Origin of the sequence: Saccharothrix sp., from assembly GCF_031180885.1 — a bacterium.
Lineage (GTDB): Bacteria > Actinomycetota > Actinomycetes > Mycobacteriales > Pseudonocardiaceae > Actinosynnema.
The window spans coordinates 1-43,767 of the sequence record NZ_JAPSLK010000063.1; the positions used below are offsets into that span (position 1 = coordinate 1).

The window sequence follows — 43,767 nt, forward strand, 5'->3', positions numbered from 1 at the left end:
CCCCCCGCACGGCCTGCCAGAGGCAACCACAGATTTCCGGGGTGTGCAATAAAACTTTTGCTCGTACCTCGCAAAACTTTTATTGCACACCCCGGAAATCTGTGGTTGGGCTGCGCCCAGGCCGTACGGGGGGAACACGAGGCCGGCGCTGTGGCTGAACAGCCCAAAGACCAGCGCCTTCGGCGCCACGCCCGGCAAAGTGGGTTCTTTTCCGCGCGTAGCGCGGCTTGCGGTTCGGCCTCGGCTGCAAAGCCAGAGGAAGGGCTTCCGTCTTCCCCCCGTACGGCCTGGGCGAAGCCCAACCGCGCTTTGGTCTTCTCCGCAACCAGCTTTTCCGGTTGCGGAGAAGACCAAAGTGTGGTTGCCTCCGGCAGGCCGTGCGGGGGGAAGACCGATGGCCTTCCTCCCCCGGGGGCCTCCAGGCCCGCTTTTGATCTTGAGAGCGCGTCAGCGCGTCCTGCTTGAGAGCGCGTCAGCGCGTCCAAGTCCAGCGCGATAGCGCGTCCAAGCCCCAGCGCGAAGCGCGTCCCAGTCACCAGCGCGAAGCGCGTCCAGGTCCAGCGCAGCGTGAGAAACCGCAGGTCAACGAAGAGGGGACCCCTCCGGTTTCCGGGAACCAGAAGGGCTCTACTACGGTGATCGTCTAAGCGGTTGAAAAGCCAGCCGCAAGCCAACCGGCGACCGGTGCCCCGGTCGCCAGGTCAGCGTGACAGCTGTGGGCTTGCGGGGCTGGCACCGCATGTCCGTCGCACGCGCTGACCACGAGTTTCGACGTGCGAGAGGAGCCCGACCGTGGTCGGGGACGACGGACTGGACAACACGCTCGCCGCGCGGATCGCCAGCCTGGAAGCGGAAGTGGCGGGGCTGCGCCGAGCGGTGCAGACCCGCACCGTGATCGGACAGGCCACGGGCCTGATCGCGGCCGTCCAGGGGTGCACGCCCCAGGAGGGCTTCCGACTGCTGGTCAGCATGTCGCAACACCACAACGTCAAGCTGCACACCATCGCGGTGCAGCTGATCGACCTCGCCGCCGAGCTGGGCGCCCGGCGGGCGGTGCGGGCGGTGCACCGGACGGCGCTGCCGAACGGGCAGCCCGAACCCGCCGAGTGGCCCGGGGTGGAGGAGGTGGTGCAGGCGGCCCGGAGCCTCGTCGCGGCCTACGACGCCGCGAACGACGCGGTGGCCCCGTTGCCCGACGTCCGAAGACACCTGGCCGACCAGGTCAGCCTGGCCGGCCGGCTGCTCGCGGAGAAGCTGGCCGAGGTCGGCTGGCTCCCGGAACACCGAACGCCTCAACCGGACAACTGAACCACCGCGAACGACTCGGCGGGCAGGTGCGCCACCTGCCCGACGACCTTCGCCTCCGCCGAGGCCAGCAGCACCTCGCCGGGTCCGGACAGCTCGACCTCCGCGTCGCCGCCGAGGTTGCCCACCACGCGCAGCGACCCCCGGTGCAGGACCAGCACGTCGCCGACGACGTCGACCCGGAACCGGTCCAACCGGGGGTCGGCCAACTCCGGCCGCGACCGGCGCAGCGCGATCAGCGACCGGTACAACTCCAGCACCGCCCGGTGCCGTTCGAGCCCAACCTCGTCCCACCGCAGCGTGGACCGCTCCACGGTGGCCGGGTCCATCGGGTCGGGCACCTCGGACTCGCCCCACCCGTGCCGCGCGAACTCCCGCCGCCGACCCGTGCGCACCGCCTCGGCCAGCTCCGGGTCCGGGAAGGACGCGAAGAACTGCCACGGCGTGCTCGCCGCCCACTCCTCCCCCATGAACAGCATCGGCGTGTACGGGGAGCAGAACACGATCGCCGCGCCCACCGCGAGCCGACCCGGCGACACCGACGCGTTCAGCCGGTCACCGACCGCCCGGTTGCCGATCTGGTCGTGGTTCTGCAGATAAGCCAGGAACCGGTACCCCGGCAGCCGCTTGTCGACCGGCCGCCCGTGGTGCCGGTGCCGGAACGAAGACCACGTCCCCGCGTGCAGGAAGACACCCTCCAGCGTCTCCTTCAACGCCCCCTCGAAATCCGGGTAGTACCCGAACGTCTCCCCGCTCAACGCCACGTGCAGCGCGTGGTGCAGGTCGTCGGCCCACTGGGCGTCCAGCCCGTACCCACCCGCCTCACGCGCCGTCACCAGCCGCGCGTCGTTGAGGTCCGATTCCGCGATCAAGACCAACGGCCGACCCAACCCAGCCGACAGCGCGTCCACCTCGGAAGCCATCTGCTCCAACACGTGCACAGCGCTGCGGTCCACCAACGCGTGCACGGCGTCCAGCCGCAACCCGTCCACGTGGTAGTCCCGCAACCACCCGACCGCGTTGTCGACCACGTACCGGCGCACCTCATCGGAGTCCGGCCCGTCGAGGTTCAACCCCGGGCCCCAGTCGTTGCGGCCCGCGAAGTACGGCCCGAACCGGTCGAGGTACGCCCCCGACGGCCCCAGGTGGTTGTAGACGACGTCCAGCAGCACGGCCAACCCGCGCCCGTGGCAGGCGTCCACGAACCGCTTGAACCCGTCGGGCCCGCCGTACGGCTCGTGCACCGCGCCCCACAGGACACCGTCGTAACCCCACCCGGCCACACCGTCGAACGCGTTCACCGGCATCACCTCGACGTGCGTGATGCCCAGCTCCACCAAGTGATCCAGCTTCTCCACGGCCGCGTCGAACGTCCCGCCCGCCGTGAACGTCCCGATGTGCAGCTCGTAGATCACCGCACCCTGCAACGGCCGCCCAGTCCACCCGGAGTCCGTCCACTCGAACGCCGAGTGGTCGTAAACCCGGGACGCCTCATGCACCCCGTTCGGCTGCCACCGCGACCGAGGATCGGGCAGCGCCTCGCCATCGACCATGAACGCGTAATCGGTGCCCTCGACGTCGGCGTGCCACCACCCCCCGTCCCCGGCGGTCATCTCGTGGTCCTGCCCGTCCACCCGCACCTGAACGCGATCACGAGCAGGCGCCCACACCGAGAACGTCACGAATCTCCTCGCACCAGCAGTGCCACCGGGTAGTGGTCCAGCATCTCGCCCAGGTGCCCGCGCACCGGCCGGGACGTCAGCACGTCGGTCCAGTCACCGGGCGGCAGCGGCAGCACGGTGTCCCGCCAGCCCCCGCCCGCCGCCAATCCCACCGGCAACCGGGTCGCCACCGCAACGAGACCGGCCCGTTCGAACGCCACAACGTGCTGTGCCGCAGGCCCGGCCCCCCACAACGGCCGGTACCCCCGGAACAACTCCGGCCGTTCCCGCCGCAAGGTCAACGCCCGGTGCACCACCAACAACTTGGCCGCGCCGGAATCGTCCACCGCCGGCAGCCACCCGTCCCGGATCCGCGCCAGCAGCCGCCGCCGCACGTCGTAGTCCACCGGCCGCCGGTTGTCCGGATCGACCAGGGACAAATCCCACAACTCCGAACCCTGGTAAACATCCGGCACACCGGGCGCAGTCAGCTGCACCAGCTTCTGCCCCAGCGCGTTGGACCACCCCGGCGCGACGACCCGTTCGGCGAACGCCGCCACGTCCCCGCCCAGCGGGCTGTCCAGCACCCGCGCGGGCCACGCCGCGACCGCCGCCTCGAACTCCTCGTCGTGGTCGATCCACGTCGTGCGGACCTTGGACTCCTTGGCCGCCTTGTCCAGGTACGCGGCCATCCGGTCGGCGGTGATCGGCCACGCCCCGACCAGCGACTGCCACGCCAGCACGTTCAGCGCGGGCTCGTCGATGCCGCACTCGGCGGTCCACCGCCGCACCGCCTCGGCGAACTCGTCGGGGATCTCGGCCAGCACCGCGAGCCGCGCCCGCACGTCCTCCGACCGCTTGGTGTCGTGCGTCGACAACGCCGTCATGGCCTCCGGCGACCCGGCTTCCCGCGCCGCCGCCCGGCGGTGGAACTCCTCCACGGGCACGCCGAACCGGTCCGGTGCGCCGCCGACCTCGTTGAGCGCCACGAACCGGCTGTACCGGTAGAACGCGGTGTCCTCGGTGCCCTTGGCGACGACCATCCCGGATGTCTGCTGGATGCGCGTGGCCAACTCACCCCGTGGATCGGCCCGGACCTGCTCGTCCAGCGCCCGCACGGCCGGGCACGTGCACGCCGCCACCGCCGCGTCCCACGCGTCCCGCCCCTCCGGCAGGTACGACCGGTACACCGGGAACGCGACCATCACCTGCGCCACGGCCTCCTCGGCCAACGCCCGGTCCGGGTGGTCCACCAACGCGGCGATCCGCTTCACCTCGGCCCGCAGGATGCCGCGCGCCACCAGGTCCCGGCACTCGTGCTCGACGGCCCCGAAGTCCGTCGCCACGCCCAGTTCCGCCGCCAGCGCGGTGAACGGGGCCTCGCCCGCCGGGTCCACGAACAGCCCGCACACCTCGCGCAGCGCGTCGTACCCGGTGGTGCCCTCGACGGGCCACGACACCGGCAGCGCCTCGTCCACGCCGAGGATCTTCTCGACGACCACCCAGCACCCGGCGCGTTCCTTGAGCCGCCGCATGTAGGCGCCCGGGTCGGCCAGCCCGTCCGGGTGGTCCACGCGCAGGCCGGTGACCTCGCCCGCCGCGACCCAGCGCAGCACTTCGCCGTGGGTGGCCTCGAAGACCTCCGGGTCCTCCACCCGGACCGCCGCGAGCGTGGTGATGTCGAAGAACCGCCGGTAGTTCAGCTCGGCGTTGCCGCGCCGCCAGAACACCAGCCGGTAGTGCTCGTGCTCCTCTTCCTCCTCCGGCGAGCCCGCGAAGGGCAGCAGCAGCTTGTCCCCCTCCCAGTCGAAGTACTTCGCGTACTTCGACTCCCGCCCGTGTTCGAGCAGATCGGACCACCACGGGTTCTCCGGCCCGGTCGCCATGTGGTTGGGCACGATGTCCACCACCAGGCCCAGCCCGGCCCGCCGCAGCGCCTTGCCCAGCGCCTGCCGTCCCGCCTCGCCGCCGAACTCCTCGCGCGCCTTGGTCGGGTCGACCACGTCGTAGCCGTGCGTCGAACCGGACACGGCCTCCAGCAGCGGCGACGCGTACAGCGCGCCCACGCCCAGCGCGTCGAGGTAGTCCACCACCGCTTCGGCGTCGGCGAAGGTGAAGTCGGGCGTGAACTGGATGCGGTAGGTCGAGGCCGGCGCTTTCCGGTCCGGGGCGGTCATTCGACGCCCGTCCGCTGGAGCACCAGCAGTGACCGCGCGGGCACGGTCACCGTGCCGCCGGCGAGCACCGGCTCACCCGTGTCCGGTTCCCGGACGACCCCGGTGAACGTGTCGACCACCACCGTCCACTGCGGACCGTAACTGTCATCCGGAAGGGTGATTTCGATGCCCCCGTGGTGGGCGTTGAACACGAGCAGGAACGAGTCGTCCAACACCCTCATGCCGCGCGGGTCGAGGTCCGGGATGCCCTCGCCGTTGAGGAACACGACGACGCAGCGGCCGAAGTCGTCCTCCCAGTTCTGCTCGGTCATCTCTTCGCCCGAAGGTGTGAACCAGGCGATGTCGCGGAGTTCGTCGCCCTTGCGGATGGGCTTGCCCTGGAAGAACCGCCGCCGGCGCAGCACCGGGTGGGCGCGGCGGAACGCGGTGAGCGCGGAGGTGAAGTCCAGCAGGTCCTTGTTCTTCTCCACCAGGGTCCAGTCGACCCACGACAGCTCGTTGTCCTGGCAGTAGGCGTTGTTGTTGCCCTGCTGGGTGCGGCCCAGTTCGTCGCCGTGCAGGATCATCGGGACGCCCTGGGACAGCAGCAGCGTGGCCAGCAGGTTGCGCCGCTGCCGACCGCGCAGGTTCAAGACCTCGGGGTCGTCGGTGGGGCCCTCGACGCCGCAGTTCCACGACCGGTTGTCGTCGGCGCCGTCGCGACCGTCCTCGCCGTTGGCGTCGTTGTGCTTGCGGTTGTAGGACACCAGGTCGGTGAGGGTGAACCCGTCGTGCGCGGTGACGAAGTTGACCGACGCGTACGGGCGGCGGCCGTCGTCCTGGTACAGGTCCGACGAGCCGGTGATGCGGGAGGCGAACTCGCCCAGCGTCGCCGGCTCGCCGCGCCAGAAGTCGCGGACGGTGTCGCGGTACTTGCCGTTCCACTCCGTCCACAACGGCGGGAAGTTGCCGACCTGGTAGCCACCGGGTCCGACGTCCCACGGCTCGGCGATGAGCTTGACCTGGCTGACCACCGGGTCCTGCTGGACCAGGTCGAAGAACGTCGACAGCCGGTCCACGTCGTAGAACTCGCGGGCCAGGGTGGCGGCGAGGTCGAACCGGAACCCGTCCACGCGCATCTCGGTCACCCAGTAGCGCAGCGAGTCCATGATCAGCTGGAGGGTGTGCGGGCTGCGGACGTTGAGCGAGTTGCCGGTGCCGGTGTAGTCCATGTAGTACTTCGGCTCGTCGTCGACCAGCCGGTAGTAGGCCTGGTTGTCGATGCCGCGCATGGAGATCGTCGGGCCCAGGTGGTTGCCCTCGGCGGTGTGGTTGTAGACCACGTCGAGGATGACCTCGATGCCCGCCTCGTGCAGGGCGCGGACCATGCCCTTGAACTCCTGCACCTGGTTGGCCTGCTCGGGTAGCGCCGCGTAACCGGCGTGCGGCGCGAAGAACCCGATCGTGTTGTAACCCCAGTAGTTGCGCAGGCCCTTCTCGGACAGCCCGTGGTCGGTGATGAACTGGTGCACCGGCATCAGCTCGACCGCGGTCACGCCCAGCGACTTCAGGTGCTCGATCACCGCCGGGTGCGCGAGGCCCGCGTAGGTGCCGCGCAGCCGTTGGGGCACCTCGGGGTGAAGCATGGTCAGGCCGCGCACGTGGGTTTCGTAGATGACCGACTCGTTGTAAGGGGTCTTGGGCGGACGGTCGTTGGCCCAGTCGAAGAACGGGTTCACCACCACCGACAGCGGCACGTGGCCGGCGGAGTCCAGGTCGTTGCGCTCGTCGGGCTTGCCGAACGGGTAGCCGAACAGGGACTCGTGCCAGTCGACGCCGCCGGTGATCGCCTTCGCGTACGGGTCGATGAGCAGCTTGTTCGGGTTGCACCGGAGCCCCTGCTCCGGGTCGTGGGGGCCGTGGACGCGGAAGCCGTAGCGCTGGCCGGGGCCGACGCCGAGGAGGTAGCCGTGGTGGACGAAGCCGTCCACCTCCGGCAGCCGCACGCGTTCCTCGGTGCCGTCCTCGGCGAACAGGCACAGCTCGACGTACTCCGCGACCTCTGAGAACAGGGTGAAGTTGGTGCCGACGCCGTCGTAGGCCGCGCCGAGCGGGTAGGGCGTTCCGGGCCAGGGTCGCACAGGTGCTCCTCCGGGACGAACGGGTCAACCCCTACCGTTCTAGATCATGCCCTGCCGGCGTGCGACCGGACGAGCTGACCGCGGGCCGCGACCAGCAGCAGTCTCGCCTCCTGCAACTCGCAGTAGCGCAGGTGCTCGCAGGCGGCCTCGGCGCAGGCCACGGCGCAGGCGTAGGCGTCGTCGGCACTGGCCCCGTCGACCGTCCGCAGGGCTTCACGGAGGGCCTGCTCGGCGGCGAGGGAACCGGCCAGGGGATCGGTGAGGTGCGAGGGCCGGACGGCCGCGAGGACGCGTTCGACGGCGAGTTCGAGGACGTCGGCGGGAGCCGGGGCGATCATCTGTTCGGGCACCAGCCCGGTGCGGGACACCAGCTCGGTGTTCACGGGTGAATGCCACCTCCAACCGTTGCGCGGGTGACGGCTTGACGATACTCCGCAGTGACGGGAACTGCGGTGACGAGCGTGTTTCCGGTCATCGACGGAGCACCTCCGCGACCCGGAGGACACGCGCGTCGGTGAACAGCCCACCGACCCGGACCGGCAGCGGGATCCGCCAGTTCGGGTACTGGTCGACGGTGCCCGGGAGGTTCGGCTGACGGGTGTCGCCGAGCGCGTCCTGGGGCGATGTGAGCAGCAGCAGGGACGGTGCCTTCGCTAGTAGGGCGTGGAGTGCGGTAACCAGGTCATCGGCAGGGACACCCTCGGTCTTGAGCAGTTCTTCGAGTTCCGCGCGCTCGGTGGCGGCAGACCGGTATTCCCGCTCCACGTCCCCCGCAAACTGCCCCAGTTCGGCTCGCACCCGAACGTGTTCGGCTTGCAGGAACCCGGCGGCGGTGGGGAGGTCGTGGGTGGAGATGCTGGCCATGGCTGTTTCCGTCCACGTTCGTGGGGGCTTCAGCGGGTGGCCGGGTTTCTTGTAGTCGCGCTGGAACCACAGGACGGCGGAGCTGAGCATCCCGTGGGCGTGGAGTTGCTCGGTGACCTTGGGCTCGACGGTGCCGAGGTCTTCTCCGACGACGACGGCGTTGGCGCGGTGCGCTTCGAGCGTGAGGACGGCCAGCATCGCGTTTTCGTCGTAGCGGACGTAGGTGCCGCGCTTGGGCGGTTCGCCGGGCGGGATCCACCAGAGGCGCCACAGCCCGGCGACGTGGTCGATCCGGATGCCGTCGCCGTGTTTGAGGACGCTGCGGAGGACCGCGCGGAAGGGTTCGTAGCCTTGTTCGGCGAGCCGGTCGGGGCGCCAGGGCGGGAGGTTCCAGTCTTGGCCGAGCTGGCTGAACGCGTCCGGGGGTGCGCCGACGCGGACGTCGGGGGCGAAGGCGTCCCGGACGGCCCACGTGTCCGCGCCGCCGGGGTGGACGCCTACGGGGAGGTCGTGGACGATGCCGACGGCCATGGCGTTGGCGGCTTCGCGGGCTCGGGTTAGCTGGGCTTCGCAGAGGTGCTGGAGCCAGGCGTGGAAGGCGACCCGGTCGGGGTCGGCTTGGGCGGTGGCGGGGTCGCGATCTTGTTCGGGCCAGGTCCGCCAGTCGGGCCCGTGCTTCTCAGCCAACGCACAGAACCGCGCAAAGTCCCACAGCTCCCGGTCACCCGCCCCGGACCGCCCACCTTCCCCCGCGCTCTGGTCCACCTCACCGCTCAGCAGCCCCGCCGCTTCACCAGACAGCCCCGCCGCCCCGCTGGGCAAGTCCGCCGCCCCACCGGGCGGCTCCACCCACCCACCCGCGTGGGCTGCATGATCACCACCCTCGCCGCCACCCTCACCGGCGAGCCCCGCCACCTCGCTCGGCAGACCTGCGCGCACACCGGCCGGGTTGGCGCCGGCGTCAGCCGGATTGGCGCCGGCGTCAGCCGGATTGGCGGCAGCGGCGGCGCGGTTCGCGCCGACGCCAGCCGGATTGGCGGCGGCGCCGGCCGGGTCCGCAGCAGCGCCGGCCCAGTCCGCAGCGGTTGCGGCTCGGTTCGTGGCGGCAAGTGGGTGGTTGGCGGCGGTGGCGGCGTGCCCGGCGGTTCCTGCCGGCCGGCCTCCGGGCTCGGCTTGGCCGTGGCCTCCGGCCCCCGTCTCCATTGTCCCACGGGGGTACGACATTCCGGCCGAAGCGCCCCCGGGGCTCATTGTCCCACTCGGGTACGACACTCCCGTTGGAGCGCCCCCGGGGCTCATTGTCGCATCCGGGTGCGACAGGCGGCTCTCCCAGAGCAGTTCGAGGGCGGCCTTCTTCGCCGTCCACACCGCGTCGTAGTCGATCAGGTCCGTGTCGTTGTCCGGGCGCAGGGCGTCGACGCGGCGTCGGGTCTCGTCGTCGGCCCGTTGGTAAGCGTCGGTGTCGGCGATGCGCAGGTACAGCGGGTTGGCGAAGCGGCGGCTCGACGGGGAGTACGGCGACCGTTCCACCGGGACGGTCGGGCTGACCGCCTGCACCGGGTTCACCAGCAGCACACCGGCACCCAGCTCAGTCGCGCTGCGGCGGGCGATCGTGGCCAGGTCGGCGAAGTCGCCCATGCCCCACGACTCGTCCGAGCGCATCGCGTACAGCTGGAGCATCCAGCCCCACGTCTTCGGCACCGGCGGCAGGGCGCGGGGCGCGACGATCACCGTGCGGTCACCCAGGTGGTGGTAGCCCAATGGTGGGGTGGCGGGCAGGTCGAGGGTGCTGCCGTCCTCCAGGGCGAGCACGCCCGGCTCGGTGAGAACGTCGCCCTCGCGGAGGACGATGGTCTTCGGCGCGGGTCTGGGCGCGGCCAGCGCTCGGCGGACCGCCTCGGGGGTCGAGGCGTCGACGCCGAGTTCGGCGAGCACGGCCACGACGACGTCGGGATCGACGTCGGCCCGTTTCTGGTCCGCGTCCTCGTACCACGTCGCCACGCCGTGCGCGTCGGCCAGTGCCGCGAGCTGGTCGTCCACGTGGGACAGCTTCGTCTCAACAGGTGCCCGGAAGCCAGGCGTGGGGGGACTGGTCACCCGATGGTTGCAGATGGTTCACACCTGGTCACCGCGCGGCCGTCGACTCCCGGACCACGAGGTGCACCGACGGCGGCTTCGCGTCGTCCTCCTCGCCGCGCAGCCCGGCCAGCAGCCGCCCCACGGCGTGCTCCCCGCGCTCCCGCCACGCGCCCTCGACGGCGGTGATGCCGACCGCGCTGACCAGGTCGGGGCCGTCCAGGCTGACGATCGACACGTCACCGGGCACGTCCCGCCCGTCGCGCCGCAGCCGCAGGAACACGCCCAGCGCCACCTGGCCGCTCCCGCACACCACGGCGGTCGGCAGCCGGTCGCCGTCCAGCAGCACGTCCACGACCTGCTCGCCACCCGCGACCGTGGACGACGACCACAACGTCCACTCCGGACGCACGCTCAGCCCCTCGGCCACGAGCAGTTCGTCGTAGGACTCGTCGACGTCCTCGGGCAGCACCAGCGCGACGTCCCGGTGACCCAGCTCCAGCACGTGTCCGGCGGCCAGCCGCAGCGCCTCGCGCGGGTCGTCGTCCCGCACCGCGACCAGCGGCAGGTCCAGCGCCTCGATGGCCGCGGCCTCGTCGTCGGTGAGGTCGACCGACAGGGCCAGCACGCCGTCCACCCGACGCCCCAGCGGCGGCAGTTCCTCGAAGAACTTCTCCCGCGCCTGCGCGTCGCGCAGCACGTAGAGCAGGACGTCGTACCCGGCGGCCCGCAACGCGCCTTCGGCACCGGCCAGCAGGTCCCCGCGCCCGACGTCCGCGGTGAGCACGGCGACCGCGTACTTCCGCCCGCCCGCCAGGCTGGAGGCGTCCCGCGCGATCGCGTACCGCATCCGCTTGGCGACCTCGGTGACGTAGCGGCGCGTCGCCTCGGACACGCCCGGCTCGCCCCGCAGCGCCCGCGACACCGTCGCCGCGGACACCCCGGCGGCCCGCGCGACGTCGGACATGCTGGTCAACTCACACCTCCCGGCCTGGCTACGAGCCTAGCGAGAACCGTACGGTGGGCAGCGGGCGAACACCGTGCGGCACGTGATCGACACCCTCCGGGAGGACCGAGGCATGAAACCAGGCGACACCGCGCCCGATTTCACCCTGCCAGACCAGAACGGCACCCCGACCAGCCTCACCGAACTGCTGGCGTCCGGCCCGGTGGTCCTTTTCTTCTACCCGGCCGCGATGACCCCGGGGTGCACCGCGGAAAGCTGCCACTTCCGCGATTTGGCGGCGGAATTCGCGGAAGTCGGCGCCCAACGCGTCGGCATCAGCCGCGACCCGGTCGAAAAGCAAAAGGAATTCGCCGACCGCCACACGTTCGACTACCCGCTGTTGTCGGACGTAGACGGCAAGATCGCCGAACGATTCGCGGTCAAGCGCCGTTTCGGCCCCTTGCCGGTCAAACGCCACACCTTCGTCATCGACACCGACCGCACGGTGCTCGACGTGATCAAGTCCGAATTCGCCATGAACACCCACGCCGACAAGGCCCTCACCACCCTCCGCGCCCACGTCAAGGACTGACGCCGACATCAGACCCGGCATTCCCCCGCCGACAGCCGTTTTTTGTCGGTGGTCGCCGGTAGAATCGATGTCGGGGGCCGTGGCCCGCGCGGCCGTCAGCAGGCACGCGGATGTTCGGTTCCCCGCTTCACGGGCGCAATCCGGCCAGGACGAAGTCCGCGATCTCCGCCGCCAGTCTGCTCGGCGGTTTGGGGCCGTCCGGGCGGTACCAGGTGGGGAGTTGGTTGACGACGCCCAGGGCGATGAGGACGGCGGTGTCGGCGGGGACGCGGGCGCTGAAAGTGCCGTCGGCCTGCGCCTTCTCGACGACCGCGCGGAAGGTCTCGTGGTAGCGGCGGCGTTCGGCGCGGAAGGCGGCCATGCGTTCGGCGTCCAGTTTGTGCATCTCGCGCACGAACACGGCGGTCTCGTCGACGCTCTCCGCGGTCGTCTCCACCAGGCTCACGATGATCCGCCGCACGGTCGTCGCCGCGTCCTCGCCCGCCGCGATGATCCGGTCCAGGTCGGCCATCTGCCGGCCGATCAGCGACCGGTAGATCTCGAACAGCAGGTCGTCCTTGGAACCGAAGTAGTGGTACAGCGCGCCCTTGGTCACCGAGGCCGCCTCGACCACCTCCTGCACGGTGGTCGCGTCGAACCCCTTCGCGGCGAACAGGCGCACCGCCGCCTCGACGATCCGCTCGGGCGTCGACCGACGCGCCACGTCAGGCCCCCGGCGCCAGGGCGCGCACCAGCTCCAACTGGTCCGCGCCGGTCGGGAGGACGGCGATGATCGGGGTGTCGACGCCGTTGGCCGCGTACTTGGCGACCTGCGCCCGGCAGTGCTCGACGCTGCCGTGCACGACCAGGTCGTCCACCACCTCGTCGGGAATCACCTCGGCCGCTTTGCGGCGGTCGCCGGCCTGCCACGCCTCGTGCATCGGCCGCAGCAGCTCGCCGCGCCCGAGCCAGTCGTGGAAGGCCGCGTACGCGGGGACGGTCAGGTAGGTGCTGATGAGCATGCGGCCCAGCCCGCGCGCGGCCTCGGCGTTCTCGGTCGGGCACACGAAGATCCGCGCCGCGAGTTCCTGGTCACCCAGTTCGGCGCGGACCTTGGGCACGTCGTCCGCACCCAGCCAGTTGGTGATGGCGCCGTCGGCCTCGCGGCCGGCGAGGCGCAGCATGTTCGGGCGCAGCGCGGCGAGCATGATCGGCACCGGCCGCTCGGGCACGCGCTCCAGCCGGAACCCGCGCACGGCGAACGTGTCGTACTGCTCGGTGACCTTCTCGCCCGCGAGCGCCGCCTTGAGGAAGCGCAGCGTGTCCCGCGTCCGCTTGAACGGCTCGGCGAAGTCGACCGCGTTCCAGCGCTGGACGATCGCCGGCGACGACGACCCGATGCCGAGCACGAACCGGTGGCCCGACACCTCGGCCAGGGTCGCCGCCGTCATGGCGAGCGTCGCGGGGCCCCGCGTGTAGACGGGCGCGATCGCCGTGCCCAGCCGCAGGTCCGACCACTGCGCGGCCAGGGCGAGCGGCGTGAACGCGTCGGTGCCCGCCGTCTCGGCCGACCAGATGTCGGTGTAGCCGAGGTCGCCGAGTTCGGACACGAGTTCCCGGTGGTCGAGCACGGGAACGCCGACCAGCGGCAGCGTGATTCCCCAACGGCCCACGATCGCCTCCGTCTGCTATGGGTGACGGGGACCACCGTACCTCAGGTACCGACCAGTCGGTATGTCCGCAGAGGGTTCAGCGGTTCGGCGGTTCGGCGGTTCAGAGCGAGATGCCGCGCTCGCGCAGCCAGCCGACCGGGTCGATCTTCTGCGAGCCGCCCAGCCACACCTCGAAGTGCAGGTGCGGTCCGGTGGACTGGCCGCGGTTGCCCATGGTCGCGATCTGCTGGCCGGCGGCGACCTGCTGGCCCTCGCTGACCAGGATCTCGTTCACGTGGCCGTAGACGGTGATCGTGCCGTCGCCGTGCTTGACCCGGACCCACAGCCCGAAGCCGCTGGCCGGACCGGCCTCGACGACCACGCCGTCCATCGCGGACAGGATCGGGGTGCCGATGGCGTTGGCGATGTCCACGCCGTAGTGGGTCGTGCCCCACCGGGCGCCGAAGCCGGACGTGAACGAGCCCTCGGCGGGCTTGGCGACCTTGGGCCGGCGGGCGGCCTCCTCGGCGGCCTTCTGGGCGGCGACGCGTGCCTCCTCGGCGGCCTTCTGGGCGGCGACGCGTGCCGCCTCGGCCGCGGCGGCCTCCTGCTGGCGCTTGAGTTCGGCCTGGCGGGCCGCGTAGCCGGTCGAGGCGTGCTGGATCGCCTGGCTCACGTGCTGGCGGGCCACGAGGCCTTCCGAGCGCATGAGCTTCGCGGCCTCGAGGCCGGGCCGGATCTCGTGCCGGGTCTGGACGGTCGGGGCCTCGGGGGCACCGGACACCGCGATCGCCGCGGCGAGGTCGGTGCTGGCCGCCAACGGCGTGATGCTCGTGCCACCGCCCGCGGCGCCGACACTGGCCAGGGCGCCGAGCGCCACGACGGCCGCCACCTTCTTGCCGGTGACCTGCTTTCTGTCATCCTCCGCGCGGTGCGCACCACGCTTGCCGGTGGCGCTCGGGCGCGTGCTGAACACGCTGCGACCACGGGCCTTGGTATGCCGTGACAAAGGTATGCCTTCCTTGCATCGGGGAGCCCGGTCGGGACGTCTGGCGGGGGATCCAGGTGGCGAGGCTTTCGGGGAGCGACGCCGTGTCCCTTTGGTGACCGAACCGTGACATGCGGCGGGGACCGTAACCCGTGGTGATGAGCGAAGGCAACCCATCGGGCCGCGACTAGCGCTATTTGGTGAGATAACCCACTGATCGTCACTGTGAGTGACGTAGTACGCGGGCGTTCCACATTAGGCCGTTATAAATGCCTGGTCAGCGGGGTGGCGCTGGTGTGACCGAGTGAGGCTCGGCGCGGGCCGGCGGTCGGGGCTGGTGATCGGCGGGGTTGTGGTGTCTGGCTGCGTCTTTGGGCTGGTCGGCGGCGGTATCAGTGGTGGGTTTCGGGGTGGGCGTCGCCTGTATCGAGACAGTTGGGTTTGGTCGGGTTGGTGGTGGGGTACGGAGCGGTGCTGTGTCGGCGGCTTGGCCATGGGGTGAGGCGCGGGAGCGGGGGTGGGCAGCGGCGAGGTGCGGGAGGAGGCGGGGGCGGGTGTGAGCGTGGGAAGTGAAGAGCCGTGGCCCGGAGGGGCCACGGCTCTTGTGTGCGCGCGGGTGTGGGTGGTTGCTAGCGGTAGCGGGGGTCCACTGGAGGGAGAGGGGTGGGTTCCTTGCCCTCGTGTAGGGGCTTCATGGCGTTGAACCACGTCGGGGCGGCTACCGAGCCGCCGAAGACGCCCGTGGTGCCCGGGGCGTTGCCGCACAGGCGCGGGGGTGTGGTGTTGCAGATGACCTGGGGGGCCACGCCGTCGGTGAAGGTCATCACGGCGCCCGCGTAGTGCGCGGTCGCGCCCATGAAGGCGACCGACCAGTGGTCTTCCGTGGTGCCGGTCTTGCCGATCATCGGCCGGTCCCAGCCCGCCTTGCCGGCCGCGCCGGCCGCGGTGCCGCCGGTCTTGATGTCGGCGCCCAGGCCGTTCGCCAGGGCGTTGGCCACCTCGGGCGCCACGGCCTGGTCGCAGGGGGCTTCCTTCAGCGCCACGGATCGGCCGTTGCGGTCCGTCACGCCCTCCACCGGGGTCGGCGGGCACCACTTGCCGGAACTCATGATCGTCGCCGCGACGTTCGCCAGTTCCAGGATGCTGGTCGGGCCGACGCCCAGGGTGAACGAGCCGCGGTTCTCGTTCTTGATCGTCTCGCCCTGGGACTGCTCGCCCGGCTTCACCGGCTCGCCCTTGGTGGTCACGCCGTTCATGGACTCGCGCAACCCGAGGCGGGAGGCCATGTCGACCACCTTGTTCAGGCCGACCTGCTCCTCCAGGATGACGAAAGCGGTGTTCGGCGACTGCGCGAGCGCCTCGGTCAGCGTCATCTTGTCCTTGTAGGTGCCCGCGTTCTTGACGGTGTACCCACCGCGGTCGCCCTTGTAGATCCGGGACGTGTACGTGGCCGGGGTGTCGATCTGCTTGTCGAGGCGGGCCACGCCGGCCTCCAGCGCCGCCGCGGCCGTGAACACCTTGTACGTAGAGCCCGTGCCGAACTTGGTCACCTCGGACGGCAGCGGGTAGGCGCTCTGGCCGGCGTCGGCGTTGTTGCCGAAGTCGCGGTTGGCCGCCAGCGCCCGGACGCGGTGCTTCTCGGTGCCCGGCTCGACGATCGCCATCGCGTTGGCGATGCCGTCCTGGTCCTTCGGCACCTGGCCCTCGGCCGCCTCCTTGGCCAGGCGGGTGGCGACCGGGTCCATCGTGGTGTGGATGGTGTAGCCGCCGCGCTTCAGCTCGTCCACCGGCAGGCCGGCCTTCTCCAGGTAGTCGAGCAGGTACCGGCAGAAGAACCCGTACACCGGGCCGTCGCCCGCGCCCACGCAGCCGTTGGGCAGCAGCTTGAGGTCCGGCACCACGCCGATGCCCTCGGCCTTGTACTCCGCCGCCTTCTCCTCGGCCACCTTCGGGTCCGCGCCGAACGCCCCGTTCTCCCGCATCTTGTCGATCACGGTGTTGCGCCGCTTGATCGCGGGCTCCACGGCGGCACCCGGGTTGAGCCGGCTCGGCTCGTTGACCAGGCCGGCCAGCATGGCCGCCTGCGGCACGGTGAGCTTGTCGGGCGTGGTGCCGAAGTAGGTCTTGGCCGCCGCGCCGACGCCGTAGGTGCCGTTGCCGAACGGGACGATGTTGAGGTACCCGGTGAGGATCTCGTCCTTGGTCATCTTCTGCTCGAGCTGCGTGGCGATGCGCGCCTCGCTGATCTTGCGCCCGATGGTGGCCTCGGTGGCCTTCTCGTAGGCCTCCTTCTCCCCCTTGCCGACCACGAACGCCAGGTAGTTCTTGACGTACTGCTGGGTCAGCGTGGACGCGCCCTGCGTGGTCTCGCCCTCCACGCCGGCCTTGGCCGCCGCACGCGCGATGCCCTGCCAGTCCACGCCCTTGTGCTCGAAGAACCGCTTGTCCTCGATCGCGATGATCGCGGCCTTCATGGTGTCGGCGATGCCCTCCGACGGCACCGGGATGCGGTACTGGTCGTACAGGTAGGCGATCGGCTGCTGGTTCATGTCGAGGACGGTGGTGACCAGCGGCAGCTCGGCCTTGGTCAACTCACCGGACGTCTGGTCCACCGTGTCCGCCGCGCGGTTGGACGCCAGGCCCATCCCGCCCACGACCGGGAACAGCAAGGCGGCCACCAGGACCCCCGCCACGAGGCACAACCCCGCCAACTTGACCAGACCCGTCGCACGCGCGGCGAACACTGAACAACCCCTTCCGGATCCCCTCGGAGAAAAGCCCCCTGGACATAAAGTCGCGCGGCGACCGCCTCAGGTTGCTTGCCGACCCGAAATTACTCCTGCCCCTTCCGGGCGATGGCGAAACCCCCTGTGCCGCACGGCTCGCGGCCGTACGGGTCAATGATCGAACGGATGTTCGAACCTGGCAAGATCACGATCGGGTGATCGTCACGAGGAGCGCAGCCTGATCGTCGCGCTCGCCCGGCGCACTTCAACGCCCGCGTGGTGCGGCAGCACGTCTTCGAGGAACCGGTACCCGCGCAGGTCCGGGTCCACGTCCGCCCGCCGGCTCACGGTCCGCCACCAGGTCGCGATGTCCACCCACCCCGGAGCCGACAGCGACCCGCCGAAGTGCTGCACCGACAGCGCCGCGCACAGGTTCGCGAACCGGACCCGGTCGCACAGCGGCCACCCCGCGAGCGTCCCCAGCACGAACCCGGCCCCGAAGACGTCCCCCGCCCCGGTCGAGTCCAGCGGCGCCACGTTCAGCCCGGACACGTCGACCACCTCGCCGGTCGCGGAGTCCACGGCCACCGCTCCCCCACCACCGCGGGTGACCACCACCATCGGCACATAAGAAGACAGCACCCGTGCCGCATCAAGAGCGGACTCGGTCCGTGTGTACCGCATGGCCTCGACGTCGTTGGGCAGGAACACGTCATACCCGTCCAGCCGCCGCAGCAACTCGGGTGCCCACACCTCGGTCCGGTCCCACCCGATGTCGGCGAACAGCAACGCCCCCGCGGCCTTCGCCGTGCGCACCCACTGCTCGTCCTCCGGCTGGATGTGCACGAAGCAGGCCCGCGTGCGCGGCGGCGGGTTGAGCAACTCGTCGGCGGACACCGGCGGCCGGTGCCCGTGGGTGACCATCGACCGGTCGCGGTCCATCGCCATCGACACGGTCACCGGCGTGTGCCACCCGTAGAACCGGCGGCAGTACAAGAGGTCCACGCCCTCCTGCTCCGCCAGCACCTCCCAGCAGAAGTCGCCGTAGGCGTCCTCGCCGAACGCGGCGGACAGCGCGGTGCGCAGCTGGAGCCGGGACAGCGCGACGGCGAGGTTGGCGATGCCGCCCGGGCACGAGCCCAGGCCCTCGGCCCACACCTCGGTGCCCGGCGCCGGCGGCCGGGGCAGGCCGGTGAAGATGATGTCCAGGAACACCGTGCCGGACAACAGCACGTCGAACGCGGGCTCGTCGGCGGTCGTCATCTCTCAACGATGCCAGGATCAGCCCTCGGCGGCCGCGAACATCTCCCGCATCCGCGCCAACGCGCGGTGTTGCGCCACGCGGACCGCGCCGGGGGTCGACCCGACGGCCACCGCGGTCTCCTCGGCGGACAGCCCCACCGCGACCCGCAGCACCAGGATCTCCCGCTGCCGCTCGGGCAGCCGCCGCAACAACTGGGTCACGGCCTCGATCATCTCGCCGTTCATCGCCCGCTGCTCGGGGCCGTCCTCCAGGGCCGGCGTGTCGGGCAGCTCGGGCACGACCTCGGAGCGGCTGCGCACCGCCCGTCTTCGCGCGTCGGCGACCTTGTGGGCGGCGATGCCGTACACGAACGCCAGGAACGACCCGGGTTCGTACTTGTACTTGCCCAGCGCGGAGACGACGGCGAGGCAGACTTCCTGCGCGATGTCCTCGGCGGACACCAGCGTGCGCTCGCGCGTGCCCACGCGGGCGCGGCAGTAGCGCAGGACGAGCGGCTGGACGCGGGCGAGGAGGTGCTCCACCGCGCGCGGCTCGCCGGCCAGGGCGGCGTCGACCAGGTCGGCCAGCTCGGCCTCGGCGGTCCAGCGCACGGGCTTGGCGGGCGCCCCGCCGGCCAGCAGGGTGACCTCGGGGCGGCCGGTCGCCGCGGGGCCGACCTCGATCTCGACGTCAGCTCGCACGGATGCGTGCTGCACCATCCGGCGACCTCCTCACGCTCGTGTTGCCTCCCGGCTCATCCCGGCTCATTGATGAGGAGGACGCTGCGCGGCCCCTGATACGGGATTCGCCAAAGCTGACCACGAACGCGGTCCACGTGGTGGGAACAGCACCCGAGTGAGGGATGGAATGGACCGTTCGGCCTAATGCGGCGGAGGGCTACTTCACCAGGGCGAACTGCTTGACGCCCAAGTAGCCGACCCGGAACCCCGCTTCGGAGTACGCCAGGTAGAACTCCCACATCCGCCGGAAGGTGTCGTCGAAGCCGAGCCCGGCCACCTCGTCCCACCGCGCGAGGAACCGCTCGCGCCACCGCCGCAGGGTCTCGGCGTAGTCCGGGCCGAACTCGCGGGAGGCCTCGACGCGCAGCGCGGTGTGGTCGCGGACGGTCTCCTCGATCGCCCGCACGGACGGGATCAGGCCGCCGGGGAAGATGTACTTGTGGATCCAGGTGTAGCCGGCCGCGCCAGCCGGCATCCGGTCGTGCGGCATGGTGATGGTTTGGAGCCCGAACCGCCCGCCGGGCACCAGTGACCGGTCGACCATGGCGAAGTAGGTCGGCCAGTACTCGCCGCCCACGGCCTCGATCATCTCCACGCTCACCACGGCGTCGTACCGGCCGGTCTCCTCGCGGTAGTCGCGCAGGTGCACGGTGACCCGGTCGCCCACGCCGGCCGCCGCGATCCGCTGCTCGGCCAGTGCCTTCTGCTCGGCCGACAGGGTCAGCGAGGTGACGGTCGCGCCGGGCGGCGCGGACGGCCAGCGCGCCCCAGCCGGTGCCGATCTCCAGGACGTTCGAGCCGGACTTCACGCCCGCGTAGTCCAACACGCCGTCGATCTTGCGCAGTTGGGCCTGGTCCAGCGGCTGGTCGGGGTGCTCGAACCAGGCCGACGAATAGGTCATGGTCTCGTCGAGGAACACCGCGAACAGGTCGTTGGACAGGTCGTAGTGCCGGTGGGCGTTCTGCCGGGACCCGGCCACGTCGTTGCTGTCGGAGGCCGGGTGACGGCGCTCGACCCAGCGGCGCAGCAGTTGCAGCCGGGGCGGGATCAGGGTGGTCAGGCGGGCGGCGAACGCGGTGAGCAGGTCGGCCAGCCGGCGGGTGGTCCAGTCGCCGACCATGTACGCCTCGCCGAAGCCGATCTTGGCGTCCACCCCGAGGCGGTGGAAGAACGCCGCCGGCCGGTGCAGGCGCATGACCGGCGCGTCGGGACCGCCGGCGCCCAGCCGCGCGCCGCCGGGTAGCTCGACCCGCACGGGCAGGCCGCGCACGGCGTTGCGGAACAGGGCCTCGGCGATGCGGGCCCGCCACGGCGACCTGGGCGGGGTGTGCAGACCGGGCCACCTGCCCTGGTCGGGGCGGGGTACGTCGACGGTGCTCATCGGCCACTCCTCGGCACGATCGGCAGCCTGCGCCCCTTCATCGTGGCACTGAAGGGTGTGCGGCCGCCCCTGTCGGGAGTTGTGGGCACACCGAAGTTCGGCCGCACGGTTGAATGCTCGACAAAGGACCGGATCACGGATGGGACCTGGATCACAGTGATCGAGCAGCTTGCGGTGGAGACGGGCGAGGGCGTGTTCGACGCGATCGCGGCGGGGCCGGCGGACGGGCGGCCGGTGCTGCTGCTGCACGGCTTCCCGCAGGCGGCGGTGGCCTGGGAGCACCCGGTGCACGTGCTGGGGCGGCACGGGTACCGGGCGGTGGCGTTCGACCAGCGCGGCTACTCCCCCGGCGTGCGCCCGGAGCGGCCCGCCGAGTACGGCGTGGACTCGCTGGTCGGGGACGTGCTGGCGGTCGCGGACGTGCTCGGGTTCGGCGGGTTCGACCTGGTCGGGCACGACTGGGGCGGCGCGGTGGCCTGGTGGACCGCCTACGAGCACCCGGAGCGCCTGCGGACGCTGACCGTGGTCTCGACGCCGCACCCGCGTGCGCTGGCGGACGCCATGAAGACCGACGAGGACCAGCACATGCGGTCGGCGTACATGACGGAATGGCGGTCCTCGACCACCGAGAAGCGGATGCTCGCCGACAACGCGGACGCGCTGCGGCGGATGTTCGAGTGGAAGGTGCCGCCGTCGCGGGTGGACGAGTACGTGCGGCGGCTGTCCGAGCCGGGCGCGCTGACCGCGGCGCTGAACTGGTACCGCGCGGGCCGTCCCGGCGGGCGCATCGAGCACGTCACGGTGCCCACGATGTACGTGTGGAGCACGGAGGACGTGGCGTTCGGGTCGACCGCCGCGCTGGACACGGGCAAGTGGGTCAAGGGGCGGTACCGGTTCGAGATGCTGGAGGACGTGTCCCACTGGGTGCCCGAGCAGGTGCCGGAGGTGCTGACATCGCTGCTGCTGGAGCATCTTTCGTGATTTTTCCGTGATTCTTGAACCGCGTCCCGGGCGTGGCACGTGTTCTGGCGTATGACTGAGTTGACCTACTCGGAGCGCAGGGTCGCGACCCTGGCCGCGTGTGGCCACAGCAACCGGGCGATCGCGATGCGCCTGCACATCACCGTGAGCACGGTGGAACAGCACCTGACGAGGGTGTACCGCAAGCTGGCCGTCTCCAGCCGGGCCGAGCTGAAGGGGCACCAGGCCCTAGTGTGACCCCATGCGGGTCGCGGGGTTGCTGCTGGCCGCGGGCGCCGGGCGCAGGTTCGGCGGCCCCAAGGCCCTGGTGTCGCACGGTGGTGCGCTGTGGGTCGACTCGACCCTGGCGGTGCTGCGGGACGCCGGGTGCGCGCCCCTGGTCGTGGTGCTCGGGGCGCGGGCGGCGGAGGTGCGCGCGCGGGCCGTGCTGGACGGGGCCGAGGTGGTCGTGAACGACGACTGGGCGTCCGGCATGGGGTCGTCGCTGCGGGCCGGGCTCGCGGCCGTGGACGCTTCGGCGGACGCCGTGGTGGTGCTGCCGGTGGACACACCGGGTGTGACTGTCGCGGCGGTGCGTCGGTTCATGGACTTGGCGTCACCGTCCGCGCTGGCACGAGCGGTGTACGACGGTGCGCCGGGCCATCCGGTGCTGCTCGGCCGCGACCACTGGGCCGGGGTGTCGGTGTCCGCGACCGGGGACGCCGGGGCGCGGGACTACTTGGTGGCGCACGGGGCCGTGGCGGTGCCGTGCGACGACGTGGCCGACGGTCGGGACGTGGATCGGCCCGAAGACCTGCCGTGATGTTTCAGGTGCCGTTGCGGGGGTTGCCCTCGTCGTCGCACGGCAGGTTCTGCTCGCCGTGCTCGCTGATGAAGTCGTCGCCGATGTCGTCGGCGGTGTCCTGCATCGCGGCCGGCGGGATGCAGGACACCGCCGAACGGTCGGTCCACGTCCCGGATCAGCAGCAGGGACAGGGTGAACAGCGTGGTGAGCACGGCCAGCCCGACCACTTCGGCGCCCTTGCCGCGCGCGGGCAGGTTGAAGGCGAACGCGATCAAACGGCGGCCTCCCCTCGTCCGGCACGGGCTCACCTCCAGTGGCCTGCACCGGCACGGCGGCGGCAACCCGGCGGACGAAGAGCACACCTTCACGGTCATGTGCGTTTGAGCGCGCGGGCGCTGAACACGACGCCCAGGCACAGCACCGGCAGGATGCCCAGCGCCAGGCTCTGCGACGTGGCGTGCGCGAGCAGGCCGATCAGCGGCGGTCCGAGGAGGAAACCCGCCCAGCCGGCGGTGGCCACGCCCGCGATGGCCTGCGCCGCGTGCGCGTCGGACTGCGCCGCCGCCGAGCTGAACGCCACCGGCACGATGCACGCCAACCCCAGTCCGAACAGGCCCAACCCGACCAGCGCGAGCCCGAACTGGCCGACCACCAGGGCCGTGCCCAACCCGACCGCGCCGATGGCGGCCAGCGTCGCCACCACGCGGGCCGGGCCGAAGCGGAGCACCCACCGGTCGCCCATGACCCGGCCGACGAACATCAGCATGGCGAACACGGCGTAGCCCCAGCCGGCGCTCTCCTCGGAGACGCCCACGGTCTCCTTGAGGTACAGGGCCGCCCAGTCGCCGACCGCGCCCTCGCACAGCAGGCCGGCGAACATGATCGCGCCGAGCACCAGCACGTGCTTGTCCCGCCACGGCAGCCCCAGTTTGTGCTCGTCGACGGCGTGGTCGTCGCCCAGCATGGCCCGGGTCAGCGGCCACGCGACCAGCGCGACCAGCACCAGCGCGCCGACCATCTGGCTGGTCAGGTCGACGTCGAGGCCGAGGGCGACCGCGCCCAGGCCGACGCCGACGAAACCGCCGAAGCTCCACCAGGCGTGGAAGCTGGACAGGATGGGCCGGCCGTAGCCGTTCTCGACGGCGATGCCCTGCGAGTTCATCGCCACGTCCAGCGCGCCCTGGGTCGCGCCCCACAGCGCCAGCGCCGCGAACAGCGCCCACGCCGACCACGCGATGCCCAGCAGCGGCGAGGTGAGGCCGTAGCCGAGGAACGTCAGCAGCACGACCCGCCGGCTGCCCCACTTGGCGACGGCGTTGCCCACCAGGAGCATCGCGGCGACCGACCCGACCGGCGCGCCGAGCAGGGTGAGGCCGAGGGTGCCGTCGTTGAGGCCCAGGTCCTCCTTGACGGACGGGATGTGCGGGGTCCACGCGGCGAAGATGGCCGCGTGCAGGCCGAACACGATCGCCGTGGCGACCCGCGCCCGACGGGGCACGTCGAGCGCGGTGTCAGACAAGGCGGACCTCCACCCCGGCCTCGCGCAGCCGCTCGACCTCGTCTTCCGGGGCGTCCCGGTCGGTGACCAGGACGTCGATCTCGTCCGCTCCGCACACCCGGCCGAACGCGGTGCGCCCGAACTTCGAGCTGTCCACGGCGGCGACGATGCGCGCGGAGGCGTCCACGGCGGCCTTCTTCACCGCGCCCTCGGCGAGGTCGTGCGCGGACACGCCGTCGCGGGCGCTGAGGCCGCAGCTGCCGAGCACCATCGTGTCGAAGCGCATGACCTTGAACGCGTACTCGGTGAGCGGGCCGACGAACGCCAGCTCACCGGGCCGGATGTCGCCGCCGGGCAGCACCATGCGCACGTTCTCGGCGCTGCGCAGCGCGTCGGCGGCGTGCAGGGACAGCGGGAGGACGGTGAGCCGCCGGTCGGTGAGCCGCCGCGCGACCTCCAGGGTGGTGCTGCCGCCGTCGAGCACGACGGTCTCGCCGTCGTCGATCAGGTCCGCGACCGCCTCGCCGATGCGCCGCTTGGCCTCCAGGCGCTGCCGCGACCGCGCCGCGTACGGGGTCTCCTCGCCGGTCAGCATGCTGACCGCGGCGCCGCGGACCCGGCGCAGCAGCCCGTCGCGCTCGAGCACGTCGAGGTCGCGGCGCACGGTCATCTCCGACGCGCCGACCAGCTCCGCGAGGGCGCCGACGGCGACCCGTTCACCGCCGCGCAGTCGCTGGAGGATCCGCTCGTGCCGAGTTGCAACATCCATGGTGTTCATCTGAACATGGGATGTGTTCGAACGTCAAACCCCTCCTGGCGGGCGGTGCGCGGATCGGGTAGGACTTGCGATCAGTTGGTTCAGACCACTGGAGGGACCCGCATGACCGAGACCGTGCCCGGCTCCGACTACGGCGATGTCGTGCGCAACCACCTCACCCGGGTGGAGCAGCACAACGCGGCGGCGCTGGACGACGTCGCGGAGCTGGTCCTGGCCACCGTGCGCGCCGACGGCACGATCCTCGCCGCGGGCGCCGGCCACTCGCTGGCCGCCGTCGCCGAGACCTTCTACCGCGCCGGCGGCCTGGCCTGCGTGCGCCCGGTCTACCACCCCGAACTGCTGCCCATGCACGGCGCGATCAGCAGCACCGCCGCCGAACGCCGGTCCGGCCTGGCCGCCGAGGTGCTGCGCGACGCGGGCCTGGCCGCGCACGACGTGCTGTTCGTCTTCTCCACGTCCGGTGTGAACCCGTACCCGGTGGAACTGGCCGTGCACGCCGCGGACTCCGGTGTCCCGGTGGTCGCGGTGACGTCCCTGGCCGCCAGCGCCGCCGCACCGCGCCGCGCGGGCACCACGTTGGCCGAGAACGCGACCGTGGTGCTGGACAACCTGGTGCCGCCGGGCGACGCCACCTACCCGATCGGCAACCCGGTGACGGCGGCCGTGTCGACGGTGGCGACCGCGTTCCTGTGGAACCTGCTGCTGGTGCGGCTGCTGGACAAGGCGGCCGAGGCCGGCGTCGCGCTCCCGTTGTGGCGCAGCGCGAACGTCGAGGGCGGCGACGCGGCGAACTCCGACCTGTTGCGCAAGTACCAGACCCGCATCCCGCAGTTGGGTTGAGTACGAATACGCACGATTCCTCCACACGCCGCCGCTAGCCTCCGGTGGCGAAGGGGGAAACGTGAACAACAAGACCAAGCGCTGGGTGCTGGCCGGGGGCGGGCTGACGGCGGTCGCGGTGATCGCGGCCGGGGCGATCGTGCTGACCTCGGGGGCGAGTCCGACCACCACACCGCCGGTGCCCACGGTGAGACCGCTGCCCGCGCCGGCCGCGCAGGAGTTCGTCAGCGCGCTGATGGCCGGTGACGCGACCCGTGCCGCGGCGGCCACCGACGCCGCCGCGGCATCCGAGCCGATCCTGCGGAAGACGTTGCAGGACATGAAAGGCGTCGAGTTCCACGGTCGGCTGGGCACCGTGGCGCCACCGCCCGAGTCGTCGACGACCACCACGGTGAACCTGGACGTCACGTGGTCGGTGCCGGACAAGACGGCGGTCAAGTACCCGACGACGGTCGAACTGCGGTTGGTCGACGGGAAGTGGCGGGTGCACTGGGCGCCGACCGTCCTGCACCCGCAGCTCGCCGACGGCCAGACGCTGGCCTACCTGCCGACCTCCGGCGACGGCGCCCTGCTCGACCGCAACGGCGCGCCGGTGATGCCCGACCTGGCCCCGTTGGTGATGCAGTCGGTGCGCAAGGAGGTCGGCGACCGCACCGGGGTGCCCGGCTGGCAGATCGCCGGGCTCGACGCCGCGGGCGTGCCGGTGCTCGTGGTGCAGGAGAAGAAGGCCGAGGCGAAGCAGTCGCTGACCGTGACGCTCGACCCGGCGGTGCAGCGCGCGGCGCAGGCGGCGGTGGACCCGGTGGCGCAGGGCGCGGCGATCGTGGCGATCCAGCCGTCCACGGGCGAGATCCTCGCCGTGGCGCAGAACTCCGTCGCCAGCGCCAACGGCCTGATCGCGTTGCAGAACTGGTACGAGCCGGGGTCGACGTTCAAGATCGTCACCACGGCGGCGGCGATCACCGCGGGCACGGCGTCCGTGGACACCGCGGTCGAGTGCCCGGGCAAGAAGACCATCGGGACGCGGCAGATCACCAACGACGGCCAGTTCGACCTGGGGACGGTGTCGCTGCGGGAGGCGTTCGCGGCGTCGTGCAACACCAGCTACAGCCAACTGGCCGCCGACCTGCCCGCCGACGCCCTGCCCCGCGCGGCGTCGCTGTTCGGGCTGGACGCGGACTTCACCGTCGCGGGCATCACCACGAACACGGGCAAGGTGCCGGCGGCGGCGACCGTGCCGGAGCGGGTCGAGGCGGGCATCGGTCAGGGCAAGGTGCTGACCACGCCGTTCGGCATGGCGCTGGCGGCGGCGACCGTGGCGCGCGGGAGCGTGCCGACGCCGCAGTTGATCCGCGAGATCCCGACGACCGGCGGCACCGGGCGCGCGCTGCCCGGGAACGTGGCGTCCGCGCTGCGCACCATGATGCGGGGTGTCGTGACCGGCGGGACCGCGACCGAGCTGGGCGCGCTGGGCGACGTGCGCGGCAAGACCGGGACGGCCCAGCACGGCGACGGTTCGCGCTCGCACGGCTGGTTCATCGGCTACCGCGGCGACTTGGCGTTCGCCGTGCTGGTCGTGAACGGCGACACCTCGAAGGTCGCCGTCAGCACAGCGGCAACCTTCCTCCGCGGCTTCTAGCCTTTTCGGTCACAGCCCTGACCGGCCTTTGGGTCACACCGGTGGCCGGCCTTTGGGCTCACACTCCGGCGGGCGCTTCGTCGAACTGGGTCCGGTACAGCTCGGCGTAGCGCCCGTCCGCCTCCAGCAGCTCGGCGTGCGTGCCCCGTTCCACGACCCGGCCGTCCTCCACGACGAGGATCTGGTCGGCGGCGCGGATCGTGGACAGCCGGTGCGCGATCACCAGCGCGGTCCGGCCGCGCAGCGCCTCGGTCAGCGCGGCCTGGACCGCCGCCTCGGACTCGGAGTCCAGGTGGGCGGTGGCCTCGTCCAGGATGACCACGCGCGGCCGGGCCAGCAGCAGCCGCGCGATGGTCAGCCGCTGCCGCTCGCCGCCGGACAACCGGTAGCCGCGCTCGCCGACGACCGTGTCCAGGCCGTCGGGCAGGGATTCGACCAGTGGCTTGAGGCGGGCGCGGTCGAGGGCGTCCCACAGCTCGTCCTCGGTCGCGTCCGGGCGCGGGTAGGAGAGGTTGGCGCGGATCGTGTCGTGGAACAGGTGCCCGTCCTGGGTGACCACGCCGACCGCCGCGCGCAGGTCGTCGAAGGCCAGGTCGCGGACGTCCACACCGGACAGCCGCACCGCGCCCGCGTCGACGTCGTACAGGCGGGGCACGAGCGAGGCGATCGTGGACTTGCCCGCGCCCGACGACCCGACGAGCGCCACCAGTTGGCCGGGCTCGGCGTGGAAGCTGATGCCGTGCAACACTTCCTCGCCGCCACGACTGTCCAAAGTGGCCACTGATTCGAGCGAGGCGAGCGACACCCGGTCCGCCGCCGGGTACCCGAACCGGACGTCCTCGAACGCGACCGACACCGGCCCGTCCGGGACCGGTCGCGGCTGCGGCTTCTCCTCGATCATCGGCTTGAGGTCGAGCACCTCGAAGACCCGCTCGAAGCTGACCAGCGCCGTCATGACGTCCACGCGCGCGTTGGCGAGCGCGGTCAGCGGCGTGTAGAGGCGGGTGAGCAGGAGGGCGAGCGAGACGACCGTGCCCGCGGCGAGGTCGCCGGTCAGCGCGAGGTAGCCGCCGAGCCCGTAGACGAGCGCCTGGGCGAGCGCGGACACCAAGGTCAGACCGGTCATGAACCACCGGGTGGCCATCGCCGTGCGAACCCCGATGTCCCGCACCCGAGCCGCCCGCTCCCCGAACTCGTCCACTTCCGCCTCGGGCCGCCCGAACAGCTTGACCAGCGTGGCGCCCGGCGCGGAGAACCGTTCGGTCATCTGCGTGGTCATGCCGGCGTTGAGCACGGACGCCTCCCGCTGGAGGTCCGCCATCCGGCTGCCCGTGCGGCGGGCGGGGAGCACGAAGACCGGCAGCAGCACCAGCGCGAGGGCCGTGACCTGCCAGGAGAGCGTGAACATCACGCCCAGGGACAGGCCGAGCTGGATGACGTTCGTGACCACTCCGGACAGCGTCGAGGTGAACGCCCGCTGCGCGCCGATCACGTCGTTGTTCAGGCGGCTGACCAACGCCCCGGTGCGGGTGCGGGTGAAGAACGCGACCGGCATCCGCTGCACGTGCTCGAACACGACCCGGCGAAGGTCGTAGATCAACCCTTCCCCGATCCGCGCCGACTGCCACCGCTCCACCAGCCCGAGCGCGGCGTCCACGATCGCAATCCCGGCGATCGCGACGGCCAACCAGGCGACGACCGACACGTCCCGCCCACCAACGATCGCGTCCACGACCCGCCCCGCGAGCACCGGCGTACTCACCGCCAGCACCGCCGACACGACCGTCAGCAACAGGAACACGACCAACTTGGCCCGATGCGGCCGAGCAAACCCGACAACCCGCCGAAACGTCCCCCGCCGAACCGCCTTGGGCGTACCGGACGCCGCCATCGCACTGCGCATCAAGCCCCATGTGCCATCCACGACACAGGAGAACGCGCAGGTCGGCTTACGGCTTCCCGCTACCGGGTCACCGGTTGTCCGCTGTCGGCGTACCCACGACCCGCCCCCTGCCCCCGCGTTCCCCGGCCCGTCCCCGCCCCCGCGTTCCTCCCTCTACGGGACGCGCGAGCCGCCAAAAGGTCGCGAATCCGACATGTCCCCGATCGGGTGACGTTGGCCCACCCACCCAAACCCCACCGCAACCCCACACAACACCGCGCACCGCACACCCACACCGCCCCGCACACCGCGCACCGCACCGCCACACCGCACCGCACCGCCACACCGCACCGCACCGCCACACCGCACCGCACCGCCACACCGCACCGCACCGCACCGCACCGCCACACCGCACCGCACCGCCACACCGCACCCACACCACGCGCTCCGCCGGGCCAGGCCCCCGCACCACACCGGGCACCCACACCGCACTGGGCGCCACGCCGGACCGGCCACCCGCACAACGCCCCGCCGGGCCAGGCACGCCGCGCCCCGCCGGGCCAGGCATCCCCGCCCAGCCGCGTCCGCACCGCGCTGGGCATCCCCGCCGGGCCGAGTGCGAGCACCAAGCCGAGCGTCCCCACCGCACCAGGCCTCCACATCGGGCCCAGGGCACCACCGCACCGAGCGTCCGCGCTGGGCGGGGCGTCGACACCGGTCAGGCGAACGACCCGTAGAGCCGCCACCCGCGCGCCGCTGTCCGAGCCGCGAGCGCGGCCAGGTCGGTCAGGTACGCGAGCGCGTGCTCCTCGGTCAGGTCATCGCCGTCTGCCTGTCGCAGCCGCGCCCACCGCCGGGCGAGGTCGGCACGCTCCTCCGCGTCCGCCGCCGACAGCCAGTTGATCACCTGGTCGGACACGCCGATCACGAGTGCGTCGTCGTTGTGGATGGGTGAGGCCGGGCGCGGCCTGTCGTCGAGGCCGGTTGGGCGACCGGTGTCCTGGTGATGGGGCTGACCCACTTCCCACGGCGTCGTCCGGGTACTCCGCTGCGCTCTCGATGGCGTCGAACGTGCCACGGGTGCCGAAGGCCCGCACGCGGCAGCGGTTTCGTTGTTGGGCGCGGTGAAGAAATCGGTCGACGGGGCGTTCGGGGTCATCGGGTTGTCGGCCTTCTGGGTACCTCAACCCCTCCCGCCCCCGCGTTCCTCCTTCTACGGGGACGCGCGAGTCGGGGAAAGGTCGCGGATCCGGCATGTCCCCGATCGGGTGATGTTGGAGGGGCCGGGCGTCGGTGCCTTCAATGTGCTGGTCAGGGGGCGGACAGGGGGGCGTTGGTCAGGAGGTGGGGGTGCCGGTGGCCAGGGCGGTGAGTTCTGTCAGGCGGCGGACCTGGGCTTCGCGTTCTGCCTGGAGTTGGGACTGTTCGGTGGCGCCCTCGGCGGCGTGGGCGATCAGGGCGAGGGTTTCGCGGACGGCGCCGGGCATGGGGCGCAGGACCTGGGCCACCAGGTCGTCTACCGCCGCGTCCAAGCGGTCGCCGGGGACGACGTGGTTGACCAAGCCGATGCGCTCGGCCTCCTCGCCGCCCACCCGGCGACCGGTCACGCAGATCTCGGCCGCCCTCGCGTACCCGACCAGCCTCACCAGCGGCAGGGTGCCGCCCAGGTCGGGCACCAGGCCGAGGGAGGTCTCGGCCATGCAGAACTGGACGTCGTCCGCGGCCACGCGGAAGTCGCACGCCAGCGCGAGTTGGAAGCCCGCGCCGATGGCGTGCCCGTGGACGGCGGCGATCGTCACCCGGTCGGGGTCGCGCAGCCAGCGGAAGCCCTCCTGGAACTCCGCGATCAACGCCGCGCCGCCTTCGGGTCCGCGAAGGGTGATCTCCGCCAGACCCGGCTCGCCCTCCACCGGGGCACCGGAGAACATCCGCCGGTCGAGACCGGCGGAGAAGGCACGACCGGAGCCCCGGACGACCACGACGCGGACGTCCGGGTCCAGCTGCGCGCCGATCGTCCGCAACGCCGCCCAGGTGGACGGCGTCTGTGCGTTGAGCACGTCGGGACGGTCGAGCGTGATCGTCGCGCGCGGTCCGTCGACGACGAGCCGCACGCCTCCGCGTTCCAGCAGGCCGGCGTCGATGGTGGTCGGTGCCGACATGCGCGATACCTCCGGGTTCAGGTCGGCGCCGTCTCTCCTCGACGCCTTTTGTTACCGGAGGGTAGCTTACTTCTTCTTCGTGCGGGTGGCGCCACCGCGACCGCGCAGCTGCACACCGGACTCGCTGAGCACCCGGTGCACGAAGCCGTAGGAGCGTCCGGTGGACTCCGCCAACGCCCGGATGCTCGCGCCCTTTTCGTACTTCTTCTTCAGGTCAGCGGCCAGCTTGTCCCGCGTGGCGCCGGTGATCCGGGCGCCCTTCTTCAGGTCAGCCACCTTGTCCCGCCTTCCGTAGACAGCAGGTCGGGCCGTGAAAGCCCCTGTCGTCGCAATGATCGAACACGGCGACCAAGAACGCCAGGCGATCATGCGAAAAGATCGGCGAGCGGTCGATCGGGTGAGGGGCGAACACGGAGAGTGGATCTCCCGTAATGGGACTGAAACCTCTGGCTCAGGCCAACTGCACGAGTTCCAGGTACTCCTGCGACCAGTGGTCCTCGGTTCCGTCGGGCAGCAGGATCACCCGCTCGGGCTCAAGGGCCTCCACCGCTCCGGGGTCGTGCGTGACCAACACGACCGCGCCCTCGTAGCGGCGCAGCGCGTCGAGCACCTGCTCGCGGCTCGCCGGGTCGAGGTTGTTGGTCGGCTCGTCGAGCAGCAGCACGTTCGCCGCGCTGGACACCAGCCCGGCGAGCGCGAGCCGCGTCTTCTCGCCACCGGAGAGGGTGCCCGCCGGCTGGTCGAGCTGCTCGCCGCTGAACAGGAACGTGCCCAGCAACGAGCGGAGCTGTTGTTCGGGCACGTCCGGCGCGGCGTGGCGGATGTTCTCCCAGACCGTGGCCTGGTGGTCGAGGGTCTCGTGCTCCTGGGCGAAGTAGCCGAGCTTCAGGCCGTGACCGGGGATGACCTCGCCCGTGTCGGGCTGCTCCATCCGCCCGATCAGGCGCAGCAGGGTCGTCTTGCCGGCGCCGTTGAGGCCGAGGATCACCACGCGCGAGCCCCGGTCGATCGCCAGGTCGACGCCGGTGAACACCTCCAGCGACCCGTAGGACTTGCTCAGGCCCTCGGCGGTGAGCGGGGTCCGGCCGCACGCGGCGGGCTGCGGGAAGCGGATCTTCGCGACCTTGTCCGCCTGGCGGGTCTCCTCCAGGCCGGACAGCAGCTTCTCGGCGCGGCGGGCCATGTTCTGCGCGGCCACCGCCTTGGTCGCCTTCGCCCGCATCTTGTCGGCCTGCGCCATCAGCGCGCCGGCCTTCTTCTCGGCGTTGGCGCGCTCACGGCGGCGGCGCTTCTCGTCGGCGGCCCGGGCTTCGAGGTACTTCTTCCAGCCCATGTTGTAGATGTCGATCTCGCCGCGCGTGGCGTCGAGGAACCACACCTTGTTGACCACGTCGTCGAGCAGTTCGACGTCGTGGCTGATCACGACCAGCCCGCCGTCGTGGTTCTTGAGGAACCCGCGCAGCCACGCGATCGAGTCGGCGTCGAGGTGGTTGGTCGGCTCGTCGATCAGCAGGATCGTGCTGGACTTCGCCCCCACGCCCGCCTCGGACGCGGCGAACAGGATTCGCGCCAGCTCGACCCGGCGGCGCTGACCACCGGACAGGGTCCGCAGCGGCTGGGCGAGGACGCGGTCGGCCAGCCCCAGGTTCGAGCAGATGCGCGCGGCCTCGCTCTCGGCGGCGTACCCGCCGAGCGCGGCGAACCGCTCTTCGAGCTTGCCGTACTTGCGCACGGCGGCCTGGAGTTCGTCGTCGTCCACCAGTTCGGCCATGGTGGACTGCATCTTCTCCATGTCCCGCAGCAACTGGTCCAGGCCGCGCGCGGACAGCACGCGGTCCTTGGCGATGACCGACAGGTCGCCCTCGCGCGGGTCCTGCGGCAGGTAGCCGAGGTCGCCGGTGCGCCGCACGTCGCCCGCGTAGGGCTGACCTTCGCCCGCGAGGACGCGCAGGGACGTGGTCTTGCCCGCGCCGTTGCGGCCGACGAGGCCGATGCGGTCGCCGGGCTGGACGCGGAGGGTGGCGTCGGACAGCAGGATGCGCGAACCGGCGCGCAACTCGAGATCGGTTGCGGTGATCAAGGCGGGACTCCGAGTGGATTGTGGTCGTGCGGGGTCGACGGTGCTGCGGGTCGCGCGCACCGGACCTACTCGATCAAGACCACCACACGTCCAGTCTACGGGTCGGCCGCCACAGGATTAGCCGCGTGTGTCCACCGGCATACATTTCGCGCATGACGACGAGCATCGAGGGCACGGACGCAGCGGGTGCGGATTTCGCGGGCAGGGTGGCGCTGGTCACTGGTGCCAGTCGGGGCATCGGGTACGGCGTGGCGCTGGAGTTGTTGGCGCGTGGGGCGTCGGTGACGATCACGTCGCGCAAGCCGGACGCTGTGACGGCGGCGGCGCAGTCCTTGGCGGCAGAGGCGGGTGTGCCGGAGTCGCGGGTGCTCGCGGTTCCGGGCAACTCGGGTCGCGCGGACGACCGCGAGGAGGTCGTCACGCGGACGATCGAGCAGTTCGGCCGCCTGGACGTGCTGGTGAACAACACCGGCATCAACCCCGTCTTCGGCCCGCTCATGGAGGCGGACCTGGGCGCGGTGCTGAAGATCTTCGACGTCAACGTGGTCGCGGCGCTCGGGTTCGTGCAGTTGGCGTGGAAGGCGTGGATGCAGGAGCACGGTGGCGCGGTGGTCAACGTGGCGTCGGTGGGCGGTCTGCGGTCGACCGGGGTGATCGCGGCGTACGGAGCCAGCAAGGCTGCCTTGATCCGGCTGACTGAAGAGCTGGCGTTGCAGTTGGGCCCGAAGGTGCGGGTGAACGCCGTCGCGCCGGCGGTGGTGAAGACGCGCTTCGCGGAGGCGCTCTACACCGGCCGGGAGGAAGAGGCGGCGCAGCACTACCCGATGAAGCGGCTCGGGTCGCCGGAGGACGTTGCCCGACTGGTGGCGTTCCTGGTGTCGGACGGGGCGTCGTGGATCACCGGGGAGACGGTTCGCGTGGACGGGGGTCTGTTGGCGACCGGCACCCTCGCCTGACCCGCCGAACCTCGCCCCAGGCGCACGGGGCACGCCGTTCGCGGCGAGCGGTTCAGCGCCCGTGGGGGACGGCGGTCGCGGCGAGCGGTTCAGCGGGACGGGACCAGTGGAGCTGTGGACTGGGGTGCTGTGGACAGGGGTGGCGTCGACAGGGGTGGTGTGGCGGATGGGACCTGCGGGGCTGAGGTCGCGTCTGGGGCGGAGCTGGCTTGGGGTGCGCCGGGGACCGAGGGGAGAGGGGTTGGGGTGACCTGTGGCGGGGGTGGGGCGGTTGGGGGGTGGCTGGGGGTTGGGGCGAGGGAAGGGTGGCTGGGGTGGTTGGGGGGTGGGGGTGTTGAGGTTGAGGTGGACGGGGTGGTGCCGGTGCCGGGGGTGGGGTCGGTGGTCGGTTGGTTCAGGGCGAAGCCGGCTGCGGCTACCAGGGCTGTGGTGGTCAGGGCGCTGCTGACCACGGCCAAGCGTCGGCGGCGGGTGCGGATGCGGTGGCCGTGCCACACGATGTCGATCGGGCCGAACGTGCTCGGCCTCGGCTTGACGTTCAGCTCGTCGAACAACTCCTTCAAACGGTCCTCAAGCACCGCGTGACACCTCCTGCCACAGTTCCTCGTACGCCGGACCCAACCGCCGCCGCAACGCCTTCAGGCCGCGGTTGGTGTTGCTCTTGACGGTGCCGACCGAGCAACGCAGCGCCGCGGCCGTCTCGTCCACGCCCAGGTCGTGCCAGTACCTGAGCACCAGGACCGCGCGCTGCTTCGCCGGCACGGACCGCAGCGCCTCCCACACGACCAACTTGTCCTCGCTCAGCACCGCGGCCTCGGGCTGCTCGGGCAGTTCGCTGCGCAACTGCTCCCGCCGCCACCGCACCCGCCGCCGCTCCGCGATGAACGTGCGCACCACGATCCTCCGCAGGTAGGGCTCCAGGCCCTCGCGCCGGACCAGCTTCGGCCCGGCCAGGTACAGCTTGAGGAACGCGGCCTGCACCACGTCTTCGGCCTCGTGGTGGTTGCCGCACAACAAGTACGCGGTGAAGCGCATCGAGTCGGCGCACCGGTCGAAGTGTTCGGTGAACTCCGCGTCCCAACTCACGCCGTCATCGCCTCGGGGTCGGGGCGGGCCGGCCCACCGAGGGCTCGACGGGGGTGGTTGGGAGCGGGGTCACCGCGATGGGCGGCGCCGTGGGTGCGGGCGTCGCCGACGGCGGAGCGGGCGGGGCCGAAGGCGCCGGCGTGACCTGCGGGGCGGAGGGCGGCGGGGTGACCGAAGGGGCGGAAGGTGCCGGCGTGACCTGCGGCGGTGTGGGCGCGGGGGTGTCCGACGGAGCCGGTGTGACCGCCGGCGCGGAGGGCGCCGGGGTGACGGCGGGCGCGGACACGGTGGGAGCAGGGGGTGTGGTCGGCACCGCGGACGGGGTCGGCTCGCCGGACGCGCCTGCCAACGCGGGCACGGCGATGGCGATACCGCCGACGACGACCGCACCGGCCGCCAGCACGAGTCGAGTGCGCATGACCTGCTCCTTCGCTTGGTGGACCACCTCCTCGTGGGGCCCTTCACCCCTATCCATGCGGTCGGGTCGACTGGGGGTTGTCACGAGTTCGATCAATTCTTCCGAGGTGGCGAAACGGACCATGGTCCGCTAGTGTGGCAAAAAGCGGACTGCGGTCCGAATAAGCGAGAACGCCAAGAGCCGAGGAGAACCATGGCCAAGTTGATGCACATCTCCGCCTCGCCCAGGAACAGCGACTCCGAGTCCCTGGCCATCGCCGCGACCTTCGTGGACGCCTACCGCGAGGCCCACCCCGGCGACGAGATCGAGCACTGGGACCTGTGGGACGGCACCCTCCCCGCCTTCGGCCCCACCGAGACCGACGCCAAGATGACGCTCGTCCGCGGCGGCACCCCGACCGGTGAAGCGCACGAGGCCTGGGAGGCCGTGGTCGCCGCGTTCCACCGGTTCGACGCCGCCGACCGACTGCTGTTCAGCGTCCCCATGTGGAACGCCGGCATCCCGTACGTCCTCAAGCAGTTCATCGACGTCGTCTCCCAGCCGGGCCTGCTCTGGGGCTTCGATCCGCAGACCGGCTACCTGCCGCTGCTCCAGGGCAAGAAGGCCGCCGTGGTCTACACCAGCGCCGTCTGGGCCCCCGGGCTCCCGCCGGCGTTCGGCACGGACTTCCAGTCCACCTTCTTCGACGACTGGCTGCGCTGGGCGGGCATCACCGACATCACCGCGATCCGCCACCACCCCACCGTCCTGGGCGACGTCGAGGACTCCCGCCAGACCGCGACGGCCGCCGCCCGGGAGGCCGCCAAGACCTTCTGACCAGCCAAGACCTTCCGACTAGTCACGGACGACGATCTCCACCGCCCGAGCGCGCCGGGCGGCCTCGTCCAGCACCGCCCGCCGCGGCTCCGGCACGTCCAGCACCCGCGGCGAGGCCAGGGCGAACACCGGGGCCAGCCGCCGGTCCGCCCGCAGCACGTCCAGCGCCTGCCGGTCACCGCCCAGCACGACCGCGTCCAGCGACCCCAGCACGGGCAGCAGCACCCGGGCCACGTCGTCGGCCGCCGCCGCCAGCGCCACCCGCGCCTGCCCCTCCCGCCGCCGGGCGAAGCGCTGCTGCGACCAGCCACCCGCCTTGTTCCGCCCGTGCACCTGCCGGCTGTCGGTCGTCGAGGTCACCACGGACCCGTCCACCGCCACCCCGATGCTGTGCCCGCCCAACCGCACCAGCACCAGCCCGATCCGCCGACTGGCCAGCGCCTGGGACAGCAACGGCTCCAGCACCAGACCTTCGAAGTCACCCGCAGGGGTGAAATCCCCGAACGCCGAGGCGACCGCGGCCGACGCCCCGTCCACCGCCGTGACCACGAACGACGAAGCACTGACCGAGGTCCGCAGCACACCGCCGTGCCGAGCCGCGAAGCGCGAGAACCACCCGTCCAGGCGCTCGGGCTCGACCTCCACCGCCCGCCCGCCGCCGGAGACCGGGCGGACCTTGCTCATGCCGGCGCCACGGCCACCCACACCGGCAGCGGGTGACCGCACTCGGCGGGCGAGAGCCGCTGGACCGCGCCGAACCCGGCACCCGCCAGCTCGTCGGAGATCTGCTCGGCGGTCAGCACCCGGTGCCGGGTGGCGACGGTGTTCGCGACCTCCCAGGACGTCTCCCCGCGCACCAGCCGCACGACCTCCAGCGCGTAGGACTCCCCGTCCGCCGCCCAGTCCCACAGCTGCACGGTGACCTGCCGGTCCTTGCCCCGCCCGGACACCCGCGGCGGTGGCGCGGTGGGCCGCAACCGGCTCAACCGGTCCAGTTCCGGCACCGCGGCCACCAGCAGACCGCCGGGCCGCAGCGCCTGCCGGGCCAGCACCAACGCGTGGGACAGCGCATTCTCGTGGGCCAACCGGGGCAGCAGGTCGTCACCCGCGCGCACCACGTCCACCCCGACCGGCGCCGGCTCGCGCACCACGTCCAGCAGGTCGACCACCTGGTGCTCGCCCGCGCCGAGGACGGCGGCGGCCACCTCGCTCAGCGGGTCGTCCGGCACGGGTACCAGGTCGGTCACCGGGCACACAGTAGGGCCAACCGATCGGGTTACGCCAAACGTGCTGTGGTGACCGCGTAACGCAGCGCGGCCACCACCACCGCTCAACCGATCCCGAAGGGGGTCGGTACCACCACCTCCGGCATCTCGTGCACAATGTTACCGGCGGGTTTACAGATTCCAGACCACAGGCAATCACCACTTGACAGATCGAGTGCCACCCCAGTGAACTCGTGACCCGTATGGACCAACCATTGACTCCACCTGGTAGGCACCACCGCACTGCGTTGGCGGGTAGGGTCACTGGGGCGTGATCTAATGACAGCGGGGAGTCACAATGACCAACGCTGCCGGTCGACCCAACCTGTCCGTCGACGACCTCGACTCGACGGGCCACGGCAGTCTTGCGCAGCTCCTGACCACGGGACCCTTCCCCGAGGCGCTGAGAGCCGCGATCAAGGCCAGCAGGTTGAGCCTCGACCGCATCCAGCACAGGCTCGCCCTGCGCGGGGTCACCATCAGCGTCGCCACGCTGAGCTACTGGCAGTCCGGCCGACGCCGACCTGAGCGACCCGAGTCGCTGGAGGCGCTGCGCCACCTGGAGACCGTGCTGGGCGTGCCGCAGGCTGGCCTGTCGGCGCTGCTCGGGCCGCCGCGCCCGCGCGGCCGGCGGTCCCGGCCGACGACGATGATGCCGATCGACGCCCTGTGGGCGCGTCGCGAGCGAGTCGCCAACCTGCTGCAGAAGGTCGACACGTCCTCCGACGTCAAGCTGGGCCGGATCAGCCAGCACGACCGCATCGAGATCGCCGCCGACGGCGGCCAGCGCTCGGTGTGGGTGCGGCAGATCCTGCGCGCCGAGCAGGACGGCCCGGACCGCTGGGCGCTGGTGTTCGAGACCGAGGAGTCCGACGTCCTGCCGGACGTGGTCAACCTGCGCAACTGCCACCTCGGCCGCTACGTCGAGGACACCGACGCCAACATCATGGTCGCCGAGCTGATGTTCGACCGCCCCCTCGCGCGGGGCGAGACGATCATCATGGAGTACGAGCTGCTGTTCGCCGAGGGCCACTACCCGGCCGGCAACAACACGTTCGCGCGCAAGTTCCGGCTGCCGGTGCGGGAGTACGTGATCGAGGTGCGCTTCGACCAGTCGTACCTGCCCGCGCGCTGCCAGCAGTTCAGCGTCCCGGCCGGCGACGACACCCCGTCACGGCGGCGCAACCTCGCGCTGGACGCGGCGGGCGGCGTGCACGCGGTGGCGCTGGGCTTCGGCCCGGGCGTGTTCGGCATCCGCTGGGAGTGGCCGAAGTAAAGATCGCGTTGCCGGCCCGAAGTCGCGAAGGCCCCCGGACACCGGTCCGGGGGCCTTCGTCGTACCAACGGTTTGCGCCGTTCGGCGGACCGGCCCCGTGGCACCGGGGCCGGTCCGTCAACCAGTTTTAACCGCGGTCGATCAGACGTAACCGTTGATGTGCAGCGACACCGCCCGGATGGAGCCGCGGTCGGCCGCCACCTGGTCCACCACCTTGAACGTCCAGGTCCCGTCGACCGGTTCGGCCAGCAGCGCCGCCAGCGGGCTGTTGGGCCGCCACGTGCCGGTGAACGGCGCCAGGCTCGCGGTCACCGACGAGTACGCCTTCGCGGCCGAGTCGTCGAACACCACCTGGCACAGGTTCGCCCCGGTCCCGCCGCTGCGCGAGAACAGCGTGGCGGTCGCGCCGGACGGCGAGGTCAGCGTGCCGACCAGGTCACCGGAGAACGTGTGGTCGATGCCCACCGTCGTGGCCCCCTCGACGGCGGAGCAGGTCGCGCCGTCCACCGAGAAGGTCAGCTTCGACCCGCGCCCGACCCCGGTCACCGGGATCTGCACCGACGCGCCGGTCGCGTCGTTGTCCGGGATCGCCACGACCGGGCCGCTGTAGGCGAAGTGCTTGGTCTCCCGCGACGGTTCACCGACCGGCACGTTGAACGTGCTGGACGTTGGCGAAGTAGAACCGGCGAAAGTTACGCGAGCGTCCAACCGCACCGGAACACCCAGCTGGGCCGACGCGGGCACGGTGACCTTGAACGTGTTGGTCACGGTCTGCCCGACCTCGACCGTGCCGTAGAACTTCGACCGCGGCGCGATGGTCACGCCGGCGGTCGGCGAGGTCAGCACCAGGCTGGTGGACGTCGCCGTGCCGTCGCCGACGTTGGTCACCGGCAGGGTGACCGTCGCCGTCGTGCCCGGCTTGAGGTACTGGCTGCCGTCGGCGTCGTTGACCACCGAGGGCTTCTGCGCCTTGGCCAGCGGCTGCGGCGACGCGCCCGTGTAGGCCAGGACCAGGTCGGCGCGCACGATGCCCGCGCCGGTCCGGTTGTCCACGCCCGCCTCGGCGATGTCCAGCGCGGTCGCGGTCAGCGCCTCGCGCACCTCGGCCGGGGTCAGGGTCGGGTTGCCGGACAGGATCAGACCCGCGATCGCCGCCGCGTTCGGCGCGGACGCCGACGTGCCGAAGAACGGGTTGAAGCCGGTCACGGAGGTGGCGACGCCGTCGGCGGCGGTCAGGTCCGGCTTCTGCCGCACCTCCTCGCGGGGCGTGCCGTCGGGCGCGAAGAACAGCTTGCGCGGGCCGTCGGAGGTGAACCGCTCCGGCTTCTGCGTGCTGTCGTACGCGTTCGGGTACGGGCCGCGCGGGTTGGCCGGGTCACCGGGTTCCAGGTCGAACGGCAGCGGGTTGTTCGCCGGGGCGGCGGCCACGCTGATCGCGCCCTTGGCCGCCGAGTGGCCGCGGGTCACGCCCGAGGTCGCGTAGGCCTTGAGCCCGTCGGCGGAGTCCTTGAACCGGCCGCCGAGCGCGGACAGCGACAGGTACTGGTCCTCGCCGCGGAACTTCACCACGGCCAGCCGCAGACCGGTCGCGCCGGCCGGGGTTTGCAGCCGCTCGTACGGGTCCTGGACGCCGTCCTGGTTGTTCTGGCTGAACGCGACCACGTTGCCCTGGGCGTTGGCCAGGTACAGGTCGTAGTCGTTGAACGACGACGCCAGCGGGTCGGTCCAGAACAGGGTCACCGGCACGTTGCCCGAGCGGTCGGACAGCGGGTTGAACACCTGCTTCGCGCCCGGGTCGGGGTTGAAGTCGTGCGCGGTGCCGGCGAACTTGCCGATGCCCACGCCCGAGTCGACGAACCGGCCCTCCCAGTGGCCGGAGGTGCCGTCGGCGATGTTGCCCTCGTTGCCCGCGGAGGAGAAGTACACCGCGCCGGCGGCCACGACCTCGTCCACGGCGCGGGCGATCACGCCGTCCTGGAACGGGGATTCGTTGAAGTAGAGGATGTCGTCCACGATCACGTCGCAGCCCAGCTGGAAGCGCAGGCCGCGGATGTTGTCGGCGAAGCTCGCGTCGCCGTTGATCGCGGTGGCGAAGCCGAGTTCGGCGTTGGGCGCGATGTCGTGGAGGATCTCCAGCATCGCGGTGCCCTCGTTGCCCGAACCCTCCTGGCTGGTCAGGACGTCCACGGCGGGCAGTTCGCCGGCGGTCTGCGAGGCGAGCAGGCCGTCCACGCCGTCGGAGATCGCGCACAGCTTGACACCGGTGCCGGTGACGCGGTGGGTCTGGCGGGCGGTGTCGGCGGCGTGCGCCCGGTCGCCCTCGCCGACCTTGGGCGCGGCGACCTTGGCCGACAGCGCGGCCAGCGTGCGCTCCTCGACCTCCCTGGCCTTGTCCTCCTTGGACGGGACCTTGGTGTCCTTCGGGTCCTGCTTGTGGAAGGACTTCCACTCGACGGCGGTCTCGACGCGGCGGACGTCGGCGCGCCCGGCCAGGCCGCTCAACGCGGAGAGCGGGACCTGCGCGCGGACGGTCTTGCCGTGGGTCGAGGTGGAGCGGATCGCGGCGCCGGTCCCGCGGACGGCGGCGACGAGGTCGTCGGTCACCTCGTGGGCCCGGATGTCGACCAGGACGGTGCCGCCCGGCCCGACCTTCACGCCGGTGTTCAGGTGCGGGACCTTGCCGATGCCGCCGGGGTTGGCGCGGCGGCGCTGCTCCACCAGCAGCGCGCTGTCCATTTTGGACTCGGCGGCGGACGCCGACTTCTTGATCTCCTGGAGCGCGGCGATCTGCAGCGCGGTCTTCTGCTCGACGCCCTTGGACGCGTTGGGCGGGTCCGCCGACGCGGGGGTCACCGCGCCGAGCAGGGTCAGCAGCGCGGCCCCCGCCGCGAGCACGGTCTTTCTTCGGGATCTGCGATTCGGTGAGCGCACAGGCGTCTCCCCCAGTTTTCGGGCGTGCCCCCGACGCACGCGGCCGGCGACCGGATGTCTCCGATCGGAGGGGTCAACGTATTGCGCACGGATACTTACCGTCTGCCACCGTTCGGCCTACTTCTCAGACGGTAAGACCCATCACAGTTCACAGTACAAATGCGTCCGTCCACAGCTGACCGGTTCGTCCGGACACCGCGTCGAGCAGGGCGGCGGCCTGGTTGTCGGTCAGCGAGGCCACGAAGTCCACCACCGCCCGACCCCGCGCGAGCGCCCGGACGGCGTCCGGTCCGGACGGTCCGTCACCGGTCGCGCCGACCAGGGTGCCGGGGTCGGTGCGCGCCAACGCGGTGTACTCGGTGGTGGCGAGTTCGATCAGGTCGTGCAGGCGGCGCGGCAGCCGGTCCGCCTCGTGCCGGTCGGTCGCCCACTGCTCCAGCGCCTCGACGAGCGCGGTGAGCAGGCGGGCCTGGCCGCGCTGGTGCAGCGCGAGGTCCGGGCGCAGCAGCACGAACCGGCGGTGCACGAACTTGAGCACCTGCACCTCGTGCCACTGGGCGGTGGCCAGGACTACGTGCCCGGAGCGGGTGGTCGGTTCCTCGATGACGCCGACGGAGTCGACCAGTCGGCGCGTCCACCGGGACGAGAAACCGGCTACCGCTTGTTCGGCTTCGACGGACCCGTCGAAGGGGACGGCGAGCAGTCCGTCGACCAGTTCGGAACGAACCTTCGCGACCGCGTGGGCGAACGCGCCGTCGTCCACGGCCCACGAGTCCTTGGCGTGCAGGCGGCGGCGCAGGGTCTCCAGGGACCGGCCGGGGCGGCGCTGCTGGGCGGCCAGCTCGGCGGCGCTCAGCGCGGCGAGGTCGAGGGCCTGGTCGAGCCAGGTGTTGAGTTCGGCGGAGACGGTGGCGTGCTGGAGCACGCCGACGCGGTGGAAGTCCTCCAGGTCGTGGATCGCGTAGGCGATGTCGTCGGCGGTGTCCATCACGGACGCTTCGACGGTCTGCTGCCACGGCTCCAGGCGGCCGGTGTAGAAGTCGCGGACCTGGGTCAGGTCGTCGAGTTCGGTGACGTAGGTGGAGAACTTCGCGGCGCCCGTGCCCGGCGCGTCCGGCGGTTCGGCGGCGCCGCGGGGTGGGGCGGGCAGGTCGCGCGGGTGCGGGGTGGGGTAGGACAAGCGGGTCCACGGGTACTTGAGCATGGCCGCGCGGACGGCGACGGTGAGGTCGAGGCCGAGGGCTTTGGGTCCCCGGACGTCGGTGGTGGTGACGATCCGGAAGGACTGGGCGTTGCCCTCGAAGCCGTCGGACAGGCCGAACCGGTGCCGGGCCAGGCGATCGAGGACCTGTTCGCCGAGGTGCCCGAACGGCGGGTGGCCGAGGTCGTGCGCGAGCGCGGCGGCTTCGACGACGTCCGGGTCGCACCCGCCGAGCTTGTCTATGACGCCGACGAGTTCGGGCCGGGTGTTGAGGCGTTCGGCGATGGCGCGGGCGGCTTGGGCGACTTTCAGGCTGTGCGTGAGCCGGTTGTGCACCAGCAAACCGGACCCGGTGGAGCTGACGACCTGGGTGACGCCGCCGAGGCGCGCGAAGAACGGCGAGCTGGCCACGCGGTCGCGGTCGACGCGGTAGGGGCTGGTGGCCAGGTCGGCCGTGCCACCTCCGCCGTGGCCGGACCTGCGGAGCGTTCGGGGGTCGTGGTCGCGGTGCATGGCAAGAAAGTAGTCCGCCGGCGGGGCCACGGCACTCTTGGAACGCAAAAAGCCCTTAGGGGCACCCGACAAGTCAGGTGCCCCTAAGGGAAAGAAAGTTCGGCGGCGTCCTACTCTCCCACACCCTCACGAGTGCAGTACCATCGGCGCTGGAAGGCTTAACTACCGGGTTCGGAATGGGACCGGGTGTTCCCCAACCGCTATGACCACCGA

37 protein-coding genes, 1 rRNA gene and 1 pseudogene are annotated in these 43,767 nt (G+C 71.5%); 11 read left to right on the forward strand and 28 right to left on the reverse strand.

Translation table 11 applies throughout. The annotated features are described in order from the left end of the window. Positions 1 to 792: 792 nt before the first annotated feature. Positions 793 to 1,308 (forward strand): ANTAR domain-containing protein, encoded by a 516-nt coding sequence (locus tag RIN75_RS37785; RefSeq protein ID WP_309116905.1) that lies wholly within the window; start codon positions 793 to 795, stop codon positions 1,306 to 1,308. On the opposite strand, the gene treZ is transcribed toward RIN75_RS37785, so the two are convergent. The 6 genes from treZ to RIN75_RS37815 form a co-directional block, all read right to left on the reverse strand. Continuing rightward, positions 1,293 to 2,987: a malto-oligosyltrehalose trehalohydrolase gene (gene treZ, locus RIN75_RS37790; protein WP_309116906.1), complete on the reverse strand. Its 1,695-nt coding sequence runs from the start codon at positions 2,985 to 2,987 to the stop codon at positions 1,293 to 1,295. The genes RIN75_RS37785 and treZ overlap by 16 nt on opposite strands. After that, the gene (gene treY, locus RIN75_RS37795) at positions 2,984 to 5,143 is read right to left on the reverse strand and encodes a malto-oligosyltrehalose synthase (protein ID WP_309116907.1); all 2,160 of its coding nucleotides are present in this window, start codon (positions 5,141 to 5,143) and stop codon (positions 2,984 to 2,986) included. The genes treZ and treY overlap by 4 nt, the downstream gene beginning before the upstream one ends. Further along, entirely contained in the window at positions 5,140 to 7,263 is a 2,124-nt protein-coding gene (gene glgX, locus RIN75_RS37800) for a glycogen debranching protein GlgX (RefSeq protein ID WP_309116908.1), read from the reverse strand. The genes treY and glgX overlap by 4 nt, the downstream gene beginning before the upstream one ends. A 44-nt stretch (positions 7,264 to 7,307) precedes the next feature. Then, a complete protein-coding gene (locus RIN75_RS37805) occupies positions 7,308 to 7,646 on the reverse strand; it encodes a hypothetical protein (protein ID WP_309116909.1) in 339 nt (112 codons plus the stop codon). Positions 7,647 to 7,734: 88 nt separating this feature from the next. Beyond that, a complete protein-coding gene (gene malQ, locus RIN75_RS37810) occupies positions 7,735 to 10,167 on the reverse strand; it encodes a 4-alpha-glucanotransferase (protein WP_309116910.1) in 2,433 nt (810 codons plus the stop codon). 85 nt (positions 10,168 to 10,252) lie between these two features. After that, positions 10,253 to 11,170, reverse strand: coding sequence for a LacI family DNA-binding transcriptional regulator (locus RIN75_RS37815; RefSeq protein ID WP_309116911.1), 918 nt, complete (start codon positions 11,168 to 11,170; stop codon positions 10,253 to 10,255). A 112-nt stretch (positions 11,171 to 11,282) separates the two neighbouring features. Here RIN75_RS37815 and RIN75_RS37820 point away from each other — a divergent pair, with 112 nt between their 5' ends. Then, positions 11,283 to 11,741, forward strand: coding sequence for a peroxiredoxin (locus RIN75_RS37820; protein WP_309116939.1), 459 nt, complete (start codon positions 11,283 to 11,285; stop codon positions 11,739 to 11,741). A 127-nt stretch (positions 11,742 to 11,868) separates the two neighbouring features. Here the strand turns inward: RIN75_RS37820 and RIN75_RS37825 are convergent, their stop codons facing one another. The 7 genes and pseudogenes from RIN75_RS37825 to RIN75_RS37855 all read right to left on the reverse strand — a co-directional run bounded on the left by RIN75_RS37825 (position 11,869) and on the right by RIN75_RS37855 (position 20,451). Continuing rightward, positions 11,869 to 12,444 (reverse strand): TetR/AcrR family transcriptional regulator, encoded by a 576-nt coding sequence (locus tag RIN75_RS37825; protein ID WP_309116912.1) that lies wholly within the window; start codon positions 12,442 to 12,444, stop codon positions 11,869 to 11,871. 1 nt (position 12,445) lies between these two features. Beyond that, positions 12,446 to 13,393, reverse strand: a complete 948-nt coding sequence (locus RIN75_RS37830) for an LLM class F420-dependent oxidoreductase (RefSeq protein WP_309116913.1) — start codon at positions 13,391 to 13,393, stop codon at positions 12,446 to 12,448. Positions 13,394 to 13,493: 100 nt separating this feature from the next. Then, complete coding sequence (locus tag RIN75_RS37835; protein ID WP_309116914.1) at positions 13,494 to 14,348, reverse strand: M23 family metallopeptidase; 855 nt, start codon at positions 14,346 to 14,348, stop codon at positions 13,494 to 13,496. Between the two features lie 641 nt (positions 14,349 to 14,989). Then, entirely contained in the window at positions 14,990 to 17,104 is a 2,115-nt protein-coding gene (locus RIN75_RS37840) for a transglycosylase domain-containing protein (RefSeq protein ID WP_309116915.1), read from the reverse strand. 204 nt (positions 17,105 to 17,308) lie between these two features. Then, positions 17,309 to 18,349 (reverse strand): PfkB family carbohydrate kinase, encoded by a 1,041-nt coding sequence (locus tag RIN75_RS37845; RefSeq protein ID WP_309116916.1) that lies wholly within the window; start codon positions 18,347 to 18,349, stop codon positions 17,309 to 17,311. Between the two features lie 18 nt (positions 18,350 to 18,367). Beyond that, a complete protein-coding gene (gene shbA, locus RIN75_RS37850; protein WP_375296076.1) occupies positions 18,368 to 19,045 on the reverse strand; it encodes an RNA polymerase sigma factor ShbA in 678 nt (225 codons plus the stop codon). A gap of 181 nt (positions 19,046 to 19,226) precedes the next feature. Next, positions 19,227 to 20,451, reverse strand: a pseudogene (locus RIN75_RS37855) (class I SAM-dependent methyltransferase). Positions 20,452 to 20,607: 156 nt separating this feature from the next. On the opposite strand from RIN75_RS37855, the gene RIN75_RS37860 reads away from it, so the two are divergent. The 3 genes from RIN75_RS37860 to RIN75_RS37870 are packed head-to-tail and all read left to right on the forward strand — an operon-like array spanning position 20,608 to position 22,234. Then, positions 20,608 to 21,432 (forward strand): alpha/beta hydrolase, encoded by an 825-nt coding sequence (locus RIN75_RS37860; protein ID WP_309116918.1) that lies wholly within the window; start codon positions 20,608 to 20,610, stop codon positions 21,430 to 21,432. A 51-nt stretch (positions 21,433 to 21,483) separates the two neighbouring features. Further along, positions 21,484 to 21,669 carry a helix-turn-helix transcriptional regulator gene (locus RIN75_RS37865; RefSeq protein WP_121228113.1) on the forward strand — a complete coding sequence of 62 codons (186 nt, stop codon included), beginning with the start codon at positions 21,484 to 21,486 and terminating at the stop codon, positions 21,667 to 21,669. A 4-nt stretch (positions 21,670 to 21,673) separates the two neighbouring features. Continuing rightward, positions 21,674 to 22,234 (forward strand): nucleotidyltransferase family protein, encoded by a 561-nt coding sequence (locus RIN75_RS37870; protein ID WP_309116919.1) that lies wholly within the window; start codon positions 21,674 to 21,676, stop codon positions 22,232 to 22,234. A gap of 4 nt (positions 22,235 to 22,238) precedes the next feature. Here RIN75_RS37870 and RIN75_RS37875 read toward each other — a convergent pair whose 3' ends face one another. From RIN75_RS37875 to RIN75_RS37885, 3 genes are all read right to left on the reverse strand, one after another. Beyond that, the gene (locus tag RIN75_RS37875) at positions 22,239 to 22,364 is read right to left on the reverse strand and encodes a hypothetical protein (protein WP_309116920.1); all 126 of its coding nucleotides are present in this window, start codon (positions 22,362 to 22,364) and stop codon (positions 22,239 to 22,241) included. Positions 22,365 to 22,586: 222 nt separating this feature from the next. Further along, positions 22,587 to 23,735, reverse strand: a complete 1,149-nt coding sequence (locus tag RIN75_RS37880) for an MFS transporter (RefSeq protein ID WP_309116921.1) — start codon at positions 23,733 to 23,735, stop codon at positions 22,587 to 22,589. After that, the gene (locus tag RIN75_RS37885) at positions 23,728 to 24,483 is read right to left on the reverse strand and encodes a DeoR/GlpR family DNA-binding transcription regulator (RefSeq protein WP_309116922.1); all 756 of its coding nucleotides are present in this window, start codon (positions 24,481 to 24,483) and stop codon (positions 23,728 to 23,730) included. The genes RIN75_RS37880 and RIN75_RS37885 overlap by 8 nt, the downstream gene beginning before the upstream one ends. Positions 24,484 to 24,594: 111 nt before the next feature. Between RIN75_RS37885 and RIN75_RS37890 the strand changes: the two genes are divergently transcribed. After that, positions 24,595 to 25,332, forward strand: coding sequence for an SIS domain-containing protein (locus tag RIN75_RS37890; RefSeq protein ID WP_309116923.1), 738 nt, complete (start codon positions 24,595 to 24,597; stop codon positions 25,330 to 25,332). Between the two features lie 61 nt (positions 25,333 to 25,393). Further along, positions 25,394 to 26,971, forward strand: coding sequence for a penicillin-binding transpeptidase domain-containing protein (locus tag RIN75_RS37895; RefSeq protein ID WP_309116924.1), 1,578 nt, complete (start codon positions 25,394 to 25,396; stop codon positions 26,969 to 26,971). Between the two features lie 58 nt (positions 26,972 to 27,029). On the opposite strand, the gene RIN75_RS37900 is transcribed toward RIN75_RS37895, so the two are convergent. From RIN75_RS37900 to RIN75_RS37920, 5 genes are all read right to left on the reverse strand, one after another. Then, positions 27,030 to 28,895, reverse strand: a complete 1,866-nt coding sequence (locus RIN75_RS37900; protein WP_309116925.1) for an ABC transporter ATP-binding protein — start codon at positions 28,893 to 28,895, stop codon at positions 27,030 to 27,032. A gap of 676 nt (positions 28,896 to 29,571) precedes the next feature. Further along, a complete protein-coding gene (locus RIN75_RS37905) occupies positions 29,572 to 29,781 on the reverse strand; it encodes a hypothetical protein (RefSeq protein ID WP_309116926.1) in 210 nt (69 codons plus the stop codon). 409 nt (positions 29,782 to 30,190) lie between these two features. Beyond that, positions 30,191 to 31,012: an enoyl-CoA hydratase/isomerase family protein gene (locus RIN75_RS37910; protein ID WP_309116927.1), complete on the reverse strand. Its 822-nt coding sequence runs from the start codon at positions 31,010 to 31,012 to the stop codon at positions 30,191 to 30,193. A gap of 66 nt (positions 31,013 to 31,078) precedes the next feature. Then, positions 31,079 to 31,288 (reverse strand): helix-turn-helix domain-containing protein, encoded by a 210-nt coding sequence (locus tag RIN75_RS37915; RefSeq protein WP_015103570.1) that lies wholly within the window; start codon positions 31,286 to 31,288, stop codon positions 31,079 to 31,081. Between the two features lie 175 nt (positions 31,289 to 31,463). After that, positions 31,464 to 33,092: an ABC-F family ATP-binding cassette domain-containing protein gene (locus RIN75_RS37920; protein ID WP_309116928.1), complete on the reverse strand. Its 1,629-nt coding sequence runs from the start codon at positions 33,090 to 33,092 to the stop codon at positions 31,464 to 31,466. Between the two features lie 152 nt (positions 33,093 to 33,244). Here RIN75_RS37920 and RIN75_RS37925 point away from each other — a divergent pair, with 152 nt between their 5' ends. Then, positions 33,245 to 34,048 (forward strand): SDR family oxidoreductase, encoded by an 804-nt coding sequence (locus RIN75_RS37925; RefSeq protein ID WP_309116929.1) that lies wholly within the window; start codon positions 33,245 to 33,247, stop codon positions 34,046 to 34,048. Positions 34,049 to 34,477: 429 nt separating this feature from the next. Then, positions 34,478 to 34,633: a hypothetical protein gene (locus tag RIN75_RS37930; protein WP_309116930.1), complete on the forward strand. Its 156-nt coding sequence runs from the start codon at positions 34,478 to 34,480 to the stop codon at positions 34,631 to 34,633. Here RIN75_RS37930 and RIN75_RS37935 read toward each other — a convergent pair. Together RIN75_RS37935 and RIN75_RS37940 are read right to left on the reverse strand one after the other, a co-directional pair. After that, positions 34,619 to 35,134, reverse strand: a complete 516-nt coding sequence (locus tag RIN75_RS37935; protein WP_309116931.1) for a SigE family RNA polymerase sigma factor — start codon at positions 35,132 to 35,134, stop codon at positions 34,619 to 34,621. The two genes, RIN75_RS37930 and RIN75_RS37935, sit on opposite strands and share 15 nt — an antisense overlap. Before the next feature lie 4 nt (positions 35,135 to 35,138). Then, positions 35,139 to 35,552, reverse strand: a complete 414-nt coding sequence (locus RIN75_RS37940) for a hypothetical protein (protein ID WP_309116932.1) — start codon at positions 35,550 to 35,552, stop codon at positions 35,139 to 35,141. A gap of 192 nt (positions 35,553 to 35,744) precedes the next feature. Between RIN75_RS37940 and RIN75_RS37945 the strand changes: the two genes are divergently transcribed. Beyond that, positions 35,745 to 36,368 (forward strand): NAD(P)H-dependent oxidoreductase, encoded by a 624-nt coding sequence (locus RIN75_RS37945; protein ID WP_309116933.1) that lies wholly within the window; start codon positions 35,745 to 35,747, stop codon positions 36,366 to 36,368. 18 nt (positions 36,369 to 36,386) lie between these two features. On the opposite strand, the gene RIN75_RS37950 is transcribed toward RIN75_RS37945, so the two are convergent. Together RIN75_RS37950 and RIN75_RS37955 are read right to left on the reverse strand one after the other, a co-directional pair. Then, positions 36,387 to 37,052: an acVLRF1 family peptidyl-tRNA hydrolase gene (locus RIN75_RS37950; protein ID WP_309116934.1), complete on the reverse strand. Its 666-nt coding sequence runs from the start codon at positions 37,050 to 37,052 to the stop codon at positions 36,387 to 36,389. Then, the gene (locus tag RIN75_RS37955; RefSeq protein WP_309116935.1) at positions 37,049 to 37,615 is read right to left on the reverse strand and encodes a hypothetical protein; all 567 of its coding nucleotides are present in this window, start codon (positions 37,613 to 37,615) and stop codon (positions 37,049 to 37,051) included. Before RIN75_RS37955 ends, RIN75_RS37950 begins: the two co-directional genes overlap by 4 nt. A 316-nt stretch (positions 37,616 to 37,931) precedes the next feature. On the opposite strand from RIN75_RS37955, the gene RIN75_RS37960 reads away from it, so the two are divergent. Then, positions 37,932 to 38,909, forward strand: a complete 978-nt coding sequence (locus tag RIN75_RS37960) for a helix-turn-helix transcriptional regulator (protein ID WP_309116936.1) — start codon at positions 37,932 to 37,934, stop codon at positions 38,907 to 38,909. Between the two features lie 141 nt (positions 38,910 to 39,050). On the opposite strand, the gene RIN75_RS37965 is transcribed toward RIN75_RS37960, so the two are convergent. The 3 genes from RIN75_RS37965 to rrf form a co-directional block, all read right to left on the reverse strand. Beyond that, on the reverse strand, positions 39,051 to 41,804 hold the full coding sequence (locus RIN75_RS37965) for a S8 family serine peptidase (protein ID WP_309116937.1): 2,754 nt from the start codon (positions 41,802 to 41,804) through the stop codon (positions 39,051 to 39,053). Positions 41,805 to 41,988: 184 nt separating this feature from the next. Beyond that, a complete protein-coding gene (locus RIN75_RS37970; protein ID WP_309116938.1) occupies positions 41,989 to 43,554 on the reverse strand; it encodes a dGTP triphosphohydrolase in 1,566 nt (521 codons plus the stop codon). Between the two features lie 97 nt (positions 43,555 to 43,651). Next, positions 43,652 to 43,767, reverse strand: a 5S ribosomal RNA gene (gene rrf / locus RIN75_RS37975).

Coding starts and splice junctions, on each gene's coding strand:
- treY (WP_309116907.1), bottom strand. CDS start 5,143: ATGACCGCCCCGGACCGGAAAGCGCCGGCCTCGACCTACCGCATCCAG.
- RIN75_RS37815 (WP_309116911.1), bottom strand. CDS start 11,170: ATGTCCGACGTCGCGCGGGCCGCCGGGGTGTCCGCGGCGACGGTGTCG.
- RIN75_RS37820 (WP_309116939.1), top strand. CDS start 11,283: ATGAAACCAGGCGACACCGCGCCCGATTTCACCCTGCCAGACCAGAAC.
- RIN75_RS37845 (WP_309116916.1), bottom strand. CDS start 18,349: ATGACGACCGCCGACGAGCCCGCGTTCGACGTGCTGTTGTCCGGCACG.
- RIN75_RS37865 (WP_121228113.1), top strand. CDS start 21,484: ATGACTGAGTTGACCTACTCGGAGCGCAGGGTCGCGACCCTGGCCGCG.
- RIN75_RS37870 (WP_309116919.1), top strand. CDS start 21,674: ATGCGGGTCGCGGGGTTGCTGCTGGCCGCGGGCGCCGGGCGCAGGTTC.
- RIN75_RS37885 (WP_309116922.1), bottom strand. CDS start 24,483: ATGGATGTTGCAACTCGGCACGAGCGGATCCTCCAGCGACTGCGCGGC.
- RIN75_RS37890 (WP_309116923.1), top strand. CDS start 24,595: ATGACCGAGACCGTGCCCGGCTCCGACTACGGCGATGTCGTGCGCAAC.
- RIN75_RS37910 (WP_309116927.1), bottom strand. CDS start 31,012: ATGTCGGCACCGACCACCATCGACGCCGGCCTGCTGGAACGCGGAGGC.
- RIN75_RS37925 (WP_309116929.1), top strand. CDS start 33,245: ATGACGACGAGCATCGAGGGCACGGACGCAGCGGGTGCGGATTTCGCG.
- RIN75_RS37940 (WP_309116932.1), bottom strand. CDS start 35,552: ATGCGCACTCGACTCGTGCTGGCGGCCGGTGCGGTCGTCGTCGGCGGT.
- RIN75_RS37945 (WP_309116933.1), top strand. CDS start 35,745: ATGGCCAAGTTGATGCACATCTCCGCCTCGCCCAGGAACAGCGACTCC.
- RIN75_RS37950 (WP_309116934.1), bottom strand. CDS start 37,052: ATGAGCAAGGTCCGCCCGGTCTCCGGCGGCGGGCGGGCGGTGGAGGTC.
- RIN75_RS37960 (WP_309116936.1), top strand. CDS start 37,932: ATGACCAACGCTGCCGGTCGACCCAACCTGTCCGTCGACGACCTCGAC.
- RIN75_RS37970 (WP_309116938.1), bottom strand. CDS start 43,554: ATGCACCGCGACCACGACCCCCGAACGCTCCGCAGGTCCGGCCACGGC.